Below are 55961 nucleotides of genomic sequence, written 5' to 3' on the forward strand. Positions count from 1 at the left end.
GCGCGCCAGGGGGCGCGCCGGGCCCCCGCGCTGGGCAGCCCGGGCGCGCGGCGGCGACCCCCGCGCTCGCGAGAAGCGCGATCGTCGGCCGTCGCCGCGGCGTGGTGCTCACGGGTGCGATGATCAGCGGCCGATGTTCTGCAGCGAACCGGTGACCTGGCCGGCCTCGTCATAGATCGTGCAGAGGATCTCGCGGTCGCCGCCCTCCCAGCTGCCCTCGGTCGGGAAGTAGTAGCTGTAGTAGTAGATCGAGTCGGCGTACTCGAGACCCACGAAGCCCGCGAAGGCGTCGAGGCACGCGGCGTCGGCCTCGGCGATGACCGCGTCGGTGCCCGGGAAGGTGTCGCCCTCCATGATCACGGAGGCGTAGATCTCGCTGTCGTGGGGCTCGGAGCACGGCACGGTCGGGATGGTCTCGACGGTCTCGGCAGCGGTCGCGTCGTTGAGGCAGTCCCCGACCTGCAGCGTGAAGACGTCGGTGTCGTCGTTGCCCTCGACGACCTCGCCGCTGTCATCGCGGGTGGCGGTGCCGCCGCCGGTGAACGAGGGCAGGAGGCTGCAGCCGCTCAGGGCGAGGCCGGCTGCGGAGAGTGCCACGATGGCGAGAGCGCGCGTCCAGGGCGCGGAAGTGGTGTTGGTCACAGGGGGCTCTTTTCGACTCGGGGTGGAGGTGAGGTCGGGCGCCGTCGTTGCTGCGAGGAGCGCTCGTCAGTGAGCCTACTCAGCCTTCAGTCGCTGCAACACCTCTTCGTGCAGGAGCCCGTTGGTGGCGAGAGCGCTGCCGTGCCACGGGCCCGCGTCCCCGTCGACCGACGTGAAGCGCCCGCCAGCCTCCTCGACGATCGGTTGCAGGGCCGCCATGTCGTAGGGCTGCAGGTCGAACTCGCCGGCGATGTCGATCGCGCCCTCGGCGACGAGCATGTACGACCACATGTCGCCGATCGCGCGTGCGCGCCAGACGGAGCGGGTGAGCTCGATGATCGGCTGCAGCCGCCCCGCTTGATCCCAGCCCGGCAGGCTGTTGTAGCTGAGCGAGGCGTCGGCGAGCTCGGCCACCCCGCTGACGGTGATCCGACGCGCGGGGCAGCCCTGCTGCGCCGTATGGGCGCCGAGCCCGCGAGCGGCCCACCAGCGCTGACCGAGCGCCGGAGCGCTCACGACACCGACGACGGGTTCGCCGTCGATCGCGAGCGCGATGAGCGTGCCCCAGATCGGCACGCCCCGCAAGAAGTTCGCCGTGCCGTCGATCGGGTCGATGATCCATTGCCGGTGCGCACCCGCTCCGGTACCTGCGGCCGTGCCGTACTCCTCGCCGAGGATGCCGTCGGTGGGGCGCTCAGCGGTGAGCCGGTCGCGGATGGCGCGCTCGACGGTCTGATCCGCATCCGTCACGGGGGTGCGGTCGGGTTTCGTCGTGACCCGCAGATCGACCGCGCGGAACCGATCGATCGAGACGGCATCCGCGCGATCGGCGAGCTCGAGGGCGAGGGCGAGGTCGTCGGCCAGGGAGGGCGGGGTGGGTGCGGTGGTCACGGCTTCAGCGTATCGGCGACCGTGCGTCCGCTCGGGGTCATGAGCGTGGTGAGCAGACGCTGGAGCGAGTCGAGCCGCTCGGCACCGAACTCGCCGAGCTCGCCAGCGGCGGCCCGATCGACGAGCTCGCAGTCGGGAGCGTCGGGCAGGTGCGTGCAGCCGCGCGGGCAGCTCGCCCCGATCTCGGCCAGGTCGCCGAACGAGCGCAGGATGTTGTCGGGGTCGACGTGCCCGAGCCCGAACGAGCGCACCCCGGGGGTGTCGATGATCCAGCCGCCGCCGGGCAGCCGCAGCGAGACCGTCGATGACGAGGTGTGCCGACCACGGCCAGTCACGGCATTCACGACGCCGGTCGCGCGTCGCGCGTGCGGCACCAGGGCGTTGACGAGGGTCGACTTGCCGACGCCCGAGTGGCCGACGGCGACCGTCGTGCGGTCGCGCAGCAGGGCGAGCAGCTCGTCGACGGGCGGGGCGTCCGACCGGCTCGTGACGACCCGCAGGTCGAGCCCGCGGAACTGCGCCAGGAACGGCCCCGGGTCGGCCACGTCGGTCTTCGTCATGACGAGCAGGGGCTCAATGCCGGCGTCGAACGCGGCGACGAGATAGCGATCGACGAGGCGCGGGCGTGGTTCGGGGTTGGCGGCCGCCACGACGATGAGCAGCTGGTCGGCGTTGGCCACGATGATGCGCTCCACGGCGTCGGTGTCGTCCGCGCTGCGGCGCAGGAGGGTGCGGCGGTCGTGGATGCGCACGATCCGGGCGAGCGACCCCTCCGCCCCGCTCGCGTCGCCCACGAGATCGACCTCGTCGCCCGTGACGATCGCGCTCGTGCGCAGTTCGCGCGCCCGCGTCGAGATCACTTCGCGCTCATCGGGCCCGCCCTCGTCGACGAGGCAGAGGTAACGACCCCGGTCGACCGTCACGACCCGGCCGGGCACGGCGTCATCGTGTGCGGGGCGCTGCTTCGATCGAGGGCGGTTGGCCTTCGGGTTGGGCCGCGACCGCACGAGCGACTCGTCGTCGTACGCGTCGTACGGGTCGTCGTCGTCCGGCGGCAGCCAGCTCACGGGCGTCCCGGCTCCGGCGACGGGGCGGTCTGATCGAGCATCGCGCTCCACAGCTCGACGAACTGCGGCAGGGTCTTGCCGGTGGAACCGATGTCGTCGACGCGCACACCGTCGACGGCGAGCCCGATGATCGCGCCGGCCGTGGCCATGCGGTGGTCGTCGTAGGCGCGCCACGGGCCGCCGTGAAGCACGCGCGGCTCGATCGCGAGGCCCTCGTCGAGCTCGGTCGCGCGACCGCCGAGCGCCGTGATCTCGGCGGCGAGGGCGGCGAGACGATCGGTCTCGTGCCCGCGCAGGTGACCGATGCCCGTGATCGTGCTCGGGCCGCTCGCGAGCGCGGTGAGGGCGACGAGCGCGGGCGCGAGCTCCCCGCCCGTCGAGAGGTCGAGGTCGACACCGGGAAGGCTCGCGCCACCGAGGAGTCCGGCCCCGCCGTCGACCACGAGAGACTCGCCGTCGCGGTGAACGCGCGCCCCGAAGAGCGGCAGCAGCGTCTCGAGATCGGCGCCGACCTGCGTGGTCGCCCGCGGCCATCCCTCGATCGCCACCGTGCCCCCGGCCACGATGGCCGCGACGAGGAAGGGGGCCGCGTTCGACAGATCTGGCTCGATCGCCAGCTCGCGCCCGGCGATGGGCCCGGCCGGCACGATCCAGACCCCGGGCTCGGGGGTCTCGACCGTCACACCGCGCGCGGCGAGACAGGCTATCGTCATCTCGATGTGCGGCATCGAGGGCAGGCGCTCGCCCGTGTGATGCAGCACGAGCCCCTCGGTGAACCGAGGGGCGGCGAGCAGCAGGCCCGACACGAACTGGCTGGATGCGGAGGCGTCGATCGCGATCTCGCCGCCGCGCACGGCTCCCGTGCCCCACAGACTGAAGGGCAGAGCGCCGCGACCATCGTCGTTGACGTCGACGCCGAGGGCGCGGAGCGAGTCGACGGTCGTGCGCATGGGTCGCCGGCGCGCGTGCTCGTCGCCGTCGAACGCGACCGGCCCGAGAGCGAGCGCGGCCACGGGGGGCAGGAAGCGCATCACGGTGCCGGCCAGCCCGCAGTCGATGGCCGTGCTGCCCGCGAGCTCGGCCGGGGGAGTGATGCGCAGATCGGGGCCGTAGGCGCCATCGCCCGGCACCTCGTCGATGCCCACCCCGAGCGAGCGAAGGGCCTCGATCATGAGCATCGAGTCGCGCGAGTGCAGCGGCCGCTTCAGCAGCGACGGCGAGTCGGCGAGGGCCGAGAGCACGAGCTCGCGATTGGTGAGGCTCTTCGAGCCGGGAAGGCTCACGCGGGCCGCGAGCGGCTCGGTGGCGCGGGGGGCGAGCCAGTCGCCCGCGGCGTCGGGAGTATCGGAGTCGCCCGGGCGCTCCTCGTCGCCATACGGCGAGAACCGCGCTCCGGAATAGGTGAAGACCTGCATCGGTTATCAGGGTAACGGCACCGCATGGTGCCCGGCTGACGCAGAAGGGTGCCCATGACGACGGTGCTGCTCGAATCCCCGGCCTCGACCTCGTCGATGACGGCGCAGACGCGATCGCTAGACTCGCGCGTGATGACCGAGACCACGCCGAACGAGGCTGCGCAGACCCAGGCCGACGAGCTCGCCGAGCGCCGGAGGCTCTTCCAGGAGCAGGCGCTTCCGTTCATGGACCAGCTCTACGGCGCTGCGATGCGCATGACCAAGAATCCGGCCGACGCGGCCGACCTGGTGCAGGAGACCTTCGTGAAGGCCTTCGCCGCGTTCGCGCAGTTCGAGCAGGGCACGAACCTCAAGGCCTGGCTCTACCGAATCCTCACCAACACGTTCATCAACGTCTACCGCAAGAAGCAGCGCGACCCCTACCAGGGCACGATCGATGAGCTGGAGGACTGGCAGCTCGGAGGTGCCGAGTCGGCGACGTCGACGACGACGCGCTCGGCCGAGGCCGAGGCGATCGACCGCATGCCGGCGAGCGCGGTGAAGGATGCGCTGCAGTCGATCCCGGAGGACTTCCGATTGGCGGTCTACTTCGCCGACGTGGAGGGCTTCGCCTACCAGGAGATCGCCGACATCATGAAGACCCCCGTGGGCACCGTCATGAGCCGCCTGCATCGCGGCCGACGGCTGCTGCGGGACCTGCTGGCCGACTACGCCCGAGAGCGCGGTATGACCGCCGCGGTCGAGGCCACGACGACGAAGGGGAGCACGCGATGACCGACTGCGGCTGTGACAAGGCCAAGGAAGAGCTCGAGGAATTCCTGCACAACGAGCTCAGCGACGAGCAGTGCAGCGACATCCGCGAGCACCTGGCGAACTGCGACGACTGCTCGGCCGAGCACCTCGTCGGCATCACGTTGACGACGAAGGTCAAGGAGGCGTGCCAGGAGAAGGCGCCCGACGAGCTTCGCGACATGATCCTCGGATCGATCGCGCAGGTCGACGCCTCCCGCTAGCTCCGCTCTTCCCGCTAGCTCCCCGCTTCCGGCTAGCTCAGCGCGGCATCCATGATGTCGGCGTGCTCCTGGGCGCTGCGCTTGCTCGAGCCGGTCGCCGGCGACGCCGAGGCCGGGCGCGAGACGACGCGCATCGCGGGCATGCCGCGCTTCTGCGCCTCGAGCGCGAGGAACGGCCACGCGCCCTGGTTCTCGGGCTCGTCTTGCACCCAGACGATCTCGGCGTTCGGGTAGCGGCCGAGCACGGCCCGCAACTCGGCTTCGGGCAGCGGGTGGTACTGCTCGAGGCGCACGAGGGCGATGTCGCCGGATCCGCGCTTCTCGACCTCGGCCTTGAGGTCGTAGTGGATCTTGCCGGCGTGCAGCAGCACCCGGCGCACCGCGCCGGCATCCACCACCGTCGGGTCGTCGAGCACGGGCTGGAAGCGTCCGCTCGTGAAGTCGGCGACCTCGCTCGTCGCGCCGCGCAGACGCAGCATGGCCTTCGGAGTGAAGACGACGAGCGGGCGGCGCGGGCGGGCGTAGGCCTGGCGACGCAGCAGGTGGAAGTACGAGGCGGGCGTCGAGGGCCGCGCGATCGTCATGTTGTCCTCCGCCGCGAGCTGCAGGAATCGCTCGATGCGCGCCGACGAGTGGTCGGGCCCCTGACCCTCGTAGCCGTGCGGCAGCAGCAGCACGACGCTCGAGCGCTGGTTCCACTTTTGCTCGGCCGACGAGATGAACTCGTCGATGATCGTCTGGGCGCCGTTGGCGAAGTCGCCGAACTGGGCCTCCCAGAGCACGAGCGCGTCGGGGCGCTCGACCGAGTAGCCGTATTCGAAGCCCATCGCGGCGTACTCGCTCAGCAGCGAGTCGTAGATCCAGAAGCGGGCCTGGTTCTCGCTCAGGTTCGCGAGGGGCAGCCACTCCTGACCGTTGACGCGGTCGTGCAGAACGGCGTGCCGCTGCACGAAGGTGCCGCGGCGCGAGTCTTGCCCGGCCATGCGCACAGGGGTGCCCTCCATGAGCAGCGAGCCGAGGGCGAGCAGCTCGCCGAAGCCCCAGTCGATCTGGCCGGTGCGGCTCATCTCGACGCGCTTCTTGAGCATCGCCTGCAGCTTGGTGTGCACGGTGAACCCGGCGGGCGGATTGTCGTGCGCGTCACCGATGTGCTGGATGACCGCCACGTCGACACCCGTCGACTCGGGCTCGCCGGCCAGGTCGTCGTGCTCGGTCGCCGGCCCACCGGTCACGACGGGAATCGCGCCCGTCTGCGCGGCGTGGGTCTCGGCGAAAGCGACCTCGAGGCGGTCTTGGAAGTCGCGGTGCGCTGCTTCGAACTCCTCCTCGGTGATGTCGCCGCGGCCGACGAGAGCCTCGGTGTAGAGGGTGCGCACCGATCGCTTGGCCTCGATGAGGTTGTACATGAGCGGCTGCGTCATCGAGGGGTCGTCGCCCTCGTTGTGGCCGCGACGGCGGTAGCAGACCAGGTCGATGACGACGTCGCGCTTGAACTGCTGCCGGTAGGCGAAGGCGAGTTCGGCCACGCGCACGACCGCCTCGGGGTCGTCGCCGTTGACGTGGAAGATCGGCGCCTGGATGGTCTTGGCGACGTCGGTCGAGTAGATCGACGTGCGACCCTCGCCGGGGGGCGTCGTGAAGCCCACCTGGTTGTTGACGACGACGTGGATGGTGCCACCGGTGCGGTAGCCGCGCAGCATGCTCAGCTGCAGCGTCTCGACGACGACGCCCTGGCCTGCCATGGCGGCATCGCCGTGCACGAGCACCGCGAGCGTGCTGAAGGCCGCGTCGTTCTTGCGGTCTTGCTTGGCGCGCACGATGCCCTCGAGCACACCGTTGACCGCCTCGAGGTGCGAGGGGTTCGCGGCGAGGTAGACGCCCACCTGCTGGCCGGCGGCGGAGGTGAAGACGCCCTCGGTGCCGAGGTGGTACTTCACGTCGCCCGAGCCCTGCACCGACTTGGGGTCTTGCGTGCCCTCGAACTCGCGGAAGATCTGGCCGTACGTCTTGCCAGCGATGTTGGCGAGCACATTGAGGCGGCCACGGTGCGCCATGCCGATCGCGACCTCGTCGAGGCCCTGCTCGGCGGCGCCCTGGAGGATCTCGTCGAGCAGCGGGATGACGCTCTCGCCGCCCTCGAGGCTGAAGCGCTTCTGGCCGACGTACTTGGTCTGCAGGAAGGTCTCGAAGGCCTCTGCCTGGTTGAGCTTGCCCAGGATGCGCATCTGCTCGTCGTGGGTCGGCTTCTGGTACGGCTTCTCCAGGCGCTCCTGGAACCAGCGGCGCTGCTCCGGCTCTTGGATGTGCATGTACTCGATGCCCACGGTGCGGCAGTAGGTGTCGCGCAGCACGCCGAGCACCTCGCGCAGCAGCATCGTGCGGCGACCGCCGAAGCCGGCGGTCACGAACTCGCGGTCGAGATCCCAGAAGGTCAGCCCGTGGCTCGAGATGTCGAGGTCGGGGTGGCTGCGCTGGCGGTACTCGAGCGGGTCGACGTCGGCCATGAGGTGGCCCCGCACGCGGTAGGCGTTGATGAGCTCGTGAACCCGCGCCGTCTTGTTGATCTGGTCGGCGAGGTCGACGTGGATGTCTTGCGCCCAGTGGATCGGGTCGTAGGGGATGCGCAGGTCGGCGAAGATGTCTTCGTAGAAGCGGCGCTCGCCGATGAGCAGCTCGTGCACCTTCTTGAGGAACTCGCCCGACCCGGCGCCCTGGATGACGCGGTGGTCGTAGGTGCTCGTGAGCGTGATGGTCTTGCCGATGCCGAGATCGGCGAGGGTCGCCTGCGACATGCCCTGGAACTCGGCCGGGTACTCGAGCGCTCCGGCGCCGATGATGGCGCCCTGGCCCTTCATGAGCCGCGGCACCGAGTGCACCGTGCCGATTCCGCCGGGGTTGGTGAGCGAGATCGTGTTGCCCTGGAAGTCGACGGCGGTGAGCTTGTTGTCGCGAGCGCGCTTGACGACGTCTTCGTAGGCGGCGATGAAGTCGCCGAAGCCCATGCCCTCGCACTTCTTGATGCCGGGCACGAGGAGCGAGCGCGTGCCGTCGGGCTTGGGCAGGTCGATCGCGATGCCGAGGTTGATGTGAGCGGGCGTGACGACGACGGGCTTGCCGTCGACCTCGTCGTAGAAGACGTTCTGGCTGGGGAACTCGCGCAGGGCGCGCACCATGGCCCAGGCGATGAGGTGCGTGAAGCTGACCTTGCCGCCGCGCGCGCGCTTGAGGTGGTTGTTGATGACGATGCGGTTGTCGATCATCAGCTTCGCGGGGATGGTGCGCACGCTCGTCGCGGTGGGCACCGTGAGGCTCGCATCCATGTTGGTCGCGAGGGTCTTGGCCATGCCCTTGAGGGGCGTGACGACGTCGTCGAGCTCTCCGTCGCCGTCGGCATCGACGGGCAGCGTCGTGGCGCCGGTCGCCGGGGCGGGTGCCTGAGCCGGGATGGGCGTCGGCTGCGGGGCGATCGAGGTGGTGCGCGCGACGGGCTGGCTTCCGGTGGCCGGCACAGCGGCCGACGGAACGGACGCCGCGGCGGACGGCGAGGGAGCCGGGGCCGCGGGCAGCTCGACCGGAGCGGCCGTGCCCTCGACCGGCGTAGCGGCCGCCGTCGTCGACTGGTGGTACTTCTCGAGAATGGGCCACCACGACGGGTCGACCGCGTTCTTGTCGTTCTTGTACTGCTCGTACAGTTCGTCAACGAGCCACTCGTTGGCTCCGAATTCGCCCGCGGCGTTGCCGTCAGGGCCGACTCCGGTCACTTGGCTTGACACAGCCGACCGCCCACTTTCGCTTCACATCGATTGGGTTGGCACCGGCGGGGCCCTCGCTGGCACCGCCCGCACAAGCTTAACGGCTCCCGGGCGCCGGTTTCGCCTGTCACGGGGGCGAGTAGCGTTAATTCGTGCGATTCTTCCGCGAGCCTCCCGCCCATGACCTCACCTACAGCGACGTGTTCCTCATGCCGCAGCACTCGGCGGTGGGCAGCCGGCTGGCAGTCGACCTGCGCGCGGACGACCCGACCGGTCTGCGCATCCCCATCGTCGCCGCCAACATGACGTCGGTCACGGGTTCGCGCTTGGCCGCCGCGCTCGCCCGACGGGGCGGGCTCGGGGTGCTGCCGCAAGACCTGTCACCGCAGCTCCTCGACGCCGAGATACGCGCCGTGAAGGGTGCCTCGCCTCTGCTCGACCCGCTCGTGCTCGTCGCACCGGGCACCACCGTGGCCGCGGCGCGGGCGCTCGCCGCCGACACGCCCGGTGCTCTGCTGACGATCGTCGACGCCGAGGGGGTTGCTGAGCGCAGCATCCCGGCCAGCGCCCTGCGGCACGCGCTGCCCGACTCGGCCGTCGGCGACCTCGTCGCCGCAGGCGTTCCCTCGATCGATGATGACGATGTCACCGAGCCGCGCGCGGCGTTCGCCCTCATCGAGGCGGCTGGCGTCGAGGCTGTCGCCGTGCGCCACCACGGGCGCATCATCGGCTCGCTGAGCGCGCGCAGCGCCGTGCGGGCGACGATCTACCCGCCCGCAGTGGATGCCCACGGCCGCTTGCGCGTCGCCGCGGCGGTCGGCGTCACCGGTGACGCGGCCGCCCGGGCGGCGGCCCTCGTGCAGGCCGGCGTCGACGTCATCGTGATCGACACCGCGCACGGGCATCAGGATCAGGCGGTCGCCGCCGTGCGCGCGGTCGCCGCGGCGGGGCTCGGCGTGCCGATCGTCGCCGGAAACGTGGTCACCGCCGAGGGCGTGCGCGATCTGGTCGCAGCCGGGGCCCACGTGCTCAAGGTCGGCGTGGGCCCGGGGGCCATGTGCACGACGCGCATGATGACGGCGGTCGGGCGCCCGCAGTTCTCGGCCGTGCTCGACACGGCGGCCGCGGCGCGCGAGCTCGGCGCGCACGTGTGGGCCGATGGCGGCGTGCGGTACCCGCGCGATGTCGCCCTCGCGCTCGCCGCGGGCGCCTCGGCCGTGATGGTCGGCTCGTGGTTCGCGGGCACGCTCGAAGCCCCGGGCGAGCTCGAGAGCGACGAGCACGGGCGCTGGTTCAAGAGCAGCTGGGGCATGGCCTCCACGAAGGCCGTCGAGCAGCGGTTCCAGCGGCTCAACGGCTTCGAGCGCGCGCGCAAGCGGTTGTTCGCCGAGGGCATCTCGAGCTCGCGCATCTATCTCGACCCCGAGCGGCCCTCGCTCGACGACCTGCTCGACATGATCACGTCGGGCGTGCGGTCGTCGATGACGTATGCGGGGGCATCCACGCTGCCGGAGTTCCATGAGCGCGCCGTGGTCGGCACGCAGTCGGCCGCCGGGTACGAGGAGGGCAAGGCGCTGCCGGTCTCGTGGTGAGCTCTCAGCGGGTGAGGGTCATGCGCCCGTATAGTGAGAACGTTATGGAGCCTCCTAGTACGGGCCGCACGCCCGCCCCTGACGAACCCAGCCATAGACCCTCGCCGATGATCGGGGGCGGCCGTGAGCGCTGAGTGGATCTCTCTGCTCGCCGGCCTGCTGCTGACCATCGGCACCGGATTCTTCGTCGCGAGCGAGTTCTCGCTCGTCAACCTCGATCGCTCTGAGCTCGAGGCGCGCCAGGCGCGCGGCGAGAAGCGACTCGGCCCGACGATCGCGGCGCTCAAGATCACGTCGACGCATCTCTCGAGCGCTCAGCTGGGCATCACCCTGACGACGCTGCTCACGGGCTTCCTCATGGAGCCGGCGATCTCGAGCATGCTCGCCGACCCGCTCCGGGCGATCGGCCTGCCGGAGGGCGCCGTGCCCGTCGTGGGCTCGATCGTCGCGATCACCATCGCCACGCTGCTCTCGATGATCGTGGGCGAGCTCGTGCCCAAGAACTTCGCGTTGAGCCTGCCGCGGCAGACCGCCAAGGTCGTCGTGCCCTTCCAGTGGGCGTTCACGACGGTGTTCCGCCCGGCGATCATCGTGCTCAACGGTTCGGCCAACGCGATTCTGCGCTCGATGGGCGTCGAGCCGAAAGAGGAGCTCAGCGGCGCGCGCACGGCCGAAGAGCTCGCCTCGCTCGTGCGGCGGTCGGCGAGCGAGGGCCGCCTCGACAACGACACCGCCACCCTGCTCTCGCGCACGCTCGCGTTCTCGCAGCACACGGCGCAAGACGTCATGACCCCGCGCCCGCGGGTCGAAGCGGTCGAGCGCGGCGATAGCGCGCAGTCGGTCATCGAGCTGGCACGGCGCACGGGCCACTCGAGATTCCCCGTCATCGACGAGTCGATCGACGACATCGTCGGCATCGTGCACGTCAAGCAGGCCGTCGCCGTGCCGCGCGACCGTCGCGCCGAGGTGCCCGCCTCGGCCCTGCAGAGCGAGGCGCTGCGGGTTCCCGAGACGATGATGCTCGACACCCTGCTCGCCGAGCTGCGCGGCCGCGGCTACCAGATGGCGATCGTCGTCGACGAATACGGCGGCACCGCCGGCGTCGCGACGCTCGAAGACCTCGTCGAAGAGCTCGTGGGCGAGGTGAGCGACGAGCACGACCGCGCGCGCGTCGACGTCGTGCGCTCGCGCAACTGGCTGACCTTCCCCGGAATCCTCCGCCCCGACGAGCTCGCCGACCGCGCGGGCGTCACGGTGCCCGACGACGGCCCGTGGGAGACCGTGGGCGGCTATCTCATGGCCGAGCTCGGCCGCCTGCCCGAGGTGGGCGACACGGTCGAGACGGCCGCGGGCACGTTCCGCATCGAACGATTGGATGGCCGCCGCATCGACCGCGTGCGCTTCACCCCGCTCGCCACGGGCGAGATCACGCTCCCGAGCACCGCGACCGCGGGCGGTGAGTCCCGATGACCGAGGCCGACTGGTGGGGCATCGCCTGGCTGTTCGTGCTGCTCGCGGGCAACGGTTTCTTCGTCGGCGCCGAGTTCGCTGTCATCGCCGCCAAGCGCTCGCAGATCGAGCCGCGCGCTGAGGCCGGCTCGCGTGCGGCGAAGACCGCCCTGTGGGCCATGGAACACGCAACGCTGATGCTCGCGACGTGCCAGCTGGGCATCACGATCTGCTCGCTGCTGATCCTCAACGTCTCCGAGCCGGCGATCAAGCATCTTCTCGAGATCCCGCTGGGGCTCACGGGCCTGACCCCCGAGTGGATCGCGGGCATCGCCTTCACGATCGCCCTGCTGCTCGTGACCTACCTGCACGTCGTGTTCGGCGAGATGGTGCCGAAGAACCTGTCGTTCTCGCTGCCGACGCGCGCGGTGCTGCTGCTCGCGCCGCCGCTCGTGCTCGTCTCGCGCATCCTCTCGCCGGTCATCCGGGCGCTCAATGCGATCGCGAACGGCGTGCTGCGCCTGTTCCGCGTCGACCCCAAGAACGAGGCCGAGAGCGCCTTCACGCTCGAGCAGGTGGAGACGATCGTGCGCCAGTCGACGCGCGAGGGCGTGCTCGACGACACGACGGGGGCGCTCGCCGCCGCGTTCGAATTCACGACCAAGGTCGTGAGCGATATCGCCCTGCCGATGGATGCCCTCACCTCGCTGCCCGAAGACGCGAGCGCCCTCGACGTCGAGCGCGCGGTCGCCCAGCGCGGGTTCAGCCGCTACGTCTTGGTCGACGACGCGGGCGAGCCGACCGGCTACCTGCACCTGAAAGACGTCATCGACCTGCCCGACGACGAGCTCGACGACCCCGTGCCCCCGAAGCGCATCCGCCGGCTCGTGTCGATCCTGGCCACCGCCGACCTCGAGGACGCCCTCGCGGTCATGCGCCGCTCGGGCGCGCACGTGGCTCGCGCGGTCGACGCTGAGGGTGTTACGACGGGCGTGCTCTTCCTCGAAGACATCATCGAGGAGCTCGTCGGCGAAGTGCAGGACGCGACGCAGCGCGGCGGGCGGTAGCGCTTCAGTAGTGCTGGCGGGCCTGCAGGATCACGATGTGCTCGTCGGTCACGAAGTAGACGAGGCGGTTGACGTCGTCGATGCGCCGTGACCAGGCGCCCGACAGGATGTGCTTGAGCGGCTCTGGCTTGCCGATGCCCGCGAACGGGTCGCGAAGAGCGTCGGCGATGAGCAGATTGATGCGCTTGAGCGTCTTGCGATCCTGCGTCTGCCAGTAGACGTAGTCCTCCCACCCGTGCGGATCGAAGGCGACGGTGCGACTCATGAGTCGAACCGTTCTAGTCGTCGGTGAGGTCGTGCTGCTCGAACTCTCCACGGCGCGCACGCTCGATCGAGGCGAGCAGTCGCTCGGCGCTCGCCGGGTTGCGCAGCAGGTAGGCGGTCTCGGTCATCGCATCGTAGTCAGCCTTCGAGAGGATGACCGCGTTGCCGTGCTTGGAGACGACCTCGACGGCCGTGTGGTCGTCGTTGACCTGCTGAATGAGCCCGAAGAGCGTCTTGCGGGCTTCGGTGGCGCTGATCGCGGTCATGATGGCCTCCTGAGTGGTACTAGATAGTGTACCACTTGGTGCTGATGAAAGACCTGTTGCTCAGCGATAGGCGCGCAGGTACTGCGGCGGCGTGCCGACCGGGGCGCGGTCGACCTCGACGCCGAGCTCTCGGGCGAAGCGCAGGGCGGTGTGCGGGTCGCGCATGAACTCGCGGCCCATCATGACGGCGTCGGCCTGGCCGGTCGCGACGATCTTCTCTGCCTGAGCCGCCTCGGTGATGAGCCCGACGGCGTTGACGGGCACATCGCCCTCGCGGCGCACGGTCTCGGCGAACGGCACCTGGTAGCCGGGGCCGACCTCGATGCGCGCGCGCACGAGGCCGCCCGTCGAGATGTCGAAGAGGTCGGCGCCCGCCTCCTGCGCCCAGCGCGCGACGACGGCGGTGTCGTGCTCGTTCCAGCCGGCGACGCCGGAGTCGGCGAGCCCGTGCGACGCGAGCCAGTCGTCGTCGACCCAGTCACTCGCCGAGAAGCGCACCAGAATCGGCACGTCGACGGCCGCGCGCACGGCGCGCACGATATCGAGCACGATGCGCGCGCGGTTCTCGAGGCTGCCGCCCCACTGATCGTCACGCGTGTTCGATAGCGGCGACAGGAACTGGTGCAGCAGGTAGCCATGCGCCGCATGGATCTCGACGAGATCGAAACCCGCGGCGACGCTGCGGCGGGCGGCGTCGGCGAAGGCGACTACGACATCCCGAATGCCGGCCTCATCAAGCGCGACGGGCTCGTCATACCCTTCGAAGGCAACCGGCGAGGCGGCCACGGCCTGCCAGCCGCCCTGATCAATCGGCACGGTGCCGCTGCCTGTGGCTCCCGTGGCGAGAGCGCCCCACTCCGGAAAAACCGAGGCCTTGCGGCCGGCATGCGCCAGCTGGATGCCCGCCGCGGCCCCCTGCGAGTGGATGAAGTCGACCACGCGCGACCACGCGGTCGCCTGCGCGTCGTTCCAGATGCCGGTGTCGTGCGGGCTGATGCGGCCCTCCGGGTTGACGGCGGTCGCCTCGGCCATGACGAGCCCGGCGCCGCCCGCGGCGAATGAGCCCAGGTGCACGAGGTGCCAGTCGGTGGGCACGCCGTCGGCGGCCGTCACCGAGTACTGGCAGAGCGGCGACACCCACAGCCGGTTGCGCAGGGTGAGCGAGCGGATGGTCATGGGGGTGAAGAGCGCGGAGGTCACACCCCAGTCAAGCCCATGTCGGCCGGGGGTATTCCGTGCGGACGCACGATCGCGGGGATAGGGTGACCGCGTGAGCGAGGCGCGCACCGTCACGACCGCCGAGGTGGCGGCGCTGCTGCGCGTGCCGGGCCCTCACGACGACAAGTACTCGCGCGGCGTGCTCGGCATGATCACGGGCTCGACCCGCTACCCGGGCGCCGCGGTGCTCGGCGTCGAGGCGGCTCTGCGCACGGGCGTCGGCATGGTGCGCTACCTCGGCCCCGCGCGGGCCGCCGACCTCGTGCTGCAGCGGCGCCCCGAGGCGGTCACGGCCGAGGGACGCGTGCAGGCCTGGGTGCTGGGGTCGGGCATGGATGCGGGCGCGACGGCGGTCGGGGAGGGCCCCGATGCCGAGGCCGCCGAGCGGATGCGGGCGGCGCTCGCGAGCGGGCGTCCCCTGGTGATCGATGCGGGCGCCCTCGATGCCGTCAGCTCCGCACGCGGCCCCGCCATCATCACGCCGCACGCGCGCGAGCTCGCCCGCGTGATCGGCGGCGACCTCGCGGCCGTGCTCGCCGACCCGGAGCGTGCCGCACGGGCGGCCGCCGAGCAGCTCGGCGTGACCGTGCTGCTCAAGGGCCACGCGACCCACGTCGTGGCGCCGGGCGGGCCGCTGCTTGTCGCCCGTTCGGCGACCCCGTGGCTCGCGACGGCCGGGGCGGGGGATGCCCTCGCCGGCATCCTCGGAGCCCTCGTCGCGACGCACGCCGCCTCCGGGCCGGTTGATCCCGCGTTGCTCGCGCGGCTCGGGGCCGCCGCCGCCGTCGTGCACGGGCTCGCCGCCCAGCGCGCCTCGGCCGGAGGGCCCGTCACGGTGCTCGACGTGTGCGCCGCCGTGCCCGCGACGATCGCCGCGCTGCTGCGGGGGCGGGGCGACTGAGCGCGAGCATCCGTCGCAGTACGCTCGATCTCATGCCTGCGCCCGCCGACCGCCTGACGCGGGCCCGGCTCCTCATCACCACCGCCGCCGGCAGCGCAGTCAGCCTCTGGATCGCCTTCGCCGTCGTGCACCTGTGGCTCGGCTATCTGAACCTCTATGGCCCCGGCCTGCCGATGGGCGATGTCACCTACGTCTACCTGTTCTGGGTCGAGCGCGGCGTGCTCGGTGCCGAGTGGGTGGGCATCGACACCTCGTGGGTCTACCCGCTGCTGGCTCTCGCACCCATGCTCGCCGCCTACGTCTTCGGCCCCGACCTCTACGGCACGACGTGGCTGACGATCGTGATGATGCTCAACGCGGCGGCGCTCATCTCGATCATCGGGGTGCAGGAGCGCGCACAGCGCGCTTCGATCGCCTGGTGGTGGATGCTCTTCCTCGTGTTCGTCGGCCCCATCGCGCTCGGCCGCATCGACTCGATCACGGTGCCCGTCGCCCTCGTCGCTGTGATGCTCATCGCCGACCATCCGAAGTGGGGCGGCGCTCTGCTCGCCGTCGGCGCGTGGATCAAGGTGTGGCCCGCGGGCCTGCTGCTCGCCGCTCTCGTGGCTCTGCGCGCCCGCGGTGCGGTGCTCGCCTCGGCCGTGGCCGTGTCGATGCTGGTCGTCGCGACAGGCATCGCGCTCGGGGGCGCCTCGGCGCTGCTGACCCCCATCACCGAGCAGACCGGACGCGGCCTCCAGGTGGAGTCGCCCGTGTCGACCGTGTGGCTCTGGGCCGCGGCGGCGGGGGAGTGGTCGGCCCGTGTCTACTACGACCAGGGCATCCTCACGTGGCAGGTCGTCGGCGACGGCTCGCAGCTCCTCGCCGACTTCATGACGCCCGTGCTCGCGCTCGTCGTGCTGGTGATCGTCTCACTCGGCATCGTCGCGGCGCGGCGCGGGGTCGATGAGGTCGAGCTGTTCCCGGTGCTGGGTCTGGCGATCGTGATGGCGCTCATCACGGTGAACAAGGTCGGTTCGCCGCAGTTCGCCACCTGGATCGCCGTGCCGATCGTTCTCGGTCTCGCCTGGCGGGTGTGGGGCGGCGTGTCGTTCCGGGTTCCCGCGGTGCTCGCGCTCGTGGTCGCGGTGCTCACCCAGATCGTCTACCCGGTGCTCTACGGCTCGCTGCTCGCGCTCGACCCGCGCATGCTCGTCGTGCTGTCGGCGCGCAACCTGCTCTACGCCGCGCTTCTGGGCTGGGCGGTCTGGCAGCTCGTCAGGCTGTGCTCACGACCACGGGTCGTATCGTCGGAGGCCGCGGCCGACGCCGCCGCCGGTTCCGCGCCGGCCCCCGCTCAGGAAGGAGCATCCTCATGATCGTCGCGTTCTCGGTCGCCCCCTCGGGAGGGTCGTCGTCGGATTCGGTGCACGATGCGGTCGCCGCCGCCGTGCGAATCGTGCGCGAGTCGGGCCTGCCCAACCGCACGTCGTCGATGTTCACCGAGATCGAGGGGGAGTGGGACGAGGTGATGGATGTCGTCAAGCGCGCCACCCTCGCCGTGGCCGAGCACGGCACGCGGGTGTCGCTCGTGCTCAAGGCCGACTACCGCCCGGGTCATGTCGGCGAGCTCGACGGCAAGGTGCAGCGGCTCGAGGCCGCGCTCGAGGACCTCGTCGACGACTGAGCAATGTCGGTGGTCGATGGTGTGATTACCTCATGAACGCATCGGGGGTGCCCATCGACGAGTCGGTTCTCACCGCGGCGCGACCGTCGATCGAGTTCGCCGATTCGCTCGTCGACCTGCTGCAGGCCGCTGCCACCTTCGACAGGATCATCGCGACAGCACAGGCGATTCGCGCCGATGTGATCGACCGAGCGCGACAACTCTCGGAGCTGTCGACCCTGGCCGAGAGTGCTGAACTCAACCGGGGTGACTCGCCGTCGGCCCGGCGCCAGCTCGCCCACCGGGTGCTTGTGAGCGAGGTTGCCTGCGCCCTGCGGTTGCCAGAGCGCACCGCCGAGCGGCTCATCGCCGAGAGCGACATGCTCGTCACGCACCTCGGCGCGACCCATCGAGCTCTGGCGGACGGGTCGATCAGCTACCGCCACGCGCAAGTGATCATCGATGAAGCGCAGTCATTGCCTGACGGTGCCCGCTCTTCGTATGAACAGGCGGTGCTGCCTGCTGCCGCTCGGTTGACCGCGGCTCGCCTGCGTCCGCGTGCGCGCGCCGAGCGCGAGCGGTGCCACCCCGAGAGCATCGAGCACCGCGTCGAGAAGAGTCGTGCTGATCGTCACGTGCTCCTCGAGCCTGCCCACGACGGCATGGCGTGGCTCAGCGCGTTCCTGCCGGCTGCGCGCGCCAGTGCCATCTATGAGCGAATCACCAGCGTGGCGATGGGCATCAAGCGCAGCGCGGTCGACGACGACGATTCCCGCACTCTCGCGCAGCTCAGGGCTGACGTTCTGTCTGACCTCCTGGTCGATGGTGTCGTCGACGCGAGCGGATGCGGCACCGGGGTTCGCGCGACCGTCCACGTCACTGTTCCGGTCGAGCGGCTGCTCGGGGCGCGGCTGTCAGGCGAGTCGTCTGCACGCACGACGGCGACGTTCGTCCCTCAGGCCGAGCTCGAGGGGTACGGTCCGCTCGATGACGAGACTGCGCGAGAGCTCGCAGCGGGCGCGCCCTCCTTCGCCCGTCTCCTCCGCCATCCAGAGTCGGGTGCTGTGCTCTCGGTCGGCCGAGACCGCTACGCGGTGCCCGCTGACCTGGCGATGGCGCTGCGTGTTCGCGACCGCACCTGTCGGTTCCCGGGGTGCGGCCGCTCAGCGGCCCGGAGCGACATCGACCACACGGTCGACTGGCAGTACGGCGGAACGACCTCGATCGACAACCTCGCCCACCTGTGCCCGGCGCACCATCAACTGAAGCATCGCAGCGAGTGGCAGGTCTCCCAGCACGGTGGCGGAGTACTTCGATGGCGATCACCGAGCGGAACGACTTACGTCACGCTCGCGGAGGGCGGGCCCGTTCCTCCGTGACGGTGCGGGGCGAGGACCTCGCGGTGCCGCGGCGCGCCAATCTCCGGGTGCAGTGTCGCTGCGTCTCGCTGGCATCGAATCGATTCGATAGCCTGAGCATGAACCTGCCCGCGAAGACCCGCGGCTCAACCCCCTCTGCAACTCAGGAGTAGCCGTGAGCGTCTCGACCGCCAGCGTTCCGATCATCGACGAGGCGACCGCCGCGGCGTACGCGCGGGCGCAGCACGAGCACGACGAGGCGCACCGCCGCGCCCACGGCGGCGCCGAACGTCGCCCGCTGAGCCGCGGCCGCGTCTACGCGGCCCTGCTCGCCCTGGCGCTCGGCGGGTTCGGCATCGGCTCGACCGAGTTCGTGGCGATGGGCCTGCTGCCCGAGATCGCGCGCGACCTGCTACCCGGCCTCTACGCGGCGAACACCGAAGAGGCGATCGGGCAGTCGGGCTGGGTCATCACGGCCTACGCCCTCGGCGTCGTCGTGGGCGCGCCGACAATCGCGGCGTTCGCGGGCCGCGTGCCGCGTCGGCGCCTGCTGCTCTGGCTCGCGGCTGCCTTCACGCTCGGCACCATCGCCTCGGCCACCCTGCCGACGTTCGAGCTCGTCATCGCCGCGCGCTTCATGGCGGATCTGCCGCACGGGGCCTACTTCGGGGTGGCGGCGCTCGTCGCCGCGAGCCTCATGGGGCCGGGCAAGCGCGGTCAGGGGGTCGCCCTCGTGCTCAGCGGCCTCACGGTCGCGACCGTCATCGGCGTACCCCTCATCACCGCCATCGGGCAGGCCGCCGGCTGGCGCGCCGCCTACCTCGTCGTGGCCGCCCTGTTCGCGGCCACGTTCATCGCCGTGCGCATCCTCGTGCCCTGGCAGCCCGGTGATGCGAACTCGACGGTGCGCGGCGAGCTCGCCGCCTTCGGAAGCCTGCAGGTGTGGGTCGCCGTGGCGGTGGGCGCGATCGGGTTCGGCGGCTTCTTCGCCGTCTACAGCTACATCGCGCCCATGGTGACCGAGTCGGCGGGAAAGCCGGGCGGTGCCGTGCCCTGGGTGCTCGCGAGCACGGGCATCGGCCTCACGATCGGCAACATCATCGGCGGGCGCCTCGCCGACGCGGGCACGGCGCGCGCGATGTTCCTGGGCTTCGCCGGCCTGATCGGCTCGCTCGCCCTCCTCGGCCTCGCGGGCACGACCCCGGTCGGCCTGCTGCTCGCCGTCGGTGGCGTGCTGCTGGCGCTCGTGAGCGTCGCGCTCGAGCGCCGCGCGACGCTCGTCAGGTGAGGCCTGACGGTCGGGCAGGGCGGGTCTAGAGCCCGCCGCCGCCGCCGGGAGCATCCACGAGGATGCCATCGGAGATGGCCTGCTTGCGCAGCGCGACCTTCGTGCCCACGTCGATTCCCGCGATGCGGTACTTCTCGCGGATGCGCTTGAGGTAGCTCTTCGCCGTCTCCTCCGAGATGCCCAGCTGGTAGGCGACCGTCTTGACGGGCTCACCTGCCCCGTACAGAGCCATCACACGGCGCTCCTGCGCACTCAGACGCGGAGAGCCCCCGATGTCGGCGGCATTGAGCGCCAGGTCGAGCTCGGCCGAGATGAACGACTCTCCCGCGCGCGCGGCGCGGATGGCCTCGACGATCATGCCCGCATCCTCGCTCTTCACGAGGTAGCCGAGCGCGCCCGCGTTGAGCGCCTCGCGCACGACGTTGGGCTCGCTGTAGGTGCTCATGAGCACGACCCGCACGTTCATCGACTTGAGGGTCTGGATCTTGAGCGAGACGGGGATGTTGTCTTTCAGATCGAGATCGAGCAGCACGACGTCGACGGGGAAGGCGGGGTGCGAGAGGAGGTCGGGCCAGGCCGCGACCGCGGCGACCATCTCGATGTCGTCGGCCGCCTGGCGGATCCACTCGGTGAGTGCTCCGAGCAGCATCCGGTGGTCATCGACCAGGGCCAGTCGAATGGGCGATCCTTGCGCCATCGCGGTCACTCCTGCTCTCTCGCTGCTGTGCTGTGCGGTTCAGTGCTGATCGTTCAGTGCTGATCGTTCAGTGCTGGTCGCTCATTGCGGTCGAGCAGCATCGACAGGGTTGTCGACGCTGCAGTCGAGCACGATCACGACGGTGCCGCTCACGGTGCTGTCACTGTATCGCCCGACCCGGTCGAGGGCCTCCCACACACCGGAGTCGACGCGATTGCGTCGCAGACCGGTGACCTCGATGCGCACGGGCACGACGAGGCGCCCGCCCGCCGCCGCTCTGTTCGGATCAAGCGGTCCGAGGGCGACCGTCACCGTGCGGGTGGGGGATGCTCCGGCCGGGTCCGCCGCCAGCAGCCACAGCGCCGCGAGCAGAGAGTCGCGCTGCACGTCGTCGAGCAGGCCCGCGAGTGTGCCGGGGTCGCTCACGGTCACGCGGCGGCCCAGGTGCTCCGACTCGCTGATCGCGTGGAACAGCCAGGTCTCCCGCCGGCCCTCGATGAGATGCAGGCGCAGCTCGGTGGCGAGGGTGGATGCGCGCGATGAGAACGCAGGCGGCAGCGGGAGCGGCGCGCCCCCCGTCGCCACCGCCTCGAGCAGTTCTTCGGCGTCGAGGTCGAGGCGGGCGAGCTCTTCGCTCGCGAGCATGCCGACGGCGAGACGCGGCGCGGTGACCGTCGACTGCACGAGCACGCGGTCGAGCTCGCGCTTGAGCATCCGCTCGAAGCCGCTGACCAGCAGCACGCCCGTGATGCCCGGCCCGACTGCGAGCGCCACCGTCACCACCTGCGAGGGGATCGTCACGGGGGTGAGCGGCGTGGAGACGAGGATCGCGACGACGAAGGCGACGCCGAGCACGGCCGTCGCCAGCAGCACCTCCCACCGCGAGCGCAGCGTGACGATGACGAGCAGCACGAAACCGGCCGAGACGGAGGCCGTGGCGTTGCGCCCGATGTCGCCGAGCGGGGCGATGGCGACGAAGTCGAGCCATACGACGGCGGCGAGCGCGGCGAGGAAGACGGCGTAGAGCCAATCGGGCAGGCGTTCGCCGCTGGCGGAGATGGTGATGGTGAGGCCGAGGAAGGTCACCATGAGCAGCAGCCACGCGCCGGCGACCGGCAGCACCGACGGGTAGGCGTCGATGCGCGAGAGGAAGAGCGAGATGCCGAGCATCGACTGCAGCGCCGCGATGATGGCGACGCCGATGCCGAGGAATCCCGAGCCGAGGGCAGAGGCGTGGGTCGAGGTGGGGCTGCCGCGCCGCGTCGACGATCGCGCGCCGGCTGGTCGCACGAGACCGCCGAGCGTGCTCTCCTCCGGCGGGGTGTATCGGCCCGTCATCGCGGCACCTCGAGAATGACGGTGGTTCCGGCACCGGGCGTCGAGAACACTCTCGCGTTGCCGCCCACGTCGCGCAGGCGGGCCACGATCGACTCGGTGAAGCCGAGGCGCTCGGCCGCGACCGCGGTCGGATCGAACCCGACACCCGCGTCGGTGACGACGGCGCGCAGCACGTCGTCGCCCTGGGTGATCGTGACGTCGGCCTCGTCGACTCCAGCGTGGCGCCGCACGTTCTCGAGGCACTCGGCGAGGGCGAGCAGGAAGGCGTCGAGCACATCGCTCGGCAGCAGCACCTGCCCGCTGCCGTGCCAGCGCACCGAGAGGCCCATGCGCAAGAACCGCTGCTTGACCGACTCGAGCGTCGTGCCGAGCGGGGTCTCGGCCACCGGCTCGAGGCTGTAGGTGCCGGAGAACTGGGGCATGGGGGTCGAGCCGAGGCGCAGCTGGCGCAGCAGCCGCGCGTCTTCGGCGGCCTGCTGCCGCAGGGCGTCAGCGCTCACGCCCACGCCCGAGTGGGCGAGCAGCGTCAAGGTGGCGAGCACGGTGTCGTGCAGCAGGCGCGCGCTCTGGCGGCGCTGCGCCTCGGTCTCGCTCGCCTGCCTCTCGAGGTGATGGGCCCGGCCGATGTTCTCGATGCGCTGCACGGCGCGCTGCACCCCGACGGTCACCCAGAGGCCGATGATGAGCGTGATGACCCAGCCCGCGAGCGTCGCGATCGCGGAGGTCGACACGAGTCCGCTCGTGGGGCCGGCGGTGGCGACCAGCAGGCTGCTGGTGAGTGTGCCCCCGGCCCACAGCACCCAGCGTCCGGTGCCCTCGCTCAGCACCATGCCGACTGCTCCGAGCCCTGCCGCACCGAGCGGCGCGAGCGAGGTCGAGAGCGCGAGCGAGGTCGACTGGCCCCACGGCAGCTGCGCGAGGGCGAGGGCGCCGCAGCCCAGCACGATCGTGAGGGCCACCCAGCCGATGTGGCCGCTGCGGCCCACCATGATCAGCGCTCCGGCCTGACCGGCGAGCAGGATCAGCACGGAAGGGAGCAGGTCGGGGTCGACGATGCCGGGCAGCGAGAGGCAGAAGGCCGCGAGCACGACGCCGCTGAGCCCGAACGCACGGGCCGCCGATTGGAGCAGCCGACGCCGCTCCTTCTCGATCAGGTCCATGCCGCTCAGTCTGTCACCCGACAGGCGCACAACCTCAGAGGCCGCACGCGCGCCCGAACGCGTCGTACAGCGCGGCGCGGGTGGCCGGATCAGCGGCGATCGTCACGGTGCCCGGCTCGCCGTCGAGCTGCACGTCGAGCCGGAACAGCGTGCCCTGCTTGTCATCGGCGAGCGCGTGCGTATCGCACCGCGCGGGGGTCAGGAGCAGCGGGATGCTCAGCGCGACCGGCCCGTCTGTCGCAGCCCTCGTCGGTCCGGTGCCCGAGAGCGTCGCGCTCGTCACCCGCGCACCGCTCGCCGGTTCGACGAGCGAGAACAGCACGGTGCCGTTCAGGGCCTCCAGCTCGAGCCCGGGTTCGAGCGTCTCGACCTCGAGCCGCAGCCCGATGAGGGCGCCGTCGTCTCTCGACGGGTCGTGGCGCACGGCGATCGTCGCCCGTTCGGCCACGGCCGCGGTGAGGCACTCGGCGGCGATCCAGTCGGCCCACTGACCCAGCCGATCGGTCGTCGGAACCCGCAGGTCGGCTGTGCTGCCGTCGGCGAGCACGACGGTGAGCACCGCACCGGGAGGGTCGGTGCTCACTGCCGGGCACGCCGCGGCCGTGAGCGTCATCGCGAGGTCGCGTGTCTGACCGGGGCCGATCTCGCTCTCATGGTCGCGCTCGATCGGGGCGGCGAGCGCGGGGGAGTCGAGCACAGCGCGCACGATCGTGAGCGGTGCGGCGCCGTCGTTGCGCACCGCGAGCTGGATGCCGCCGCGCGCCGGGTCGATGCGCGAGCGGTACACGTCGGCGACGACGGTGACGTCGGCGGCGCTCGCGGGTGCGGAGAGGGGGGAGTGAGGCGTGCCGGGAGCCTCGGCGGAGCATCCGGTCGCCGTCAGCGCGAGGGTGAGCGCGACCACCGTCACGAGCCGGGTGCGCAGCCCTCGAGTCACGGCTCAGTCGGCGAGCAGCGCCGCGAGGTGCGGCCCCACCAGCTCGTCTTCGATGAGGAAGGCGTCGTGCCCGAAAGGCGACGAGATGACGACGGCCTCGGGCCCGTGGATGGTGGAGGGGAGGTGCGCGGCGAGCGCCTGCTGCTGCTCGACGGGGAACAGCCGGTCGCTGTCGATTCCGAGCACGAGAGTGCGGGCGGTCACGGCGCTGAGCGCCTCGGCGAGCGTGCCGCGGCCGCGCGTGATGTCGTGCGAGTTCATGGCCTCGACGAGCGTCACGTAGCTGTTCGCGTCGAATCGGCGGGTGAACTTGTTGCCGTGGAAGTCGAGGTAGCTCTCCACGGCGAAGCGCCCGCCTCGACCGAGCGGGTCGAGCACGCCCTGCCACGACCGTTCGAAGCGCTCGTTGAGCTCGCTCGGCGAGCGGTAGTTGAGCAGCGCCATGCGCCGAGCGAGCGCGAGGCCGCGGTACGGCCCTTCGGGCTCGTCGTAGTAGTCGCCGTCGCGGAACAGCGGATCCATCCGGATCGCCTCGAGCTGCACCGAATTGAGCGCGATCTGGTCGGCGCTCGAGACGGCGGGCGCGGCGAGCACCGCGAGCCGGTCGACGCGATGGGGATGCTGCACCGCCCATTCGAGCGCGTGCATGCCGCCCATCGACCCGCCGATGACGGCGGCGAACCGATCGATGCCGAGGGCGTCGGCGAGCGCGACCTGCGCCGCGACCTGGTCGCGGATCGTCAGGTAGGGGAACCGCGAGCCCCATTCGGTGCCGTCGGGAGCGAACGAGGCGGGGCCCGTCGAGCCCTGGCAGCCGCCGAGCATGTTGGGGGCGATGACGAACCAGCGGCCGGTGTCGATCGCCGCACCGGGGCCGACGATGCCGCCCCACCACCCGGCGGTGGGATGCCCCGGGCCGGGCCGCCCGACGACGTGGCTGTCGCCCGTGAGGGCGTGCACGACGAGCACCGCGTTGTCGCGGGCATCGTTCAGCGTGCCCCACGTCTCGTAGGCGAGCCGCGCGTGCGGCAACGTGGATCCCGATTCGAGCGCGATCGAGCCGACGGGCTGGAACAGTCGATCTCCCGGCGCATCGCCCTCTCGCCAGGCGCCCGTCGTTGGGGGAGTGCCCAGCATCGAGCGCCGGTTGGCCTCGGTGATGAACGCCGAGGGCACCGTGTCTTCGCTCGTCTGCCAGTCCATGCTGCGCCCATTCTCTCGCAGACGCGACTGCGCCCCCGCCACGTGCTGTTGGGGGCACAGCACGGCGGGGGCGCACGACGAGGTGAGCGCTAGACCGCCGCGTTGGCCGCGACGACCGCGCGCGCGGCGGTGAAGCCCGCCTCGAGGTCGGCGATGATGTCGTCGATGTTCTCGAGGCCGACGGAGAGGCGCACGAGGCCGGGCGTGACACCGCTCGTGAGCTGCTGCTCGGGCGTCAGCTGAGAGTGCGTCGTCGAGGCCGGGTGGATGATGAGGCTGCGCACGTCACCGATGTTGGCGACGTGGCTGAAGAGCTCGACGGAGTCGACGAGCGCGCGCCCAGCATCCACGCCGCCCTTCAGCTCGAACGAGAGCACGGCGCCCACGCCCTTCGGCGCGTACTTCTGGCCAGCCGCGTACCAGGGGCTCGAGGGCAGACCCGAGTAGCTGACGCTCGCGACGTCGGGGTGCGACTCGAGCCAGCGCGCGACGGTCTCGGCGTTCTGCACGTGGCGCTCGATGCGCAGACTCAGCGTCTCGATGCCCTGGATGAGCTGCCAGGCGTTGTCGGGCGAGATGGCCGCACCGATGTCGCGCAGCAGCTGCACGCGCGCCTTGATGATGTACGCGATGCCGTCGCCGAGCACGCCCGTGTAGCTCGCCCCGTGGTACGAGGGGTCGGGCTCGGTGAGCCCGGGGAACTTCTCGACGTTCTGCGACCAGGCGAACTTTCCGCCATCGACGATGACGCCGCCGAGCACCGTGCCGTGGCCGCCGAGGAACTTGGTGGCGGAGTGCACGACAATGTCGGCACCGTGCTCGAGCGGGCGCACGAGATAGGGGGTGGCGATCGTGTTGTCGACGATGAGCGGCAGGCCGTGGGCGTGCGCGACCTCGGCGACGGCCGAGATGTCGAGGATGTTGACCTTGGGGTTGCCGATCGTCTCGCCGAACAGCAGCTTCGTGTTGGGGCGGATGGCGGCGGCCCACGCCGCGGCGTCGTCTTGGTTCTCGACGAAGGTCACCTCGATGCCGAGCTTCGCGAGCGTGTAGGTGAAGAGGTTGTAGGTGCCGCCGTAGATCGACGACGACGACACGATGTGGTCGCCCGACTGCGCGATGTTGAGCACGGCGTAGGTCGTCGCCGCCTGACCCGACGACAGCAGCAGGGCCGCCGTGCCGCCCTCGAGCGCGGCGATGCGCTGCTCGACGACGTCTTGCGTGGGGTTCTGGATGCGCGTGTAGATGTTGCCGAACTCGGCGAGCGCGAACAGGTTCTTGGCGTGCTGCGCGTCGTTGAAGGTGTAGGCCGTGGTGCGATAGACGGGCGTCGCTCGCGCATTGGTGACCGGGTCGGGCTGCGCGCCCGCGTGGATCTGCAGGGTCTCGAACTTCCAGCTGGCGGTCATGGGGGTCTCCTCGTGGGTCGGTGGAACGCCTCGAACGGTACGCACCCGCGCGCGGCGCGGCAACGCCCGCCGACACACGCCGTAATCTGCTCGCCCGCTCAGCCCTCGCGGTCGCGCCGAGAGCCGGTGGGGTCGACGCGCGAGGGCGCGACGCGCATGGGCCCCGTGCGCGTCTCGAGATCGGGCCGGAACAGCCAGCGCGGCCGCGGTTCGACGAGGGGCCGGAACAGCCGCCGCACGGGCCGGCTGGCGAGCCCGATCGTGATGAGCAACGAGAGCGCGATGAGGCCGACGAGCCACGGCCAGTCCGATCGGTCATCGCCGCCCACGACGCCGCTCTCGCGGAGGGGGTAGAGCACGAAGCTGTGCAGCAGGTACACGTACATCGTCGCCTGCCCGAGGGGGGTCACGGCCGTCTGCCGCCGGGGCACGAGCACGAGCACGGCGGCGGAGAGCAGCACCGCGAGCGCGATGAGCGCGAGCCGCACGAGCCCGGCCCACCAGGCGTCCTGCCCCAGATCGCGGTACGCGTCGTCATAGAAGAACCAGAAGCGCAGGTCGATCTCGCGCCACAGGTCGATGAAGACGATGAGCACGGCGAGCCACGATGCGAGCACGACGACCGCGATCGACCGCACGAGGCGGGCAGGGGGATCGGCGAGCCGCCAGCGGTCGACGAGCCCCCACTCGTGCAGCTTCCAGCCGAGCACGAAGAACGGCAGGATGCCGATGGCCCGCGAGAGCGAGAAGGTCGAGTCGACGTTGCTGAAGTAGCCGACACCCACCGACAGTGCGATCGCCCAGGCGAGCGGCCAGCGCACGAGCGCGAGGTAGGGCAGCACGAGCCGGAAGATGCCGAGAGCGAGCAGGAACCAGAGGGTCCACGACGGCTGCGTCGGGTTGACCGACCAGTTGCCTTCGACGATCGCCTGCACCGCCGTCCAGATGGTCTCGAAGATCACGTAGGGGATGACGATGTCGGTGATCACCCGCCGCATCCGTCGCTCGTTCGGCGGCCCCGGGCGCGAGAAGTACCCGCTGATGAGTGCGAAGAGGGGCATGTGGAACGCGTAGATGAACAGGTAGGTCACGAGCGCCGCATCCGAGTCGGCGATCAGCCGCTGGATCGCGTGCCCGGTGACGACGAGGGCGATCGCGACGAAGCGCGCCGTATCCCAGAGCGGCACGCGCGAGCGCGCCGAAACCGTTCCCCCCATCCCTCCAGGCTAGCTCGGCCTCGCGCCGGGTAGCGTGGGAGCATGACCCCCTTGACAGCAGTCGTGACCGGTGCCAGCTCAGGAATCGGTGAGGCGACCGCTCGTCTGCTGCGCGAGCACGGCTGGCGCGTCGTGGCCGTCGCGCGCCGCGCTGACCGGCTCGCGGTGCTCGCCGCCGAGACCGGCTGCGAGACGGTCGTGGCCGATCTGACCGACGCGGCGGCGGTGGATGCCCTGCGCGAGCACATCGCGGCGACCGGTCCGATCCACGCCATCGTCAACGTCGCGGGCGGCGCGCTCGGCACCGACACGGTGGAGTCGGCCGACGCCGCCGACTGGATGCGGATGTTCGACATCAACGTGCTGAGCGCGCAGCGGGTCATCAGCGCTCTGCTGCCCGCCCTGCGCGCAGGAGCCCGCGAGCGCGGGGTCGGCGACATCCTGGCCATCACCTCGACGGCCGGCCAGATCGCCTACGAGACGGGCGGCGGCTACAACGCCGCCAAGTTCGCGTTGCGCGGCATGATGCACGCTCTGCGTCTCGAGCTGGCGGGCGAGCCGCTGCGCGTGATGCAGGTCGCGCCGGGCATGGTGCGCACCGACGAGTTCGCGCTCAACCGCTTCGGCGGCGATGCGGGCAAGGTCGACGCCCTCTACGCAGGGGTCGAGCATCCCCTCACGGCGCATGACATCGCCGAGCTCGTCGTGCACGCGATCGAGGCCCCCGCTCACGTCAACATCGACGAGCTGACGGTGCGCCCGGTGGCGCAGGCCGCGCAGCACAAGCTCATCCGCCAGCCTCTCCTGGTGCGCGAGGACTGAGCGCGCTCGCGCTACTGCGGCGCGACCGGCACCGCGTCGTCGGCGGCGACGTCGCCGAAGGCGAGCCGCGGCACGAACACGAGCGAGACGGCGGCGACGAGCGCAGACCCGCCGCAGATCGCGAACACGATGAGGTAGCCGAGCAGGCTCGACGCCGTCTCGGTGACCACCTGGCCGGCCGCGAGTACGAGCACGACGGCGAAGACCGCGCTCGCGAACGCTCCGCCGATCGTCTTGGTGGTGTTGGTGAGCCCGGTGGCGATGCCCGTCTGGCCCAGCGGTGCCGCGGCGGCTGCGGCGGCCGGCAGGGCGGCCACTAGGGCGCCCGAGCCGATGCCGGCGACGACCATGTTGAGGGTGACCCCGACCGCGGTGGCGTTGTTGACGAGGAAGGCGAGGTAGCCGAGCCCGACGGTGATCGAGGCGGCGATGAGCGCGAACCGCGGCGTGAACCGGCGCGAGACGAGCGGGAAGAGCAGGGCGCCGATGATCATGGCGATGAGGTAGGCGCCGATGATGTACGAGCGCTCGGCCGCGTCGAGGCCGAGCCCGAAGCCGTTGGCCGGGTCGGTGCCGGCGAAGGTGCTCAAGGGGGCCTGTGCGCCCAGGATGCTGATGCCGACGAGGCCTGCCGTCAGCTGCACGGGCCACATGCTCGGCTGCCGCAGCACGCGCAGGTCGATCGCCGGGTCGGGGTGCTTCAGCACCCACCGGCCGAAGGGGTAGAGCAGCAGCAGGCCGACCACCATGAGCCCATAGACCCACCAGGTGGCGGGGCCGTTGATGCGCAGGAACGTGAGGCCCGAGGTCACGGTGAGCAGCGCGATGGTCAGCAGGATGAACCCGATGGTGTCGAGTCGGCGCCCCGGCTGCGGGGTTGACTCCGGCACACCGAAGAGGATGACGAAGAAGGCCACGGTGACCGCGATGGCCGGGATCGAGAGCGTGAGCATGACGTTCTCGTTGAACGCCGCGAAGACGCGGGCGCCCCCGAGAGCACCGACGATCGCGCCGGCTTCGAGGGCGACGACGAGGTAGCCCGCGGCGCGACGGGTCTGCGAGGCGCCCGTGTCGCTGCGCCGACCGCGGTCGAAGATGAGGGCGACCTCGAGCGGCAGCCAGACGACGTAGAAGCCCTGCAGGGCCCACGCGACGAGGAAGACCCAGAACGAGTCGGCGAACACGAGCCACCAGCTGGCGCCCGCCGTCAGCACGGTCGAGATCAGCAGCACCTTCTTGTGCCCGATCATGTCGCCGAGCTTGGCGAGCACGGGCACGACGAGCGCGCTCAGCAGCAGTTGCGCGGCTTCGAACCAGTTGAAGTCGGCGTCGCGGATTCCGAGGTACTCGACGAGATCGCTGATGAGCGGCACGTAGTAGCCCTGCAGCACGCCGCTGACGAACTCGACGAAGAACAGGTAGCCGACGAGGCCCATCGTGATGGCGCCCGCCTTCCCATGCAGGGGGGAGGGGGCTGCGGACGAGACGCTCGCGGGCTCGGTCATTCCGCGATGCTAGCGCGCGGGCGGGCCGTCGCTGCGGCACGCAGCGCGGCCGGTAGCGTGCACGCATGAGCGACGAGCTGGCGGGCCTCGCCTCCGACTGGGCGACGGCTCTCGCCCCCGAGGCCGAGCGCATCCAAGAACTCATGGCGAGGCTGCGCGCCGAGACCGCGGCGGGGTCCCCGTTCCTGCCCGCCGAGAACCGGGTGCTGCGCGCCTTCACGCTCCCGCTCGCGGCGGTGCGCGTGGTCATCGTCGGGCAAGACCCGTACCCCACCCCCGGCCACCCGATCGGCCTGAGCTTCGCGGTCGACGCCGCCGTGCGGCCCCTGCCGCGCTCGCTCGTCAACGTCTACCGCGAGCTGCACGACGATCTCGGCATCGCGCCCGCCGAGCATGGCGACCTGAGCGCGTGGAGCGCCCAGGGCGTGCTTCTGCTCAACCGCGTGCTGACCGTCGCGCCCGGTCGCCCGGGCTCGCACCGCGGGCGCGGCTGGGAGGAGATCACGGCCTGCGCGCTCGCAGCGCTCGGCGCGCGCGGCGGCCCGCTCGTCGCCGTGCTGTGGGGGCGGGATGCGGCGGGCGCGGCGCCGCTGCTGGGCGGAGCGCCCGTCGTCGCGAGCGCGCATCCCAGCCCGCTGTCGGCCCGTCGCGGTTTCTTCGGATCGCGCCCGTTCAGCCGGGTCAACGCTCTGCTGCGCGACCAGGGCGCGGCGCCGATCGACTGGCGTCTACCGGAGCGGCCCGCGAAAGTAGACTGACGCGGTCGCGTCTCGAGACGGCGTGCAGAAGGGGGCGGGATGCTCGAGGAGGAGTACGAGCGCCGTCGCACCCTGCCGCCCCACCTGCGCAAGCGCCCTGAGCCTGAGGCACCGTTCGCGTTCACCGTGCGCGAGGCGGTCGAGCAGGATCTGCCGGACGTGCGCGAGATCTACAACCACTACGTCGCGAACTCGACGGTGACCTTCGACGAGTCGCCGTGGACCCTGAAAGACCTGCGCACGAAGTTCGCACGGGTGCGCGAGCTCGGGTATCCCTTCCTCGTCGCCGTCTCGCCCAACGGGGTCGTGCTCGGCTTCGCCTACGTCTACCCCTGGAAGGAGAAGGCGGCCTACCGGTTCACCGTCGAGAACTCGATCTACCTCGGGCCGGCCTCGACGGGGAAGGGGCTCGGCACGGCCCTCATGGGCGAGCTGCTCGACCGGGCCAAGGCCGCGGGCGTGAAGGAGGTCATCGCCGTCATCGCCGACCGCGGCGCCGAGGGCTCGATCGCGCTGCACGAGCGGTTCGGCTTCGAGACGACCGGGTCGATGGGCCGGGTCGGCTTCAAGTTCGGTCGGTGGCTCGGTGTCGTGATGATGCAGAAGTCGCTCGCGCGCCGACGGTGAGCCGGCGCACGAGCGGGGTCGGTGCCGCGGCTAGCGGTAGACCTGCGCGGCGACCTCGCCAGCGAGAACGACGGCCTCCTCGTAGAACGCGGGCCCGCCGAGGCTGCTGATCACCGAGATCCAGCTCTCCTGCGTGACGACGTTGTAGATCGCCGGAGCGAGACTCTCGTCGCCCTGCTGGCCGTAGGTGAAGGCGCCATCGGGCGTCGTCGCCTCGTTGAGGCCCTGCGCGGTGAGGTCGTTGATGATCGTCGCGCGGTTGGCGGTCGAGACGGGGGCGACGCTGATGAGCACGCTCGACTGGTCGACGCCGTCTTGGGCGTAGACGCAGCTGATGCCGCCCGCCAGCTGCTCCGGGGTGGGGTCGAAGAAGTAGTCGTCGCCGTAGACGCTGCCGGGTCCGCCGAGCAGGGCCAGGCTCTGCGCCGCGAACGCGTCGAGTCGTGACTGCGGCAGGATCGTCGTGCAGTCGACCGGCATCGCGAAGGTGAGGTCGCTCGGCTCGGGCTCGGTCGTCTCGACCTCGGTGGGGGTCGGCGTGGGCGTGGGCTCCTCGGCGACCGGCTCCTCCGTCGGTGCGCAGGCGGCGAGACCGCCGACGAGGATGAGAGCGGCGGTGCCGGCGAGCAGGCGCTGCGCGATCATGGTGCTCCTTGGATGATGGCCTGGAGGACGAAGAGGGAGGGCGCGCCCCGAGGCGCCCTGTGGCGCGAATCTAGCAGTCGAGGGGCCGGCGACGGCGCGATCGGGCCTCCCGGCGGGCCCCCGGAGGCGCTTTGTTGCGCAATCGATACGAGCGCACCGCGGCGAGGCGCGCCGTAGGCTCGCAGGGTGTTCGAACTCCACCACCTCAGTGTGCTCGAGCAGGGGGAGTGGCTGCGCCGAGGCCGCATCAGCCCGCGCGAGCTCGTCGAGCACTACCTCGCGCGCATCGAGCGCCACAACCCCGCGGTGGGCGCCCTGACGGTGGTCGAGGCCGACCGCGCGCTGGCCCGGGCCGATGCGCTCGAGGGGCTCGTCGCGCGGTCGGCGCCGCTGTGGGGCATCCCGATCGCCGACAAAGAGCTCGTGCAGCGCGCCGGCCAACGCACCACCTTCGGATCGCGCCTGCGTGCCGAGAACGTGCCCGCGACGAGCGACGAGCTCGTGCAGCACCTCGATGCCGCGGGGGCGATCAGCCTCGGCGCGACGGCGGCGCCGGAGTTCGGCCTGCCCTCGTACACCGAGAGCCGCGTGGCGCCGCCGGCGCGCACGCCGTACGACCTGAGCCGCGGTGCGGGCGGCTCGAGCGGGGGAGCCGCTGCGGCCGTCGCCGCCGGTCTGCTGCCCGTCGCGCCCGGCAGCGACGGCGGCGGCAGCATTCGTATTCCGGCGGCGGCATGCGGGCTCGTCGGGCTCAAGCCGTCGCGCGGGCGGGTTCCTGCCGGGAGCGGGCTCGACAAGCTCGCGGGTCTCGTCGTGCCCGGCCCGATCGCCCGCACGGTCGCCGACGCGGCGCTCGTGCTCGACGCGCTCATCGCGGCGGCGCCGTGGGAGTTCGCGACGCGCGCGCCCGTCGACCCGCCGCTCGCCTCCGGTCGCGAGCACCCGCACCACGGCCCGCTGCTCGGGGCCGCCGTGCGCGGCGAGGGCCGCTACCAGCTCGGGGTCATGACGACATCTCCGTGGGACGAGTACACAGATGTCGTGCTCGACCCCGAGGCCCGGTGGGCCCTCGACGAGGCGATCGCGGGCTTCAGCGCGCTCGGTCACGGCATCGACGACATCGCGCTCGACCCAGAGCCCGACTACGGGCGGCACTTCCGCGCGGTGTGGATGGCGAGCGCCGCGGGCATCCCCGCCCGCACCCCCGATGAGCTCGCGCTGCTCGAGCCGCTCACCGCGTGGCTCGTCGGTCGCGGGCGCGCGCTCTCGGCCGAGGCGCTCGCCGAGGCGCTCGCCTGGCTCACGGGCTTCGAGCGCCGCGTGATCCGGCGGCTGTCGACAGTGGATGCCGTGCTCACGCCCGCTCTGGCCATGACGCCGCGCCCGATCGGCTGGTACGACGCCGAGGATGCCGACCGCAACTTCACCCAGCAGGTGCAGTACACGCCGTACACGAGCTTCGTCAACGTGGCCGGGCTGCCGGCACTGACCCTGCCGGTCGGGCTCACGCCGCCGACCTCGGATCAGCCGGGGCTGCCCATGGGGGTGCAGCTCATCGGCCGCCCCGGGGGCGAGGCCACGCTGCTCGCGCTCGGGGCCCAGTGGGAGCGCGCGCGGGGCCCGCACCGCATCCATCCGCCGCAGTGGTGACCGGCGATCAGCGGTACCCGCCCTTCTCGAGCCCCGCTTCGACCTCGAAGCGGTTGTGGCGGGCATCCCGACCGGCGGCGAGGTAGAGCGGGATGAACGCGAGACCATACCTCTTCCACTGCGCGCGGTGCACGGCCTCGTGCTCAAGCACGCTGTCGCGCGTGTTGTCGTGCGTCAGGTAGGCGGCGCCGATCGTCGTGCCTCCCCGGCCGAACGCCCAGCGCGGCAGCCCCGCGCACACGATGACGCCGCCGCGCCGTGAGACGCGGAACCCGCCGAGCAGGGCGCCCCAGGCGACTCCGGCGGCCGTGGCGAACCAGTAGCCCGGGCGGGCGACGACGGGGTGCAGGCCGACGGCGCGCACGGCGCGGGTGCGGGCGAGCCGATCGACCGCCCGCGCGGCGCGGCCGCGCGACGGAGCGTCCGTCACGGCCGCCCGTAGCCTTCGAGCAGGCGCAGCCAGATCTCGCTGAGCGTCGGATACGAGGGCACGGCGTGCCAGAGCCGGTGAAGCGGCACCTCGCCGACGATCGCGATCGTCGCGGCGTGCAGCAGTTCGCCCACATCGTCGCCGACGAGCGTGAACCCGATGATGACACCGCGATCCTCGTCGACGATCATGCGCGCGGTGCCCCGGTAGTCGTCGCCGTGCACGGTCGCGCCCGCGAGCCAGCCGAGCTCGTAGTCGACGACGCGCGTGCGCAGGCCCCGCTGCTCGGCCTGCGCGGCGGTCAGGCCGACGCTCGCCACCTCGGGGCTCGTGAAGGTCACCTGCGGCACGGCGTCGTGGTCGGCCGTAGCGACGTGCGCGCCCCAGGGGGCGTCGTCGACGGATGCCCCGCTCGCGCGCGCCACGATCACGTCGCCCGCCGCCCGCGCCTGGTACTTGCCCTGGTGCGTCAGCAGCGCGCGCGTGTTCACGTCGCCGACGGCGTAGAGCCAGTCGAATCCGCGCACGCGCAGGGTGTCGTCGACCTCGAGCCCGCTGCCGGGTTCGAGGCCGATGGCCTCGAGCCCGAGGTCGCCCGTCCCGGGCGCGCGTCCCGTGGCGACGACGAGCTCGTCGACCTCGAGCACGCGGCCGCCGGGCAGCGTGAGCGCCACGGTGCCGTCGACGCGGCGATCGACCCGCTCGGGGCTCGTTTCGAGCATCACCTCGGCACCGTCGGCGCGCAGCCGTTCTGCGACGGCTTCGCCCGCGAACGGCTCCACGCCGGCGAGCAGCCCGCTGCGCGCGAGCAGCGTGACCGCGCTGCCGAGGCTCGTGAAGGCCGTCGCCATCTCGCAGCCCACCACTCCGCCCCCGATGATGGCGAGCCGCGCCGGAACCGTCTCGGTGCTCGTGATCTCCCGCGAGGTCCAAGGGTTCGCCTCCGCGAGCCCGTCGATCGGGGGGAGCGCGGCAGTGCTCCCGGTGCAGATCGCGACCGCGTGCTCGGCCGTCACCGTGCGCACCGTGCCGTCGGCCGCCGTGATGGTCACCCGGCGCTCGCCGCTGACGCGCGCGTGCCCGCGGGCGAGCGCGATGCCCGCCTTCTGCAGCCAGCGCACCTGCCCCGCGTCGTCCCAGTTGCTTGCGACGGCATCACGGCTCGCGAGCACCGCCGAGGCATCGAGGCCGCCCGACACCGCGGCGCGCGCGCCCGGCACGGCGTGGGCCGCGCGCAGCACGCTGCCCGCCCGCAGCAGCGCCTTCGACGGCATGCACGCCCAGTACGAGCACTCGCCGCCGACGAGCTCGCCCTCGACGATGAGCACGCTCAGCCCGCCCTGCACGGCCCGATCGGCGACGTTCTCACCCACCGCCCCCGCCCCGAAGACGATCAGGTCGTAGGCGTCGAGCGGCGGGAGGTCGGTCCGGGCGGTGGTGGTCTGCGGGCGCATGCGCCTACCGTCCCACGAACTCCGGGTCGGTGCGGCTGAGAAAGGCCTGCATACCGATGCGGGCATCCTCCGTCTGGGCGAGGCGCACGAGCTCGCGCGGCAGCCGCGCCTCGGCGGCGGCATCACCCTCGCGCACGGCGAGGCGGGCGTTCGCGAGCGTCGCCTGCACGGCGAGGGGGGCCTGCGCCGCGATCCGACCGGCCAGCTCGCGAGCGCGGGTCAGCTGCTCGCCCGCGGGCACGACCTCCTGCACGAGACCCATGCGGTGCGCCTCGGCGGCGTCGAATCGGTCGCCCGTGAGCATCCACCGCATCGCGTTGCCCCAGCCGGCCGCGGCGGCGAAGCGCGTCGTCGCGCCCCCGAACGGCAGGATGGCGCGGGCGACCTCGAGCTGGGCGAACACGGTGTCGTCGGCGGCGACGACGATGTCGCTCGCGAGGGCGAGCTCGATGCCGAGGGTCAGGCACGTGCCCTGCACGGCGAGCACGACGGGCTTGCTGACGCGCGTGCCGTCCATGCCCCACGGGTGGATGCCGCCCTCGGGCACCATCGCGAGCCCCTGCGGCCCGATGCGCGGAACGACATCGGCGAGGTCGAGCCCACCCGTGAAGTGGTCGCCGTGCGCGAAGACGAGGCCGACGCGCAGCTCGGGGTCGCGGTCGAGCTCGCCATAGGCGAGGGCCAGCTGCTCGAGCATCGCCACGTCGGCGGCGTTGCGCTTCTCGGGCCGGTTGAGGCCGATGAGCAGCACGTGGCCGTCGCGCTCGGTGGTCACGCGCTGAGGCGTCGGGGCGGTCTCGGGCATCGTCGTCTCGCTCATGTCCGCCAGCGTAGCCAGCGGTGCGCGCAGGATGCCCGCCCTTTGTCGCTCAGCGACGAGGTTTCAGCGGCTCAGGGCGGCCAGGATGCGCAGGATCACCGTGAGCGCGTCTCCGGCCGCACCGCCGACCTCGTCGACCTCGTCGTCGGTCGCACCCGCGCTGTCGCCCGGCACATCCTCGCGCGCCGGAGCAGGGGCGAACTCGGTGAGCCCCGCACCGACGAGCCCGAGCTGCGCGCGGGCCGCACCCACCGCGCTCGTGAGCTCGTCGAGCGCCAGGCCGAAGGGCGCCGGGAAGCCGACGCCGCTGAAGACCCCCGGGTCGAGCACATCGAGGTCGATGTGCACGTACAGCACGGGCTCGACACCCTCGGCGCGCGCGGCCGCCGCCCGCTCGGCCACGCGGTCGCCGACCTCCGCGGCCGTGACGTGCGGCATGCTCGACTCATCGATGAACTGCGCCTCCGCATCATCGAGGTCGCGCACGCCGAGCAGCAGCACGTCGCTCGCGGCGACCACGCCCGCGTCGATGAGCGAGCGCAGCACCATGCCGTGGAAGGCCTTACTGGGGGAGGTCTCGGCCGTGTTGAGATCGGCGTGCGCGTCGGCCCAGAGCAGGATCACCCGGCCCGCGCGCGCGGCGTTCTCGATGCCGGCGTATTCGACCCCGCAGTCGCCGCCGATGATGATGGGCGTGTCGTCGAGCTCGGCCAGCGACTGCTCGAGGCGCTCGCGCACGAGCCGGATCGAGCTGTAGCGCACGATGCCCGTGCCCTCGCTGTCGCCCGCCTCGAGCGGCACCTCGATGAGTCGGGTGGCGGCGCTCGGCAGGTCGGCCCTGATGGCGTGGGCGCCGTCGACGAGGCGCATGGCGCGCGATGAGCCCGAACCCTGCCACTGCGGAACGACGAGGAAGGTGCTGGTCATGCGCCCAGTCTCGCACCCTGCTCATCGCCCGACCGCTCGCGGCCGCGGAACGGCAGCCCCGCGACCGTCGACAGCAGCCACTCGAGCGGGCCGCGGCGACCGACGGCGTTCAGCGCGAGCCCGAGCCCGATCCCGCCGAGCGCCATGACGACGAGCAGGGGGATGCCCACCGCAGCCTCGAACCGTCCGGCCGGGCCGAGCGGCGCGAGCGCGGCGATCACGAGCACGTGCGCGACGTAGACGCTCAGGGCGACGCGGCCGAGGGCCGTGAGCGGGGCCGCGACGAGCAGCGCGATCCGCCGGGGCTCGGGGCCGTCGAGGGCGAGCAGGGCGGCACCGATGATCGCGATCGCGAGACCCCCCGCGCCCAGCAGCTCGGCGGTCGTGCCGCTGTGCGCCGCCGTGTCGATGCCCGGCAGCACGGCCGCCGCGCCGTAGCCGGCGACGCTCGCGGTGGCGCCGAGCCCGAGCATGAGGCCGCGCACGCGCGGGGAGCCGAGGCCCGCCCGCGCGCAGAGCAGCCCCACGAGCAGCAGCGGCAGCCAGAGGAGCGCCGGGTAGTAGCCGGTGAGCAGCCAGTCCACGAGCACCGTGCCGGGGTCGTCGCCGAGCGCCAGCGGCCCCGTCGGCTCGAGCCCCGTCAGCTCGACCACCCGATCGCGCACGAGCGGCGCGGCGACGAGGAATCCGAGTGCGACGGCGGCGAGCAGGCCGCGCGCGGCGAACAGCAGCGGCACGAGCAGCAGGAACATGACCCCGTAGGAGTCGAGGATGATCGCGATGCCGCTCGGGAGCATCCAGAGCATCACGCCCATGATCAGGAGCACCGCCGCACGGATGGCGAGGCGGCCGCGCGCGGCGCCGCGATTCGTCGGAGGCGGCTCGGCTCCGCCCGTCACGAGGCCGAGGGCCACCCCGGCGACGACGGCGAACAGCACCGACGGTCGGCCATCGACGAGCAGCTCGCCCTGCTCGGCATCACGCGGCCAGGTGTGGGCCGCCATCATGCCGAGCACGGCGAGACCGCGTGCGAGGTCGACCCCGTGCCACCGGGGTCGGGGAGTCTCGATTGCTACTGGCCGATCGCCTGCTGCGGGCCACCCGACTTCAGCGCGGCGAGGCGGGCCTCGACCTCGGTCTGCTTGTCGAGGTCTTCGAGCGACTCGAACTGGGCATCGAGGGTCGAGGCAGCGAGCTCCTGCTGCCCGAGCACCTTCGCCTCTTCGCGGCGGATCTTCTCCTCGAAACGGCCGAGCTCGCTCGTCGGGTCCATGATGTCGATGCTCTTGACGGCGTCGATTACCTGCGACTGGGCGTCGGCGATCTTGGCGCGGGCGATGAGCTGGTCGCGCTGCGAACGCAGCTCGTTGAGCTTGCCCTTCATGGCTTCGAGACCGTTCTTGAGCTTGTCGACGATCTCGCTCTGGCTCGCGATCGTCGGCTCGACGGCCTTCGCCTCGGACTCGGCCGAGAGCTGCTTGCCGAGGGCGACCTTGGCGAGGTTGTCGAACTTGTCGGCGTCGGCGGTGTTGCCGCCCGCCCGCAGCTCGTCGGCCTTGGCGCTCGCGGCGACGGCCTTGCGGCCCCAATCCTGCGCCGAGGCGATGTCTTCTGCGTGATCCTGCTCGAGCAGGCGCAGATTGCCGATGGTCTGCGCGATCGCCGCTTCGGCCTCCTGGATGCTCGCGGTGTAGTCGCGCACCATCTGGTCGAGCATCTTCTCGGGGTCTTCGGCCGCGTCGAGCATGGCGTGGATGTTGGCCTTCGCGAGCTGCGCGATACGGCCGAAGATGGACTGCTTGGACATGGGTGGTGCCTTTCTGTTCTGTCGATGGTCGGTGGAACGTCGTGGGTCGGGAGGGTCGGGTCTAGAAGCGGCCGCCGCCGCCGCGGCGCCCGGAGGATCGGCTGGAGGACGATCGACGGGTGGATCCGCCGCTCGAGGGGCGTCGGCCGCCGCTCGAGCCGAAGGTCGGTCGACGGGAGCCGCCGCCGCTGCTGAAGCCGCCCCCGCCGCCTCCGCCGCCCAGCAGGCCTCCGATGAGTCCGCCGATGAGGGCGTCGCTGACGCCGCCGCCGCGACCGCCGCCGGTCATGAGCCCGCCGACGCCGCCGGTCGGCGCCATGGTGGCCTGCAGATCGTTCTCGGCCGACTGCAGCGCCTGGCCGGCGAAGTCGAGGGCGCGCTGGGCGGCTGCGAGGGCGGCGACCGGGTCGGTGGTCGCGGCATCGGAGGCGATCTGCTCCTGGGCCTGCGCCTCGGCGAGGCGCGCGCGGGCATCGGCGCCGACCGCGCCGCGGTGGGCCGCCACGTACTCGGCAGCGCTCAGAATGCGGCTGCGCGCCGAGGTGAGCGTGCGCTCGAGCGCGGCGGCGGCCTTGCTGCGCCGCTCGCTCTCATCGCGCGCTCCCGCGAGCTGGGTGTCGAGCTCGCGGTCGGCCGCGACGACGCGCTCGAGAGCGCCGATCGGGTCGCTCGCGTCGGCCGATGCCGCGGTCGACTCGGCGGCAGCGAGGGCGCTGGCCAGGCTCGCGCTCGTCGGCAGAGCGGCCGCCGCGGCGATGCCGGCACGCAGGTCGTCGAGCTGCGCCGCCAGGGCGGTGCGCGCCTCGCCGAGATCAGTCGCGAGCCGGTCGACGTTGGCGGTGGCCGTCGTCAACTGGGCCAGGGCGAGCTGCGCCGACCGCACGTCGACGGCCGCCTCGCTCGTCTTCCCCGCCTGCTGATTCGCGGTCGCCTCGGCGAGCTCGGCGTCGGCGAGCTCGAGCAGGCGGCGAGCCTGCGTGGGGGCATCCACGACGCTCGCGATGGCGGTCGCGCCGAAGTCGGCCCGCAAGCGCGTCACCGTCGCCTCCGCGGCCTCGATCGCCGCGGGGGCGGCGGCACGCGCGCTCGTCACGGTGGCGAGGGCGGCAGGCAGGTCGTTCTCGACGTCGCGCAACGCGTCGAAGGCGTCTTCCTGAGCCTCGAGCAGGGCATCCGCCTCATCGCACGCCGAGATGATGCCCACGAGCGCGGCGCGCTTCTGCTCGTCCGTCTCAGGGTTCTCGTCATCAAGCTCGCGCCGCACGCGGAAGGCGTCGGCAACGAGCGCCTTCGCCTGGCTGAGCGCGGTGCGGAAACCCTCGGTCGGGGCCGCACCGAACTGCGCCTCGGCGAACCCGAGCTCCTGCTCGCTCGTCGTGAGGGCGTCGTCGAGCTGCACGAGCCGTCGCGACGCCGTCTGGTCGAGCTCGGCCACCGACTGCTGATCGACGGCGGCCGTCACGGGGCCATTCTTGCGGCGCGCTCGGGCGATCACGAACCACGCGACCGCACCGACGCCTCCCACCCCGAGGGCGATCGGCACGATCGGGATGCCCCCGCCCGCGTCGGCGGACGACTCGCCGTCGCCCGGCTCGTCGACGGGCCCGTCGGCCGGGGCGAGGGCGGCGGTCAGGCTGTCGGCGTACGCGATGATGCCCTCGGCCCAGTTGTCGTCGCGCAGCTCGGGCACGAGCGCATTGGTCTCGGCAGAGGCGAGCTGCGCGTCGGTCGCCGGGAACCCGGCTCCGATGCTCGAGGCGTACTCGCGGTCGTCGACGGCGATCGCGAGCAGCGCATCCCGATCGCCGAGACCCGAGAGCGCGGCCGTCTCATCGGCCCAGGCGAGACCATCGATCGAGCCCTCGAAGCGGTCGACGACGACGACGTACAGCGCGACTCCGCTCGCCTCGAACAGTCGGTCGATCGCCTGCTCGACGCTCGCGACGTCGCCGTCGAGCACCCCTGTCTGGTCGAGCACATACGCACCCGCTAGATCGACCGGCGGCACCGCGGCCGCGGGGGCCGTCGTGCTCAGCAGCAGACCGGCCGAGAGCGCCGTGACGGCGAGGATGCTGCGATGGCGCCCCATGGGCCTGCCCTTCGTCGTGCGGGTCGCGCGCGAGCGACCCTGCGGGGCGCCGTTGCGTGGTGCCGCGATTCTAGCCAGCCGGGGTTGCCGCGCGTCGAGCGGATGTCGACGAGAACCAGGCGGCCTCACTCGATGCGCAGCGGCCACTCCGACGCGATCAGGATGCTCGCCGGCTCGTCCGCTGATCGGCGGGTGTCGACGAGAGCGAGCACGGTGTACTCGCCCGCGGGCAGCGCGGCCCCATCGATGCACGACAGAGTCGACACCCGCACGGGCAGATCGAGGGAGACGCCGGGGTCGATGATCGCCATGCGCTCTGCGGCATCGACCGTGCTCGCCTCACCGACCACGACGCCACCCTGGAGGATGACCGCCTCGGCGTCGCTCGCGGTGATGACCGTGCGCGGCTCCTGCCCGGTGTTGATGACGCGTACCGTGCCCGACGGGTGAGCACCGGCGGTTGCGCCGCTCGGCAATCGCACCTCGAGGGCGAGGTCGATCGGCCCCTGATCCGGTGCGGGCGGCACGGCTCCGCACGACAGCAGCCCCTGCACGCGCGCGGTCCCGGGCTCTGACAGCAGGTCTTCGCCACCGGCGACCTCGGGCTGCGCGGTGTCGGCCGACTCGCTCGCGACGATGAGCGCGGGCGGGACGAGGGCGCTGACGGCGAGGCCGCCGACACCCAGCACGGCGACGAGACTGAGGGTGCCGACCGCCCATCGGCGCGGCCGCCGTCGGGCGCGGGCGGCGCGGATCACCGCATCCACGTCGATGCGCGATGCGGGGGGAGCCGAGGCGTCGGCGTCGTCGCGCAGCGCGCGCCCCAGGTCATCGAAGCTGGCCATGACGCTCCCTTCCGGGGTCGGTGAGAGCCGAGGCGAGCTTGGCGAGCCCGTCGCTCAGGTAGCGCTTGACCGCTCCCGAACTGATGCCGAGGTCGGCGGCGATGTCGTCGACCTTCTGATCGCCGTAGTAGCGCAGCACGACGCAGGCCCGCTCGCGGGGGCTGAGACGGTCGAGCTCGGCCTTCACGTCGAGCCGACGATCGGCGGCCGCATCCGGGCCGTCGACCTGCTCGGGTGCCGCATGAAGGTGCGCCGTCGCCCGCCAGCGGGTCGTCCGCCGCCCGCGATCGATGTAGGCCGACGCGATCGCCCGACGCACATAGGCTTCGGCCCGCTCGATCGCGAACCCGTTGCGCAGCCGGCCGAACGTCGCCACGAGACCCGATTGCACGAGGTCGGCCGCGTCGTCGGGGTCGCCGCACAGCACGTAGGCGTACCGCGTCAGGGCGTCGCCGCGCTCCGCGACGAGCGTCGCGAGCACCGACTCCCAGCCCTCGCGGGTCGTCTGCGCCACTGATCGGCCCCTCTCTCTTCGCGCTGCACGCGAGACCTCGGTGGTCTCTGCTCTCACCCTTCCAGACGAACGGTGCGGCGCGAACGTTGGGGCGCGCCGGTTTCCTTCCCGTCCGAATGCTGACACGCTGTGCCCGGGCGCGGTCGCCATTGCGACAGCGCCGTCACCCCGTCGAATGGAGAACCTCATGGCTGGACGCGTCACCGAACGAACGGCGAACTGGCGGATCTTCGGCGGGGGCGGGATGCTCGCCGGCGGCCTCCTCTGGCTGATCGCCCTCATCGCGGCGGCCGCGGGGGCGGGTGGCCCCATCACCGGGTGGCTCACGACGATCGGGTTCCTGCTGCTCGGCGCGAGCGGATTCTTCCTGGCTTTCGGTCAGACCGGGTCGAACGGCGTCGTCGGCGGTTCGGTGCTCGGCAAGCTCGGGTTCGTCGCCGTCGGCATCGGATTCCTGCTGCTCGGGTTCATCCCGCTGCTCGCCTCGTTCGGCACCGCGCTGCCCGCTGGCACGGCGACCGTCGCCCTCGTGCTCGTCGTGATCGGCGGCATCATCGGTGCCGTCGTCACCTACCAGAAGGGCGTCGCGCGCGGTGCCGCCCGCTGGTTCTTCGCCGTCCCGGTGGTGCTCTCGGTCGTCTGGCTGCTCGTCACCGCGGGCCTGCTCGCGATCACGGGCAACATCCTGCCGCTGATCGTCGCGCTCGCATTCACCCTCGCGGGCCTGCTCTTCCTGCTCAACCGGCGCTGAGCATCCGCCCTCGCCCTACTGCTGCGCGGCCGCGAGTCGGTCGCGCAGCAGGGCGAGCTGGCGGCTGAGCTCGACCGGCAGACGGTCGCCGAAGGTCGCGAAGAACGCCTCGATATCGTGCGCCTCGGCCTCGAACGCGGCCGGGTCGACGCGGAACAGCTCGCTGAGCGCGTCTTCATCGAGCTCGAGCCCCTCGACGTTGAGCGCACCCTCGCCGGGCAGCGAGCCGATGGGCGAGTCGACGGCACCGTGCTGGCCCTCGAGCCGCCCGACCATCCACTCGAGCACGCGGGCGTTCTCGCCGAATCCGGGCCAGAGGAACGAGCCGTCGGCCCCCTTGCGGAACCAGTTGACCTGGAACACGCGCGGCACCCGGGCCGATCGGCGCAGCCGGCGACCGAAGTCGAGCCAGTGCGCGAAGTAGTCGGCCATGTTGTAGCCGGCGAAGGGCAGCATCGCGAACGGGTCGCGGCGCAGCTCGCCGACGGTGCCTTCGGCGGCCGCCGTCTGCTCGGAAGCGATCGTGGCGCCCATGAAGACACCGTGATCCCAGTCGCGCGCCTCTACCACCAAGGGCACGTTGCTGGCTCGGCGGCCGCCGAAGATGATGGCGTCGATGACGACGCCTTCCGGGTCGTCCCAGTCCTCGGCGATCGAGGGGCACTGCCGGGCCGACACGGTGAACCGTGAGTTGGGGTGGGCGGCGGGGCGCCCGCTGTCGGGCGTCCACGCATCGCCGCGCCAGTCGGTGAGGCGGGCCGGCTTCTCGTCCGTCAGCCCCTCCCACCACACATCGCCGTCGTCGGTGCGGGCGACGTTCGTGAAGATCGTGTTGCCCCAGAGCGCGTCGACCGCGGTGGGGTTGGTGCGCATGCCCGTGCCGGGCGCGACTCCGAAGAAGCCGGCCTCGGGGTTGATGGCGCGCAGCCGGCCGTCGGCACCGATCCAGAGCCAGGCGATGTCGTCACCGATGGTCTCGACCTTCCAGCCGGGCAGGCTCGGCGTCATCATGGCCATGTTGGTCTTGCCGCACGCGCTCGGGAAGGCGGCCGCGAGGTGGTACGACTTGCCCGAGGGCGGCGTCACCTTGATGAGCAGCATGTGCTCGGCGAGCCAGCCCTCGTCGCGCGCCATGACCGAGGCGATGCGGAGGGCGTAGGCCTTCTTGGCGAGGATCGCGTTGCCGCCGTAGGCCGAGCCGTACGACCAGATCTCGCGCGTGGCCGGGAACTGCACGATGTACTTGGTGTCGTTGCAGGGCCATGGCACGTCCTGCTGGCCCGGGGCGAGCGGCGCGCCCACGCTGTGCACGGCCGGCACCCAGGATGCCCCGCGCGCGATCGCGTCGAGGGCCGGGTCGCCCATGCGCGTCATCGTGCCGATGCTCACGACGACGTAGGGGGAGTCGGTCACCTGCACGCCGAACCGCGCCATGGGCGACCCGATGGGGCCCATGGCGAAGGGCACGACGTACATCGTGCGCCCGCGCATGGCGCCTCGCATGACGCCCTCGAGCTCGGCGCGCATCGTGGCGGGCTCGCGCCAGTTGTTCGTGGGGCCCGCGTCGGCCTCGTTGTCGGTGCAGATGAAGGTGCGGCTCTCGAGGCGGGCCACGTCGCTCTCGGCCGAACGGGCGAGGAACGAGTAGGGACGCAGGTCGGGGTTGAGCTGCTCGATGGTGCCGGTCGAGACGAGCAGCTGCAGCAGCTCGTGGCGCTCGCGGGTCGAGCCGTCGACCCAGCGGATCTCGGCGGGCTCGAGCAGCGCGGCGATCTCCGTCACCCATGACACGACCTCGGCGGGCCGGGGCTGCGCAGCGGAGCCCGACGTAGCAGGGGTGCTCGTTGCGGGGGCGGTGGCAGGGGTGCTGTCGAGCAGTGTCATGGCGTCTCCCTCGGAGAATTCGGCGATATCCCCATGGTTGCGCCCTTGGAGCGCCGATTGCCGACGCCGCGAGTGGAAAGAAGCAGTGTTCTTTCGATATCGTCAAGGCATGAGCGATCTCGTCACCCTCGGTCAGCGCATCCGTCACTACCGCACCGCGGCCGGCCTCACCCTCGATCAGCTCGGCGATCGCGTCGGCGTCGCCGGCAGCCAGCTCTCGCTCATGGAGAACGGTCGGCGCGAGCCGCGGGTGACCCTGCTCACGGCGATCGCCGGCGAACTGGGGGCGACGCTCGGCGATCTGCTCGACACGACGCCGCCGACGCCCCGCGCTGCGCTGGAGATCGAGCTCGAGCGCGCGCAGCGCAGCCCGCACTATGCGGGCCTCGGCCTGCCCGTCGTGCGCGCGGGCCGGTCGATGCCCGACGAGGTGCTCGAGTCGCTCGTGGGTCTGCACCGTGCGCTGGTCGAGCGCGAGCGGCAGGCGATCGCGACGCCGGAGGAGGCGCGACGGGCCAACACCGCCCAGCGCCTGCACATGCGCACGGTCGACAACTACCTGCCCGAGATCGAGGAGCTCGCGCAGCAGGTCGTCGCCGAGTCGGGTCATGTGAGCGGCGCCCTCACGCACCGCGAGGTCGGCCTCATGGCGCAGAAGCTCGGCTTCGAGCTCGTCTACGTGAACGACCTGCCGCACTCGGCGCGCTCGGTCACCGACCTCGACAACGGCCGCATCTACCTGCCTCCCGCGTCGATCCCCGGCGGGCACGGCCTGCGCTCGATGGCTCTGCAGGCCATCGCGCACCGCCTGCTGCAGCACGAGGTGCCGACGAGCTACGCCGAGTTCTTGCGCCAGCGGCTCGAGATCAACTACTTCGCGGCGGCGTGCCTCATGCCGCGCGAGCAGTCGGTCGCCTTTCTCGCGCAGGCGAAGTCAGACCGCAACATCGCGGTCGAAGACTTCCGTGACGCCTTCGGGGTGACGCACGAGGCCGCGGCGCTGCGGTTCACCAACCTCGCGACGAGCCATCTCGACCTGACGGTGCACTTCATGCGCGTCGGCGGTGACGGCGCCGTCTACAAGGCCTACGAGAACGACGGCCTGCGTCTGCCGGTCGATGTCACGGGCTCGACCGAGGGGCAGCTCGTGTGCCGGAAGTGGAGCGCCCGTGCCGCGTTCGCCCGCACCAACCGCACGACCGAGTACTACCAGTACACCGACACCCCCGAGGGCACCTTCTGGGAGTCGACGCAGATCGGCTCGGGCACCGCCGACGAGTTCTCGATCACGGTCGGGGTGCCGTTCGCCGACTCCAAGTGGTTCCGCGGCCGCGACACCGTCAACCGGCACCGGTCGACGTGCCCCGACCCGGGATGCTGCAAGCGCCCGGACGGCGAACTGGCGACCCGCTGGCAGGGCAAGGTCTGGACGAGCGCCAAGCTGCACGCGCACATCCTGTCTCCGCTGCCGAGCGGCACCTTCCCCGGCGTCGATGACCAGGAGCTCTACCGGTTCCTCGAGACCCACGCGACGGACGCGACGGTCGAGTAGGCGCGGGTCACCCCTGCGGGCTGGCGCTCTTCGGGAGCTTGCGCACGGCCGCCCGGCGGCGCCGCCGGCTGGGCGTCATCGATCGCATCTCCTCCATGCGCCCGAAGCACAGCAGCCGGTCTTCCGCCTGCAGCACCTGCGAACGGCGCGGGTTCGGGATCACGGTCGTGCCCCGATTGAGGGTGAGCACCGTGATGTCGCGGTCGAGGATGCCCGAGTCGCCCAACGTGCCCCCGACGATCTCAGCCCCGGCGTGCACGACGAGCTCGGCCACGCCGTAGCCCGTCGACACCGAGAGGCGCTGCCGCACGTCGATGTCGGGGAAGGCGACCTCGTGCGAGATGTAGTCGATGATCGCGCCGGCGACGTCGAGCTTCGTCGCGCGCTCGATGCCCTCGAGCCCGGGGGAGGAGTTGACCTCCATGACGAGCGGCCCCTCGTTGCCCTCGAGCATGTCGACGCCCGCGACCCGCAGCCCCATGATCTGCGCCGAGCGCACCGCGGCGCGCTCGTACTCCGGCGTGAGGGTGACGGCCTCGACGGTGCCGCCGCGGTGCACGTTCGAGCGGAACTCGTCGCCCTCGGCCGTGCGCCGCATGGCCGCGACGACGCGGTCGCCGACGACGAGCGCGCGGATGTCGCGGCCGCGGCTCTCGGCGATGAACTGCTGGATGAGCACGTTCTGGTTGGTCGAGTGCAGCGTCTCGATGATCGCCTCGGCCACTTTGGCCTGGGGGGCGAGGATGACGCCGATGCCCTGGGTGCCCTCGAGCAGCTTGATGACGACGGGGGCGCCGCCCACGCGCTCGATGGCGGGGCGCACGTCGGCGCGGTTGCGCACGAAGGCGGTGGCGGGCATCCCGATGCCGTGTCGGCTCAGGATCTGCGTGGCTCGCAGCTTGTCGCGGGCGTTGCTGATGCCGTTCGCCGTGTTGGGGGTGAAGACGTCCATCTGCTCGAACTGGCGCACGACGGCGGTGCCGAAGTAGGTGATCGAGTTGCCGATGCGGGGCAGCACGGCGTCATAGGTCGAGAGCGGCTTTCCGCGGTAGTTGAGGTCGGGCTCGGGCCCGGTCAGGTCGACCGCGAACCGTAGGGTGTTGAGCACCTTCACGCGGTGACCGCGCTGCTCGGCGGCCGCGCGAAGCCGACCCGTCGAGTACGAGTGCGGGGCACGCGAGAGAATGGCGAGTTTCATGGGGTGCCCCTGAGAAGATGGTGGTGTGACTGAGCCCGCCCATTCAACCACCATCGCCGGGTGGCGCGAGTGGGTCGGACTGCCCTCGGCCGGTGTGCCGTGGATCAAGGCGAAACTCGATACCGGCGCCCGCTCGTCGTCGGTGCACGCCTTCGGCATCGAGACCCTGGCTCCGGATGCTGACGGCATCGAGCGCGTGCGCTTCCGGCTACGCCCGTGGCAGCGGTCCGACGCCGACACGGTCGTGGTCGAGTGCCCCGTGCACGATCGCCGCACGGTGCGCAGCTCGTCGGGTCACTCGGAGGAGCGCATCGTCGTTCTCATGGACATCACGCTCATGGGTCGCACGGTCACCGCCGAGATGACCCTCAGCAACCGCGACAGCATGGGCTTCCGCATGCTCATCGGCCGTGAGGCGCTGCGCCAGGGCTTCGTGGTCGATCCGCGCCGCTCGTTCCTCGGGGGCCGCGCCCCGAAGCCGATCCGCCGCCAGAACCGCGGCGTCGAGTAGGGTCGCGGTGGTTCAGGGCCCCCGCGGCATCGATGATGCTCCCGAAACGAAGCGTCAGTTCCGGTCGATCGCTCAGTGGGCGTGGGTCGTGGCGTTTCTCGGCCTCGCAATTCCCGCAATCGCACGCTTCGCCACGAGCACTCTGGACGGTGCTACCGTCGTCGCCGCGTTGCTGGGAGGAGTGCTTCTCTCCGTCGTCGTGGTCGGGGGGCTTGTCCTTTTCCTTATGCTCCCGGTGTACGTGAGAAATCGGGCATTGCGTCGTGAGTACCCCGGCCGTCTTCTCTTCACCGTCTCCGAGGTCGATCGAAGACATAAAGTCTTCACGGACCGGGAGGCAGCCCAGGGTGGTCGAAGCGCAAGGTTGTTCTCGGTGACGATCACCGTCGGCGGCGACCGACTCGACGTGTGGACCGGTGGGGCGAATCCCACAAGGTGGGGATCACTGCCAGCAGATCTCGTCACCTCGGTCCACGGGATCCAAACGTGGGCAGGCATGCGTGGAGCGAGGGGAGTGAGGCTCGAGCTGATCGACCATCCGCCGATCGAGCTCGTCCCAATGGGGCGGTTGGCCACACCGCTCTCTGCGAAGAAGCGAGATGCACTGGTCGGTGAGCTCACCGATTGGCTCGGCAATCAAGGCCAAGCCTTGCCCCCTCTGACGCACAACTAGGGGCGAGCGGGGCGCCTCTTGCAGCAGGAAGCGCTGCGCATCTTGCGGCGCCGGCCCGCGTTTGGCGCCGATTTTCACGCCTGGCCGCAAACGTTCGCGCCCGAGCGTTAAGAAACGCACCATGCGCGACATTGCTGGCGCCCCCGACAGGATTCGAACCTGCGACCCTCAGTACCGGAAACTGATGCTCTATCCCCTGAGCTACGGAGGCTCGTTCAGCCTAGCGGGTCTCGCGCCCTCCTCTGCTCCGTGCCAGGCTGACCGCATGGGGAGCCCGACACGCATGCGCCGCACGGTCGGCTGCGAGATCGACGCGACGCTCGGCGAGGCCACGAGCATCGTGCTCGCCGTCGCGGTGTCGCAGGCGCCGGGGCTGACGATCGACGAGCGGCTCACGGTGCACGCCGACGGGCGCCCGGTCGAGCTCGTCGAGGCGGTCGGCTTCAGCGGAACGCGCTGGCACACCGCCGACGTTCCCGCCGGGGCGTTGACGGTGCGCTACGAGGCGACGGTCGACGGCCGGGGGGAGCCGCGCCCGATCGATGCGACCGAGCGGATCCTCGCTGTTCGTCCGAGCCGCTATGTGCAGTCGGACGAGCTCGCCGGCCCCCTCATCGAGGCGCGCATCGTCGCCGAGCTCGCCGAGCTGCCCGAGCGCGAACGCCTCATCGCCGCACGCGACTGGGTCGCGGGTCGCCTGACCTACACGATCGGGTCGACGAGCCCGACCGACGGGCTGCCGGAGATCTTGGCGACGGGCCAGGGGGTGTGCCGCGATTTCGCGCACCTTCTCGCGGGCGTTCTGCGTGCGACCGACCTGCCCGCCCGCGTCGTGTCGGTGTACGCGCCGCAGTTGCAGCCGATGGACTTCCACGCGGTGGTCGAGGCGCTCGTCGACGACCAGTGGGTGGTCGCCGATGCCACGCACATGGCGCCGCGCGAGGGCATGCTGCGCATCGCGACGGGTCGAGATGCGGCCGACACCGCCTTCCTCGCCAACGACGGCATGTCGCTCACGCTGCACCGGCTGCTCGTGCACGCGGAGGCGGACCGCCCGCTCGACGGTGACCCCGACGCCCTCGTGATGCTCGGCTGATCGCCCGCCCGCGACCCCGGCCGAGCATCCGGCGGGCGCGGATAGGCTTGACCCTCGTGAACCCCGACCAGCTCGCCGCCGCCCTGCTCGCCGTCGTCGTCAGCGCGGTCGAGCGACGCGACGCGGCCGCCGCGGCCGAGCTCACGGTGGCCGACATCGCGCTCGAGCGCCCGCGCAACCGCGACCACGGCGACTGGGCCACGTCCGTCGCGCTCAAGCAGTCGAAGCGGGTCGGGATGCCCCCTCGTGCGTTCGCCGACGAGCTCGTGCCGGGCATCCGCGCCATCGAGGGTGTCGCCGAGGTCGAGATCGCGGGACCCGGGTTCCTCAACATCCGCCTCGAGGCCGGCGCCGCCGGCGAGCTCGCGCGCGTGATCGTCGAAGCGGGCGAGACCTACGGGCACAACGAGTCTCTGCTCGGTCAGACCATCAACCTCGAGTTCGTCTCGGCCAACCCCACGGGCCCCTTGCACATCGGCCACACCCGGTGGGCCGCCCTCGGCGACTCGCTCGCCCGGGTGCTGAAGGCCAGCGGGGCGACGCTCGTGAGCGAGTTCTACATCAACGACGCCGGCGCGCAGATGGATGTTTTCGGCGAGTCGGTGCTCGCCGCGGTTCTCGGCGAGCCCGCCCCCGAGAACGGCTACCCGGGCGAGTACATCACGGCGCTCGGCGTGCGGGCGCTCGGCGAGCGGCCCGATCTCGGTGAGCTGCCGCGCGACGAGGCCGTGGCGATCGCGCGCGAGCTCGCGTACGGCTGGCAGCTCGATGAGATCCGCGAGTCGCTCGAGCGCTTCAACGTGCACTTCGACGTGTGGTTCAGCGAGCGCGTGCTGCACGCCGTCGAGGCGAGCACGGGCCGCAGCCGCATCGACGAGGCCGTCGACCGGCTGCGCGCGCAGGGTCACGTCTACGATCTCGACGAGGCCATCTGGGTGCGCACGACCGATTTCGGCGACGACAAAGACCGCGTGATCAAGCGCGGCAACGGCGTCTACACGTACTTCGCGGCCGACGCCGCCTACTACCTGTCGAAGAGCGACCGCGGCTTCGCGCACAAGATCTACCTGCTGGGTGCTGACCACCACGGGTACGTGCACCGCCTCAAGGCGCTCGCGGGCGCCGCGGGTGACGACCCCGACGCCGACATCGAGGTGCTCATCGGGCAGCTCGTGAGCATCAACGGTGCGCGGCTCAGCAAGCGCGCGGGCAACATCATCGAGCTCAACGATCTGCGCGAGTGGCTGGGCACGGATGCTCTGCGCTACTCGCTCGCCCGGTACCCGGCCGACTCGCCGCTGACCCTCGACCCCGAGCTGCTGCAGAAGCGCACGAACGACAACCCCGTCTTCTATGTGCAGTACGCGCACGCGCGCACGCACCAGGTGGCCCGCAACGCTGCCGCATCCGGCGTCGACCGGGCCGTCTTCGCGGGCGAGCTGCTGACCGACGAGACCGAGAGCGTGCTCCTCGGGGCGCTCGCCGAGTTCCCCCGCATCGTCGCCCAGTCGGCGACCCTTCGTGAGCCGCACCGCGTCGCGCGCTACCTCGAAGAGCTGGCAGCGGCCTACCACCGCTGGTACGACACCTGCCGGGTCACGCCGCAGGGCGATGAGCCGGTGTCGAGCATCCACGGCACGCGCCTGTGGCTCAACGATGCAACGGGACAGGTGCTGCGCAACGGCCTGACCCTCATCGGCGTCTCGGCGCCGGAACGGATGTGACCGTGAGCGAGCCGAAGAACCCCGACGAGACGCCGACGCCCGACGAGGCGATCGATGCGGATACGTCGCAGACCGAGGTTCTCGAGCCCGTGGCGGCCGAGATCGGCGCGCCGCCCGACACGATCGTCGTCCTCGAGCCCAGCCCGCGCCCGAAGCGCCGCGGGCTCGTCGCCGTGCTCGTGATCATCGGCATCGTCGTCGTGCTCGCCATCGTCGCCGTGATCGCCGAATCGCTGGCACGGCAGCAGGCGTCCGCGCTCATCGCCGATCAGGTGCGGTCGGCGCTGCAGCTCGAGCCGGAGCATCCCGTCGAGGTCACGATCGAGGGCACCTCGGTGCTGTGGCAGGCCGCGAGCGGGCGCCTCGACCGGGTCACGGCCGAGGCACCGGATGTCGCCTTCGGCGAGCTCGTCGGCGATCTCACGCTCATCGCCGAGGGCACGCCGCTCGACGTCGCCCAGCCCACCGAGTCGGTGCAGGCCGTGTTCAGTGTGGCCGAGGCCGATGTCGCGGCGCTCGCCGGATTCCTGGCCGGCACGGTCGTCAACGACGTGCAGCTCGACGAGCGCGAGATCCGCTTCCAGACCGCCTTCTCATTCTTCGGCGTCGACTTCTCGGTCGGGCTGGGGGTGACGCCCTCGGTGCAAGACGGCCAGCTGGCCTTCACCCCCTCGAGCGTTGTTCTCGGCGATGACCGTCTCGATGCGGCCGACCTGCAGCAGCGGTTCGGCGCCCTCGTCGAGCCCCTGCTCACCTCGCAGCTGTTCTGCGTGGCGCAGTATCTGCCGCAGGCGCTCGACCTCACCGCTGTGCAGGTCGGTGACGAGCAGCTCGTCGTGGTCTTCACCGGTGAGGGCGTCGCACTGGGCGGCCCCGAGTTCTCGACCCGCGGCACCTGCGGCTGACCCGGCTCGTCACACCTCGAGCGTCTCGCCCTGCTCGGCGACTCGGGCCTCGACCCCCAGGTCGTCGGCGATGCGCCGGCGCAGCGCGTCTGCCGCGCCCGGCTCGCCATGATTCAACACGATGCGGCTCGCGGCCGTCACGCCCGGCCTGAGCCAGGCGATGATGTCATCGGCGTCGGCGTGGGCCGACATGCTCGCGAGCTGCACGACCTCGGCGCGGATCGGGATGTCGCGGCCGAAGATGCGCAGGTGGTCGTCACCGGCGGCGAGCGACGCCCCGCGGGTGCCCGCCGCCTGGTAGCCCGTGAGCAGGATAGCGTTCGCCGGGTCATCGCCGTAGGCGAGGATGTGGTGCAGCACGCGGCCGCCGGTGAGCATGCCGCTCGCCGAGATGATGATCATCGGCCCGCCGCGCAGATTGAGCGCTTTCGACTCGTCGACCGTGCGCACGAGAGAGGCGAGGTCGGCCATGTCGTCGTAGTCGGCGTCATCGATGCGCAGCTCCTCCCGGTGGGCGCGGTACATCGCCGTGGCATCGACGGCCATCGGGCTGTTGAGGTAGACGGGGATGCCGGGGATCGCCCCTGAGCGCCGCAGCCGGGCCAGGTGCAGCAGCAGCGCTTGTGCTCGGCCCACGGCGAAGGCGGGGATGATCACGACGCCGCCCCGCGCGGCGACCCGTGAGATCACCGGGCCGAGCTCGCCCTCGGGGTCGATGTCGGGGTGCGCGCGATCGCCGTACGTCGATTCGACGATCACCAGATCGGCCGGCTCGAGCGGCGCCGCAGGGTGCATGAGCGCATCATCGGGTCGGCCGAGGTCGCCCGAGAAGTGCACCGTGCGCCCGCCCGCGGTGAGGCGCACTTGCGCCGCTCCGAGAATGTGCCCCGCGGGCACGAATCGCGCCTGCACGGCGGTGCGACCGTCGCCGAGATCGAGGGTCGCGTCGATCGGGTGCGCGACGACGCGTTCGAGCGCGCGTTCGGCATCCGCCACCGTGTACAGGGGAGTGGGGTTCGCGTGCTTCGAATAGCCCTTCCTCGCCGCGCGCTTCGCCTCCTCCTCGGCCAGGTAGGCAGAGTCGGGCAGCAGCAGGCCGAGCAGTTCGGCCGTGCCTCGCGTGCAGTGGATCGGCCCGGTGTAGCCGTCGCGCACGAGCGCGGGAAGGTATCCGCTGTGGTCGAGGTGCGCGTGCGTGAGCACGACCGCATCGATGCTGTCGGGCGGCACGGGGAAGGGTGCCCGGTTGCGCAGCCGCAGCTGTTTGTAGCCCTGGAAGAGCCCGCAGTCGACAAGGATGCGTCGACCCCCGACCTCGACGATCGTGCGCGATCCGGTCACCGTGCCGGCCGCGCCGACGAACTGCACCCGCATGCCGCTCATGGTCGGCCTCCTCCCGCCGCGACGTCATCGCCCGGCGCAGGCCGAGTCTCGCACCGACGCTGCCCGCGAGACAGGGTCGAACGGCCCGGGTCGGCACGAGGGCCCCGCGCGCGCCGCTAAACTCAAACCGGCTTCAGGAACCAAGCCGGGTTCGCTCGCCTCACATTCTGCAGATCGACGTTTCGTGAGGTTCTTGTCGTGCACGCCAACCCGCTGTCACCGCCGTGGCTCGCGCCCCCGGCCGATGCCGACGCGCTGCCCGCGCACGTCTGGCCGTCGAGCGCCGTGCGCACGGCTGAGGGGGCCATCGCCGTCGGCGGGGTCGCGCTGCCGCGGCTCGCGGCCGAGTTCGGCACGCCGCTGTACGTGATCGATGAGCGGGATGCCCGCGATCGGGCGACGCGCACCCGCGCCGCATTCGACGCCGCGGCCGCCGCGCACGGCACCTCGGCCGTCGTGTACTACGCGAGCAAGGCTTTCCTCTGCACCGAGGCCGCCCGCTGGATGGTGGAGGCCGGGCTCAACCTCGACGTGGCCAGCGGGGGTGAGCTCGCGGTCGCGCTCGCCGCTGGCGTCGAGCCCGCCCGCCTCGGGCTGCACGGCAACAACAAGTCGCTCGCCGAGATCGACCGCGCGGTGGGCGTGGGGGTCGGTGCGATCGTCATCGATTCGCTCATCGAGATCGATCGCGTGGCCGACGCCGCCGACCGCCACGGTCGGGTGCAGCCGGTGCGCCTGCGCATCAACTCGGGCGTGCACGCCCACACCCACGAGTACCTCGCCACGGCCCGCGAAGACCAGAAGTTCGGCATCCCGCTCGCCGACGCTGCGGATGCGGTGGCCGCCATCCGCGCCCGCCCCACCCTGCGCTTCCTCGGCCTGCACTCGCACATCGGCTCGCAGATCTTCGCCGTCGAGGGCTTTCTCGAGGCCGCGCGCCGGCTGCTGACCCTGCACGCCGCTCTTCGCGCGGGAGGGGACGTGCCCGAGCTCAACCTCGGCGGCGGCTTCGGCATCGCCTACGTCGAGAGCGACGCGGCCCCGGCGATCGAGCAGGTCGCCGACGCGCTGCTCGCGGCGGTGGCGTCCGTGTGCGGCGAGCTGGGCATCCCGATGCCGCGGGTCGCGGTCGAGCCGGGTCGCACGATCATCGGGCCCGCGGGCGTGACGCTCTACGAGGTCGGCACGACGAAAGACGTCGCGGTCACCCTCGACGAGGACACGACGGCCGTGCGTCGCTACGTGAGCGTCGACGGCGGCATGAGCGACAACGCGCGCCCCGCGCTCTACAGCGCCGACTACGCGGTGGCCCTCGCCTCGCGCGGCTCGACGGCCGAGCCCGTGCTCGTGCGCGTCGCCGGCAAGCACTGCGAGAGCGGCGACATCGTCGTGCGCGACGCCTACCTGCCGGGCGACACCGCTCCGGGCGACCTGGTCGCGGTGCCCGCGACGGGCGCGTACTGCTTCTCGCTCGCGAGCAACTACAACTACCTCGCCCGCCCCGCCGTCGTCGCCGTGCGCGACGGCGTCGCCCGCGTCATCGTGCGCGGCGAGACCGAGGCCGACCTGCTGCGCCGCGACGTCTACGCATCCGACACCCGC

Annotated in this window: 51 protein-coding genes and 1 tRNA gene (1 of these 52 cut by a window edge); 22 read left to right on the top strand and 30 right to left on the bottom strand. The window is 71.5% G+C overall.

All coding sequences use genetic code 11. The features are described 5' to 3' along the window. Positions 1-123 precede the first annotated feature (123 nt). The 4 genes from ACTIE9_RS00645 to aroA all read right to left on the bottom strand — a co-directional run bounded on the left by ACTIE9_RS00645 (position 124) and on the right by aroA (position 4015). Positions 124-642: a septum formation family protein gene (locus ACTIE9_RS00645; RefSeq protein ID WP_439563637.1), complete on the bottom strand. Its 519-nt coding sequence runs from the start codon at positions 640-642 to the stop codon at positions 124-126. 75 nt (positions 643-717) lie between these two features. Continuing rightward, the gene (locus tag ACTIE9_RS00650) at positions 718-1533 is read right to left on the bottom strand and encodes an inositol monophosphatase family protein (RefSeq protein ID WP_439563638.1); all 816 of its coding nucleotides are present in this window, start codon (positions 1531-1533) and stop codon (positions 718-720) included. Beyond that, complete coding sequence (gene rsgA / locus ACTIE9_RS00655) at positions 1530-2600, bottom strand: ribosome small subunit-dependent GTPase A (RefSeq protein ID WP_439563639.1); 1071 nt, start codon at positions 2598-2600, stop codon at positions 1530-1532. The genes ACTIE9_RS00650 and rsgA overlap by 4 nt, the downstream gene beginning before the upstream one ends. Next, positions 2597-4015 (bottom strand): 3-phosphoshikimate 1-carboxyvinyltransferase, encoded by a 1419-nt coding sequence (gene aroA / locus ACTIE9_RS00660; RefSeq protein ID WP_439563640.1) that lies wholly within the window; start codon positions 4013-4015, stop codon positions 2597-2599. Before aroA ends, rsgA begins: the two co-directional genes overlap by 4 nt. A 132-nt stretch (positions 4016-4147) precedes the next feature. Between aroA and ACTIE9_RS00665 the strand changes: the two genes are divergently transcribed. After that, complete coding sequence (locus tag ACTIE9_RS00665) at positions 4148-4789, top strand: sigma-70 family RNA polymerase sigma factor (protein WP_439563641.1); 642 nt, start codon at positions 4148-4150, stop codon at positions 4787-4789. Continuing rightward, entirely contained in the window at positions 4786-5028 is a 243-nt protein-coding gene (locus tag ACTIE9_RS00670) for a zf-HC2 domain-containing protein (protein ID WP_439563642.1), read from the top strand. Before ACTIE9_RS00665 ends, ACTIE9_RS00670 begins: the two co-directional genes overlap by 4 nt. 32 nt (positions 5029-5060) lie before the next feature. On the opposite strand, the gene ACTIE9_RS00675 is transcribed toward ACTIE9_RS00670, so the two are convergent. Then, entirely contained in the window at positions 5061-8801 is a 3741-nt protein-coding gene (locus tag ACTIE9_RS00675) for a multifunctional oxoglutarate decarboxylase/oxoglutarate dehydrogenase thiamine pyrophosphate-binding subunit/dihydrolipoyllysine-residue succinyltransferase subunit (protein ID WP_439563643.1), read from the bottom strand. Between the two features lie 131 nt (positions 8802-8932). Between ACTIE9_RS00675 and ACTIE9_RS00680 the strand changes: the two genes are divergently transcribed. From ACTIE9_RS00680 to ACTIE9_RS00690, 3 genes are all read left to right on the top strand, one after another. Further along, positions 8933-10372 carry a GuaB1 family IMP dehydrogenase-related protein gene (locus ACTIE9_RS00680; RefSeq protein WP_439563644.1) on the top strand — a complete coding sequence of 480 codons (1440 nt, stop codon included), beginning with the start codon at positions 8933-8935 and terminating at the stop codon, positions 10370-10372. A 123-nt stretch (positions 10373-10495) separates the two neighbouring features. Then, positions 10496-11842 (top strand): hemolysin family protein, encoded by a 1347-nt coding sequence (locus ACTIE9_RS00685; RefSeq protein WP_439563645.1) that lies wholly within the window; start codon positions 10496-10498, stop codon positions 11840-11842. Next, positions 11839-12888, top strand: a complete 1050-nt coding sequence (locus tag ACTIE9_RS00690) for a hemolysin family protein (RefSeq protein WP_439563646.1) — start codon at positions 11839-11841, stop codon at positions 12886-12888. Before ACTIE9_RS00685 ends, ACTIE9_RS00690 begins: the two co-directional genes overlap by 4 nt. A 4-nt stretch (positions 12889-12892) precedes the next feature. Here the strand turns inward: ACTIE9_RS00690 and ACTIE9_RS00695 are convergent, their stop codons facing one another. Genes ACTIE9_RS00695 through ACTIE9_RS00705 form a run of 3 tightly spaced genes read right to left on the bottom strand, consistent with a single transcriptional unit; the run spans position 12893 to position 14594 of the window. Next, positions 12893-13153 (bottom strand): Txe/YoeB family addiction module toxin, encoded by a 261-nt coding sequence (locus ACTIE9_RS00695; RefSeq protein WP_439563647.1) that lies wholly within the window; start codon positions 13151-13153, stop codon positions 12893-12895. A 13-nt stretch (positions 13154-13166) separates the two neighbouring features. After that, positions 13167-13418, bottom strand: coding sequence for a type II toxin-antitoxin system Phd/YefM family antitoxin (locus tag ACTIE9_RS00700; RefSeq protein WP_293168877.1), 252 nt, complete (start codon positions 13416-13418; stop codon positions 13167-13169). Between the two features lie 60 nt (positions 13419-13478). Continuing rightward, positions 13479-14594 carry an NADH:flavin oxidoreductase/NADH oxidase gene (locus ACTIE9_RS00705; RefSeq protein ID WP_439563730.1) on the bottom strand — a complete coding sequence of 372 codons (1116 nt, stop codon included), beginning with the start codon at positions 14592-14594 and terminating at the stop codon, positions 13479-13481. A 94-nt stretch (positions 14595-14688) separates the two neighbouring features. On the opposite strand from ACTIE9_RS00705, the gene ACTIE9_RS00710 reads away from it, so the two are divergent. The 5 genes from ACTIE9_RS00710 (at position 14689) to ACTIE9_RS00730 (ending at position 19828) form a co-directional block, all read left to right on the top strand. Continuing rightward, the gene (locus ACTIE9_RS00710) at positions 14689-15537 is read left to right on the top strand and encodes an ADP-dependent NAD(P)H-hydrate dehydratase (RefSeq protein ID WP_439563648.1); all 849 of its coding nucleotides are present in this window, start codon (positions 14689-14691) and stop codon (positions 15535-15537) included. A 32-nt stretch (positions 15538-15569) separates the two neighbouring features. Beyond that, positions 15570-16895 (top strand): glycosyltransferase 87 family protein, encoded by a 1326-nt coding sequence (locus tag ACTIE9_RS00715; RefSeq protein WP_439563649.1) that lies wholly within the window; start codon positions 15570-15572, stop codon positions 16893-16895. Then, complete coding sequence (locus ACTIE9_RS00720; protein ID WP_439563650.1) at positions 16892-17203, top strand: thiamine-binding protein; 312 nt, start codon at positions 16892-16894, stop codon at positions 17201-17203. Before ACTIE9_RS00715 ends, ACTIE9_RS00720 begins: the two co-directional genes overlap by 4 nt. Positions 17204-17235: 32 nt before the next feature. Next, entirely contained in the window at positions 17236-18561 is a 1326-nt protein-coding gene (locus tag ACTIE9_RS00725; protein WP_439563651.1) for a DUF222 domain-containing protein, read from the top strand. A gap of 154 nt (positions 18562-18715) precedes the next feature. Further along, positions 18716-19828 carry an MFS transporter gene (locus ACTIE9_RS00730; RefSeq protein WP_439563652.1) on the top strand — a complete coding sequence of 371 codons (1113 nt, stop codon included), beginning with the start codon at positions 18716-18718 and terminating at the stop codon, positions 19826-19828. Between the two features lie 25 nt (positions 19829-19853). On the opposite strand, the gene ACTIE9_RS00735 is transcribed toward ACTIE9_RS00730, so the two are convergent. From ACTIE9_RS00735 to ACTIE9_RS00765, 7 genes are all read right to left on the bottom strand, one after another. Next, a complete protein-coding gene (locus ACTIE9_RS00735) occupies positions 19854-20525 on the bottom strand; it encodes a response regulator (RefSeq protein ID WP_439563653.1) in 672 nt (223 codons plus the stop codon). 81 nt (positions 20526-20606) lie between these two features. Continuing rightward, entirely contained in the window at positions 20607-21863 is a 1257-nt protein-coding gene (locus ACTIE9_RS00740) for a hypothetical protein (protein WP_439563654.1), read from the bottom strand. After that, a complete protein-coding gene (locus ACTIE9_RS00745; protein WP_439563655.1) occupies positions 21860-23023 on the bottom strand; it encodes a sensor histidine kinase in 1164 nt (387 codons plus the stop codon). Before ACTIE9_RS00745 ends, ACTIE9_RS00740 begins: the two co-directional genes overlap by 4 nt. 34 nt (positions 23024-23057) lie before the next feature. Beyond that, positions 23058-23960, bottom strand: a complete 903-nt coding sequence (locus ACTIE9_RS00750) for a hypothetical protein (RefSeq protein WP_439563656.1) — start codon at positions 23958-23960, stop codon at positions 23058-23060. 3 nt (positions 23961-23963) lie between these two features. Beyond that, the gene (gene metX / locus ACTIE9_RS00755; protein WP_439563657.1) at positions 23964-25163 is read right to left on the bottom strand and encodes a homoserine O-acetyltransferase MetX; all 1200 of its coding nucleotides are present in this window, start codon (positions 25161-25163) and stop codon (positions 23964-23966) included. An 89-nt stretch (positions 25164-25252) separates the two neighbouring features. Further along, a complete protein-coding gene (locus ACTIE9_RS00760) occupies positions 25253-26617 on the bottom strand; it encodes a bifunctional o-acetylhomoserine/o-acetylserine sulfhydrylase (RefSeq protein WP_439563658.1) in 1365 nt (454 codons plus the stop codon). Between the two features lie 53 nt (positions 26618-26670). After that, positions 26671-27789, bottom strand: a complete 1119-nt coding sequence (locus tag ACTIE9_RS00765; RefSeq protein WP_439563659.1) for an acyltransferase family protein — start codon at positions 27787-27789, stop codon at positions 26671-26673. Between the two features lie 42 nt (positions 27790-27831). Here ACTIE9_RS00765 and ACTIE9_RS00770 point away from each other — a divergent pair, with 42 nt between their 5' ends. Next, a complete protein-coding gene (locus ACTIE9_RS00770) occupies positions 27832-28611 on the top strand; it encodes an SDR family oxidoreductase (RefSeq protein ID WP_439563660.1) in 780 nt (259 codons plus the stop codon). 11 nt (positions 28612-28622) lie between these two features. Here ACTIE9_RS00770 and ACTIE9_RS00775 read toward each other — a convergent pair whose 3' ends face one another. Then, complete coding sequence (locus ACTIE9_RS00775; RefSeq protein ID WP_439563661.1) at positions 28623-30116, bottom strand: MFS transporter; 1494 nt, start codon at positions 30114-30116, stop codon at positions 28623-28625. A 65-nt stretch (positions 30117-30181) separates the two neighbouring features. Here ACTIE9_RS00775 and ACTIE9_RS00780 point away from each other — a divergent pair, with 65 nt between their 5' ends. Beyond that, complete coding sequence (locus ACTIE9_RS00780; RefSeq protein ID WP_439563662.1) at positions 30182-30874, top strand: uracil-DNA glycosylase; 693 nt, start codon at positions 30182-30184, stop codon at positions 30872-30874. Positions 30875-30913: 39 nt separating this feature from the next. Further along, positions 30914-31501, top strand: coding sequence for a GNAT family N-acetyltransferase (locus ACTIE9_RS00785; RefSeq protein WP_439563663.1), 588 nt, complete (start codon positions 30914-30916; stop codon positions 31499-31501). 30 nt (positions 31502-31531) lie between these two features. Here ACTIE9_RS00785 and ACTIE9_RS00790 read toward each other — a convergent pair whose 3' ends face one another. After that, positions 31532-32146 (bottom strand): hypothetical protein, encoded by a 615-nt coding sequence (locus ACTIE9_RS00790; protein ID WP_439563664.1) that lies wholly within the window; start codon positions 32144-32146, stop codon positions 31532-31534. A 186-nt stretch (positions 32147-32332) separates the two neighbouring features. Between ACTIE9_RS00790 and ACTIE9_RS00795 the strand changes: the two genes are divergently transcribed. Then, positions 32333-33796, top strand: a complete 1464-nt coding sequence (locus ACTIE9_RS00795) for an amidase (RefSeq protein WP_439563665.1) — start codon at positions 32333-32335, stop codon at positions 33794-33796. A gap of 7 nt (positions 33797-33803) precedes the next feature. Here the strand turns inward: ACTIE9_RS00795 and ACTIE9_RS00800 are convergent, their stop codons facing one another. From ACTIE9_RS00800 to ACTIE9_RS00840, 9 genes are all read right to left on the bottom strand, one after another. Further along, positions 33804-34226 (bottom strand): hypothetical protein, encoded by a 423-nt coding sequence (locus tag ACTIE9_RS00800; RefSeq protein WP_439563666.1) that lies wholly within the window; start codon positions 34224-34226, stop codon positions 33804-33806. Next, positions 34223-35680, bottom strand: a complete 1458-nt coding sequence (locus ACTIE9_RS00805; protein ID WP_439563667.1) for a dihydrolipoyl dehydrogenase family protein — start codon at positions 35678-35680, stop codon at positions 34223-34225. The genes ACTIE9_RS00800 and ACTIE9_RS00805 overlap by 4 nt, the downstream gene beginning before the upstream one ends. 4 nt (positions 35681-35684) lie before the next feature. Beyond that, complete coding sequence (locus tag ACTIE9_RS00810; RefSeq protein ID WP_439563668.1) at positions 35685-36500, bottom strand: crotonase/enoyl-CoA hydratase family protein; 816 nt, start codon at positions 36498-36500, stop codon at positions 35685-35687. A 63-nt stretch (positions 36501-36563) separates the two neighbouring features. Next, complete coding sequence (locus ACTIE9_RS00815; protein ID WP_439563669.1) at positions 36564-37427, bottom strand: arginase family protein; 864 nt, start codon at positions 37425-37427, stop codon at positions 36564-36566. Next, positions 37424-38434, bottom strand: a complete 1011-nt coding sequence (locus ACTIE9_RS00820) for a DUF418 domain-containing protein (protein ID WP_439563731.1) — start codon at positions 38432-38434, stop codon at positions 37424-37426. The genes ACTIE9_RS00815 and ACTIE9_RS00820 overlap by 4 nt, the downstream gene beginning before the upstream one ends. A gap of 65 nt (positions 38435-38499) precedes the next feature. Beyond that, positions 38500-39234 (bottom strand): PspA/IM30 family protein, encoded by a 735-nt coding sequence (locus tag ACTIE9_RS00825; RefSeq protein ID WP_439563670.1) that lies wholly within the window; start codon positions 39232-39234, stop codon positions 38500-38502. 61 nt (positions 39235-39295) lie between these two features. Next, positions 39296-41323, bottom strand: coding sequence for a TPM domain-containing protein (locus ACTIE9_RS00830; RefSeq protein ID WP_439563671.1), 2028 nt, complete (start codon positions 41321-41323; stop codon positions 39296-39298). A gap of 125 nt (positions 41324-41448) precedes the next feature. Further along, positions 41449-42168 carry a hypothetical protein gene (locus tag ACTIE9_RS00835; protein ID WP_439563672.1) on the bottom strand — a complete coding sequence of 240 codons (720 nt, stop codon included), beginning with the start codon at positions 42166-42168 and terminating at the stop codon, positions 41449-41451. Then, a complete protein-coding gene (locus ACTIE9_RS00840) occupies positions 42152-42682 on the bottom strand; it encodes a sigma-70 family RNA polymerase sigma factor (protein WP_439563673.1) in 531 nt (176 codons plus the stop codon). Before ACTIE9_RS00840 ends, ACTIE9_RS00835 begins: the two co-directional genes overlap by 17 nt. A gap of 187 nt (positions 42683-42869) precedes the next feature. Between ACTIE9_RS00840 and ACTIE9_RS00845 the strand changes: the two genes are divergently transcribed. Further along, a complete protein-coding gene (locus ACTIE9_RS00845) occupies positions 42870-43433 on the top strand; it encodes a hypothetical protein (protein ID WP_439563674.1) in 564 nt (187 codons plus the stop codon). Positions 43434-43448: 15 nt separating this feature from the next. Here ACTIE9_RS00845 and ACTIE9_RS00850 read toward each other — a convergent pair whose 3' ends face one another. After that, positions 43449-45317 carry a phosphoenolpyruvate carboxykinase (GTP) gene (locus ACTIE9_RS00850; protein WP_439563675.1) on the bottom strand — a complete coding sequence of 623 codons (1869 nt, stop codon included), beginning with the start codon at positions 45315-45317 and terminating at the stop codon, positions 43449-43451. A 109-nt stretch (positions 45318-45426) separates the two neighbouring features. On the opposite strand from ACTIE9_RS00850, the gene ACTIE9_RS00855 reads away from it, so the two are divergent. Next, positions 45427-46869: a helix-turn-helix domain-containing protein gene (locus tag ACTIE9_RS00855; RefSeq protein ID WP_439563676.1), complete on the top strand. Its 1443-nt coding sequence runs from the start codon at positions 45427-45429 to the stop codon at positions 46867-46869. A 7-nt stretch (positions 46870-46876) separates the two neighbouring features. Here ACTIE9_RS00855 and ACTIE9_RS00860 read toward each other — a convergent pair whose 3' ends face one another. Continuing rightward, positions 46877-48067, bottom strand: a complete 1191-nt coding sequence (locus ACTIE9_RS00860) for a RimK family alpha-L-glutamate ligase (RefSeq protein ID WP_439563677.1) — start codon at positions 48065-48067, stop codon at positions 46877-46879. Positions 48068-48092: 25 nt separating this feature from the next. Between ACTIE9_RS00860 and ACTIE9_RS00865 the strand changes: the two genes are divergently transcribed. Both ACTIE9_RS00865 and ACTIE9_RS00870 read left to right on the top strand, forming a co-directional pair. After that, positions 48093-48578 (top strand): ATP-dependent zinc protease family protein, encoded by a 486-nt coding sequence (locus ACTIE9_RS00865; protein ID WP_439563678.1) that lies wholly within the window; start codon positions 48093-48095, stop codon positions 48576-48578. 7 nt (positions 48579-48585) lie between these two features. Further along, a complete protein-coding gene (locus tag ACTIE9_RS00870; RefSeq protein ID WP_439563679.1) occupies positions 48586-49251 on the top strand; it encodes a hypothetical protein in 666 nt (221 codons plus the stop codon). A gap of 135 nt (positions 49252-49386) precedes the next feature. Here ACTIE9_RS00870 and ACTIE9_RS00875 read toward each other — a convergent pair. Beyond that, positions 49387-49462: transfer RNA gene (locus tag ACTIE9_RS00875), tRNA-Arg, on the bottom strand. Positions 49463-49516: 54 nt separating this feature from the next. Between ACTIE9_RS00875 and ACTIE9_RS00880 the strand changes: the two genes are divergently transcribed. Genes ACTIE9_RS00880 through ACTIE9_RS00890 form a run of 3 tightly spaced genes read left to right on the top strand, consistent with a single transcriptional unit; the run spans position 49517 to position 52976 of the window. Then, a complete protein-coding gene (locus tag ACTIE9_RS00880; protein ID WP_439563680.1) occupies positions 49517-50347 on the top strand; it encodes a transglutaminase-like domain-containing protein in 831 nt (276 codons plus the stop codon). Between the two features lie 56 nt (positions 50348-50403). Further along, on the top strand, positions 50404-52071 hold the full coding sequence (gene argS, locus ACTIE9_RS00885) for an arginine--tRNA ligase (RefSeq protein WP_439563681.1): 1668 nt from the start codon (positions 50404-50406) through the stop codon (positions 52069-52071). A gap of 2 nt (positions 52072-52073) precedes the next feature. After that, positions 52074-52976: an LmeA family phospholipid-binding protein gene (locus ACTIE9_RS00890; protein WP_439563682.1), complete on the top strand. Its 903-nt coding sequence runs from the start codon at positions 52074-52076 to the stop codon at positions 52974-52976. A 9-nt stretch (positions 52977-52985) separates the two neighbouring features. Here ACTIE9_RS00890 and ACTIE9_RS00895 read toward each other — a convergent pair whose 3' ends face one another. Next, positions 52986-54359: an MBL fold metallo-hydrolase gene (locus ACTIE9_RS00895; RefSeq protein ID WP_439563683.1), complete on the bottom strand. Its 1374-nt coding sequence runs from the start codon at positions 54357-54359 to the stop codon at positions 52986-52988. A gap of 198 nt (positions 54360-54557) precedes the next feature. Between ACTIE9_RS00895 and lysA the strand changes: the two genes are divergently transcribed. Next, a protein-coding gene (gene lysA, locus ACTIE9_RS00900; protein WP_439563684.1) for a diaminopimelate decarboxylase crosses the window boundary here: on the top strand, positions 54558-55961 show its 5' portion. It continues 60 nt past the right edge of the window; the window shows 1404 of its 1464 coding nt (coding positions 1-1404); its start codon is at positions 54558-54560; the stop codon falls past the right edge of the window.

It is taken from the genome of Microcella sp. (assembly GCF_051860105.1).
In the GTDB taxonomy this organism is placed as follows: domain Bacteria; phylum Actinomycetota; class Actinomycetes; order Actinomycetales; family Microbacteriaceae; genus Microcella.

Bases quoted from the DNA above. Each gene is read 5' to 3' on its own strand.
- aroA (WP_439563640.1), bottom strand. From the start codon at position 4,015: ATGCAGGTCTTCACCTATTCCGGAGCGCGGTTCTCGCCGTATGGCGAC.
- ACTIE9_RS00665 (WP_439563641.1), top strand. From the start codon at position 4,148: ATGACCGAGACCACGCCGAACGAGGCTGCGCAGACCCAGGCCGACGAG.
- ACTIE9_RS00670 (WP_439563642.1), top strand. From the start codon at position 4,786: ATGACCGACTGCGGCTGTGACAAGGCCAAGGAAGAGCTCGAGGAATTC.
- ACTIE9_RS00690 (WP_439563646.1), top strand. From the start codon at position 11,839: ATGACCGAGGCCGACTGGTGGGGCATCGCCTGGCTGTTCGTGCTGCTC.
- ACTIE9_RS00695 (WP_439563647.1), bottom strand. From the start codon at position 13,153: ATGAGTCGCACCGTCGCCTTCGATCCGCACGGGTGGGAGGACTACGTC.
- ACTIE9_RS00700 (WP_293168877.1), bottom strand. From the start codon at position 13,418: ATGACCGCGATCAGCGCCACCGAAGCCCGCAAGACGCTCTTCGGGCTC.
- ACTIE9_RS00705 (WP_439563730.1), bottom strand. From the start codon at position 14,594: ATGACCATCCGCTCGCTCACCCTGCGCAACCGGCTGTGGGTGTCGCCG.
- ACTIE9_RS00715 (WP_439563649.1), top strand. From the start codon at position 15,570: ATGCCTGCGCCCGCCGACCGCCTGACGCGGGCCCGGCTCCTCATCACC.
- ACTIE9_RS00720 (WP_439563650.1), top strand. From the start codon at position 16,892: ATGATCGTCGCGTTCTCGGTCGCCCCCTCGGGAGGGTCGTCGTCGGAT.
- ACTIE9_RS00725 (WP_439563651.1), top strand. From the start codon at position 17,236: ATGAACGCATCGGGGGTGCCCATCGACGAGTCGGTTCTCACCGCGGCG.
- ACTIE9_RS00735 (WP_439563653.1), bottom strand. From the start codon at position 20,525: ATGGCGCAAGGATCGCCCATTCGACTGGCCCTGGTCGATGACCACCGG.
- ACTIE9_RS00740 (WP_439563654.1), bottom strand. From the start codon at position 21,863: ATGACGGGCCGATACACCCCGCCGGAGGAGAGCACGCTCGGCGGTCTC.
- ACTIE9_RS00745 (WP_439563655.1), bottom strand. From the start codon at position 23,023: ATGGACCTGATCGAGAAGGAGCGGCGTCGGCTGCTCCAATCGGCGGCC.
- metX (WP_439563657.1), bottom strand. From the start codon at position 25,163: ATGGACTGGCAGACGAGCGAAGACACGGTGCCCTCGGCGTTCATCACC.
- ACTIE9_RS00765 (WP_439563659.1), bottom strand. From the start codon at position 27,789: ATGGGGGGAACGGTTTCGGCGCGCTCGCGCGTGCCGCTCTGGGATACG.
- ACTIE9_RS00770 (WP_439563660.1), top strand. From the start codon at position 27,832: ATGACCCCCTTGACAGCAGTCGTGACCGGTGCCAGCTCAGGAATCGGT.
- ACTIE9_RS00775 (WP_439563661.1), bottom strand. From the start codon at position 30,116: ATGACCGAGCCCGCGAGCGTCTCGTCCGCAGCCCCCTCCCCCCTGCAT.
- ACTIE9_RS00780 (WP_439563662.1), top strand. From the start codon at position 30,182: ATGAGCGACGAGCTGGCGGGCCTCGCCTCCGACTGGGCGACGGCTCTC.
- ACTIE9_RS00785 (WP_439563663.1), top strand. From the start codon at position 30,914: ATGCTCGAGGAGGAGTACGAGCGCCGTCGCACCCTGCCGCCCCACCTG.
- ACTIE9_RS00790 (WP_439563664.1), bottom strand. From the start codon at position 32,146: ATGATCGCGCAGCGCCTGCTCGCCGGCACCGCCGCTCTCATCCTCGTC.
- ACTIE9_RS00805 (WP_439563667.1), bottom strand. From the start codon at position 35,680: ATGCGCCCGCAGACCACCACCGCCCGGACCGACCTCCCGCCGCTCGAC.
- ACTIE9_RS00810 (WP_439563668.1), bottom strand. From the start codon at position 36,500: ATGAGCGAGACGACGATGCCCGAGACCGCCCCGACGCCTCAGCGCGTG.
- ACTIE9_RS00815 (WP_439563669.1), bottom strand. From the start codon at position 37,427: ATGACCAGCACCTTCCTCGTCGTTCCGCAGTGGCAGGGTTCGGGCTCA.
- ACTIE9_RS00820 (WP_439563731.1), bottom strand. From the start codon at position 38,434: ATGATGGCGGCCCACACCTGGCCGCGTGATGCCGAGCAGGGCGAGCTG.
- ACTIE9_RS00825 (WP_439563670.1), bottom strand. From the start codon at position 39,234: ATGTCCAAGCAGTCCATCTTCGGCCGTATCGCGCAGCTCGCGAAGGCC.
- ACTIE9_RS00830 (WP_439563671.1), bottom strand. From the start codon at position 41,323: ATGGGGCGCCATCGCAGCATCCTCGCCGTCACGGCGCTCTCGGCCGGT.
- ACTIE9_RS00835 (WP_439563672.1), bottom strand. From the start codon at position 42,168: ATGGCCAGCTTCGATGACCTGGGGCGCGCGCTGCGCGACGACGCCGAC.
- ACTIE9_RS00845 (WP_439563674.1), top strand. From the start codon at position 42,870: ATGGCTGGACGCGTCACCGAACGAACGGCGAACTGGCGGATCTTCGGC.
- ACTIE9_RS00850 (WP_439563675.1), bottom strand. From the start codon at position 45,317: ATGACACTGCTCGACAGCACCCCTGCCACCGCCCCCGCAACGAGCACC.
- ACTIE9_RS00855 (WP_439563676.1), top strand. From the start codon at position 45,427: ATGAGCGATCTCGTCACCCTCGGTCAGCGCATCCGTCACTACCGCACC.
- ACTIE9_RS00860 (WP_439563677.1), bottom strand. From the start codon at position 48,067: ATGAAACTCGCCATTCTCTCGCGTGCCCCGCACTCGTACTCGACGGGT.
- ACTIE9_RS00880 (WP_439563680.1), top strand. From the start codon at position 49,517: ATGGGGAGCCCGACACGCATGCGCCGCACGGTCGGCTGCGAGATCGAC.
- ACTIE9_RS00895 (WP_439563683.1), bottom strand. From the start codon at position 54,359: ATGAGCGGCATGCGGGTGCAGTTCGTCGGCGCGGCCGGCACGGTGACC.